The organism is uncultured Thiothrix sp. (genome assembly GCF_937876535.1).
Classification (GTDB): Bacteria; Pseudomonadota; Gammaproteobacteria; order Thiotrichales; family Thiotrichaceae; genus Thiolinea.
In genome coordinates this window covers 346028-403698 of record NZ_CALFHZ010000020.1, presented here as the reverse complement: position 1 = coordinate 403698, position 57671 = coordinate 346028, and the positions used below count along the sequence as shown (strand labels likewise).

The window sequence follows — 57671 nt, the reverse complement described above, 5'->3', positions numbered from 1 at the left end:
TTTTCATTATACCGATAAATTGCATAGCAACGATCAATCCCCCCATGCCCAACCGATTGCAGTACTGCTAAATCATTTAAACCATCCTGATCATAGTCACCGATTTTTAAATAGAGAGTGCGCCAACCTGTATAGAGATAAGGATTTACGGCCTCTAGCACTAGGGGTTGATTCTCCCCTATTTGCAGCATCACTAGATTTTCCTCAATGAAAGCCCAAGCAGATAAGTTCGGTTTGATTTGGAAATAAACTTCGTGTTGGTTGGTATTTGCCGCGTGAATAAATGAACTATTTAGCCCTAAAAATAAACTAATCAATAGGCGTTGTAGGGGTTTTAACATATACTAAATAGCCTCTTAACTGCAAAAATCTGCAGTTTCTCACAGAAAACTGCGCATCTGGTTCTAGTATGCACTAAAGCATACTTATCATTAGGACTCAAAAGCGGACTTTTCAGTTTCACTAACACCGCTTTTTTATTAGGACAAACACTAGGGGAAACGTGCATGGTATCTGCAATTCGGGTAGTTGCCTGCTTAATCATAGTTTGGCTTTTACATGGTTGTGGTGGTGGCTCAGATAATGCTAATAATGGTGGTGGTGGCGAAGTCACTCCACCAGCAGGTATAGGCAAACTGGTCGTCAGCAATCCACAAAACAATAGTAATCTAGCTTTAGTTAATATCCCCTACGTAACTACACCAAGCAGTGCTGCAGCACGCCAAACTGGTAATACGAGTGCTACGGGTGAATATAAATATGATACTAGTGAACAGGTTAGCTTTACTTTATTTAATACCACTTTCGCTGGTATCTCCACCAAAGCAATTATAAATGAAGATGATCTAGCGGTTAGCTTTTGTAAAGCCAATGCCACGCCTGCAAGTTGCCAATACAAAGTAGCCCGTAATTTACAGCGGCTCTTACTCAGCACCGATACAGATCAAAACTATACAAATGGCATTACGATTCTTGCGAATTTTCAGCAAAGCCCACCTCTGGCTTTGGACAGTGAAATTGATCAATTCGAACTCACTTTAGCTAAAAAACTGTCCCCCTTAGGTCGGCAAACTGTAGCCTTGTTTAGCCCTTCACTTGGAATCAATTTAGAATCACCTCAGCCGGAATCCGATGAAGTGGGCGGACAACCCGTCGCTTTTGTCGATTTATTTAGAATCTCGCGCCCTTTCCCTGAATTTTCTTGTACGGATATTAAATATGACAGCAATGGCTGGCCAACTGAGATACCAGCTTCTTGCGATACTCAAGTCAACCCTACTTTCCGTACCCCCACTTGGGCAACTACTTTAATACTACGCTATGTACCTTATGGAGCGATTCCAACCGGCAAATATACCGTTTTGTATGAAGGGGTTGGCTCACTCCAATATAGCGGAATTGCAAATAAACTCCCCGCAGAAAGTCAGCCCGGACGCGATGTCATCGAGATTACCCCAGATTTAATTAAAACGCGTAACTCAGCTGGTTTGCGCTTACAGCTTAAAGACATGGATAGCACCAATCCGGTGAAAAATATCCGGATTGTGATGCCCGGTGGGATTTGTGAGGGGAATCCTTTAGTACGAGTTGATGGCGAAGCTGATTGTCCTTCGGGTCAATATCGTAGCTTTGTAGATAGTTTGGCTGCTGATCGGAACAGTATTATTTTTAACCCAGATTATTTGCACTTCTTGAAAGATTTCAAAGTCTTGCGCACCATGAATTTGATGGAAATGAGTCCACGGAATAGAGCTTGCTACCCCTTAACTGATGATGCGTATAAGCAATGTATGCTGCAAGATTTCACTTGGGATCAGCGGGCGAAAATGGATCAGTCCTCATGGGGAGGCTCTTCACGTACACCTTTATTAAAGCTTTATGCACGTGGTGCTCCGCTTGAAGTGGTAGTCGCTTTGGCGAACACATTGAACAAAGATGTGTGGTTTAACTTACCACATAATGCGACTAATGATTATGTCACTAAGTTTGCCACTTATGTGCGTGATAACTTGAATTCAAACGCGAAGATCCACTTGGAGTATACGAATGAGCCTTGGAATGCCATTTTCTGGGGTTCCATGTATGTGCGGATGAAAGGCATAGCCTTAGGTTTGGATACTACTGAATGGCGTGCCGGTTACAAATATTATTCCAATCGTTCGGTAGAAATCTTCAAAATCTGGCACGATATTTTTGGCGGCTCTGAGCGCCTAGTTCGTACTTTAAATACTTACCATCCAGATGAATGGATGTCGCGTAATATGCTGAGCTACAACGGTAATAATCAATACGTTGATGCCTTAGCCAGCGCCCCTTACTTCCAAGGCTGTTGGGATAAAACGGCAAATGTGGCTTGTGCTGATACTACGAAAAATCCATTAGTCGTCAAGGATGCAACTTCGGTCGATGACTTATTCAATATTATTGATAATCCCAATAATCCCTATGGCATTGCTGCGACCATTAAATGGATGAGCGTGCAAGCTAAAGTTGCTAAAGATTTTAATCTTGACTTTTACACCTACGAAGGTGGCCAACACTTGGTCACTAAAAATGATGACCCTACCTTAACTGCTGAGCATCGCAAACGTCTCTTAGATTTAATTCGGGCAGCGAATCGTGATCCCCGCATGGCTGGGCGTTATAGCCAACTACTTAACGGTTGGAAAGAGAGTGGTGGTAAATTATTTATGCTATTTACCATGCCGCAAAGCTATCACACTTACGGCACATTTGGGATTAAAGAGCATCTGAATCAAGCACGTAGCGAAGCCCCCAAATACGATATGAGTATGCAATTCCAAGAAATGCAGAAAAAATGTTGGTGGACAGATTGTGAGTAGTTAGCAGCCCAATCAGTGCCTGTCTATACACTGGCAGGCACTAGCCAGTTTGAACTTAGGCTTAGATTTTAGGCGCACTAATATCTTTATATGTAATTGTGTTCATCCCGCCCTCTGCATCCAACAAAGTTTTATACGGCAGGCCATCCTCTTTCCCGATGTAGAGTTTACTGGTAGTTTTCGGTATCCCTGAACCTAGCATTTCTGAGGTGTAGCTAAAAATTTTCATCTCTACACCATCGAGCATTTCACTGCCCTCCTCTTTGCATTCAGTGATTTTAAGCGCGTCACTTTTAATCAACTCAACCGCAGCTCTCTCAGCTTGATCCATATCCATCGGTGCTTTTTGCCATTTAGCATCAACCTCCATAAAGTACTCACCCTTGAGCTTAATAGCTTGAATTTTCACATCTTTAGTTTCAGTAATCGCATGCCAAGACTCCTGTGCTAACTTCGCTTCACTCGCTTTAACTAAGGGATCACAGGCACTATCCAGTGCAAAGGTGGGTGGTAAAATGGTTAGGCAGACAGCGGCTACTAATAAACGCTTCATGATTAACTCCTCGCTAGTTAATTTTAGATACCTTTCTATAACCTATATATAGCCATAATTAAATAAGTTCACAAGTTTACCACTTACTACTCAAGGACTTATGCAAGCATCTTAGCCTCAAACGGATAGCGGGTTAGATTCTCAAAGCCGCTTTCAGTAATGAGCACCTGATCTTCTAATTTAACCCCTTGCTTACCACCGACTGCGCCTACATAAGCCTCTACACATAAGGTCATACCCGCTTGTAACACTCCATCATAGCCATGCCCAGCATAATCTTCAGGGTAGCGAATTGAGGGATATTCATCACACAAACCGACTCCATGCATAATCACTCCATAGCGCTGATCCCGATATTCAGGTGGTAAGCGATGGCTTTGCTCAGTCAACTCACGGAAGCTTAGTCCGGGTTTGAGTAGCGCCATATTAGTTTGAATATGCTCATAAGCAAGTTGATATAACTGCTTTTGCTCAACAGTAGGCTTAGCATCCCCAACTAACCAAGAGCGGGATAAATCTGCACAAATCCCATAAGGGCCAATTAAATCGGTATCTAGTGCAAGCATATCGCCGTATTCAACCATCCGCGGTCCTGACTCTTGAAACCAAGGATTAGTTCGTGGCCCACTCGACATAATCCGACACTCAATCCACTCCCCACCGCGCCGGATATTTTCTGCATGCAGAATTGACCAAATATCATTCTCTGAGACACCGGGTACACTCGCCGTTTGCATTTTACGCATGGCGATTTCAGTGGATGCGATGGAGCAACGCATCGCATTGACTTCATCTACATTCTTAATCAGTCGGGCTTGCTCCATCACCATTTGCCCATCACTAATCTCAAAACCTAATTGATCAAAGGCACGTAAACCAGCAATTTCAATTTTATCAATCGCTAAGCGCTTATTTGCCCCTACATGATGTAAGAGAAGATCCGCTACTTCATTGGCAAAACGCTGTGCATGCTGAGGAGTGAATTCGCCGGTTTCAAAATAAAAGAAAGAAGCACCCTGCCTTAACTCTTTTACCAGCGGCAAATGCTCAGATAAATGGTCGCTATTGTGAAAATCCCACAAAATCATATAACCACTCGCGGTCACCATACAGGCACGGGCGTGATTATGCGTAATCCATAGCTGCATATTAGTGGAATCGGTCGCATAGCGAATATTCAAAGGATCAAATAGCAGCACTGCAGCTAACTCACGCTGTTGCAACTGCTCAGCAATCCGCTGCAAACGATACTCACGCATACGCGTTAATTGCGGGGCGGTTAAACCTAATTCTTGCCATTCTTGGAAAGCTAAAGCCGTTGGGCCAATTTCGACGCGATTATTATCATCGGGTGAACCATCAGGGCGTAATCCAAGGCGATTTTGTTGTTTTTTATTAGCAGGCATGTGCTTTTCCTCCGAAAGCTGACTAACTGGGTGGTGCTTTGAGCATAGAACAAATTCTTAGAACTTATTTTCACTTGCGAACTTGAACAGGTAAGATAACGCCCACCTTTTAGTTTGCAGGTTTATCCCATGTTCCAAGATACGCTCAATAATACCAATATCGCTGAAGAGCACGTATTAGTTACCCCTGAAGAATTCAAAGCGCGCTTACCCTTATCGGCGCAAGGCGAAGCTTTCATTCGTAGCAGCCGTCAAATCGTTGAAAATATTCTGGATGGCAAAGATCATCGTTTATTAGTGGTATCAGGCCCTTGCTCGATTCACGATGTAGCCGCCGCTAAAGAATATGCCTTGCGCTTAAAAGCACTCAGCGAACAAGTTAGCGACTCTTTGTACTTAGTGATGCGTATTTATTTTGAAAAACCACGTACCACTGTTGGTTGGAAGGGCTTGATTAACGACCCTGATATGAATGACTCTTTCAATATTGAAAAGGGTTTAGGCTTAGCGCGTGAGTTACTGTTATGGTTAGCAGAGCAAAATATCCCCACCGCAACCGAAGCACTCGACCCAATTAGCCCCCAATATTTATCCGATCTATTTGCTTGGGCAGCGATTGGTGCACGCACTACTGAATCACAAACTCACCGCGAAATGGCGAGTGGTTTGTCCATGCCGGTTGGCTTCAAGAATGGCACCGATGGCAATTTAGATGTCGCCATCAATGCGATGCTCTCGGTTTCTCATCCACATAGTTTCCTTGGCATTAACCAAACCGGCCAAGTGACTGTGATCAAAACTCGCGGCAATCGCTATGGCCATATGATTCTGCGTGGTGGCAAACACCCCAATTACGATAGCGTCAATATTGCGCAATGCGAACAAGCTTTAGCTAAGGCTAAACTGCCACAAAATATCGTGGTCGATTGCAGCCACGGCAACTCCAGCAAGCAGCACGCTCTACAAGCTTTAGTCGCAGAAAATGTCGCGAGCCAAATTCTCGAAGGTAATCGCTCAATCATGGGGATCATGCTGGAAAGTAATCTCTTCCCCGGCAACCAAGCCATTCCAACTGATTTAGCTCAGCTCAAATACGGCGTATCAGTCACCGATGCTTGTATTGATTGGGATACGACTTCGCAACTGTTAAAGCATTTGAATGGACGCTTGAAAAATGTGTTAAGAGAGCGTCGCTTGTAATCTTTTAGTTTGGGGCTGTTGTTTAGGCAGCAGCCTTATTGTCCCGAAACCCGAATATAACTCTGCCCCCCAGACAAGCGCCGAACCTGAATTTGCACAGCAATGCGCTCAGTCATTTCTTGCACATGCGAAATCACTCCCACTTTGCGCCCTTGTGCTTGCAGCTGGTCTAAAGCATCCATCGCCACCCTTAGCGAATCAGTATCTAAACTGCCAAAACCCTCATCAATAAATAAGGACTCTACTTTTACCCGTTGTGAAGACAATGAAGCTAAGCCTAAAGCCAGTGCTAAAGACACTAAAAACGATTCACCACCTGATAAAGAATGCACCGAACGAATCTCCCCCCCCATATCCTGATCTAAGACTAATAACGCTAAGCTTTCACGCACCCGCCGCAAGGTATAACGGCGTGATAAATCCGCTAGATGGCGATTGGCATAACTCAGCAAGACATCCAGACTATAACGCTGCGCAAAATCACGAAATTTATTCCCACTCGCTGAGCCAATTAACTCATTCAACTGCCCCCAAACACGCGCTTGGCTGCTTAAGTTGTCCAATTCAGCTTGTAAATGCGTGGCTTGCTCACGACGCTCTAGATCTGCGCGTAAAACCAACACTAGCTCTTGCCAAGCTTGTTGAGCAGTTTGTAGGTTTAGCCCATTCGCTGTATGTGCGGCTTCGACTGCGGCTAAAGAGTCAATCTTAGGTCGCAACTGCTGGTGTTGTGCGAGTTGTGCTTGGCGCTCATTGAGGACTGCTTGAGCCTGACTGACTGCAGTCGCCAAAGCTTGTAATGCCTGTTGCTCTTGTTGACGCCAGGTCGGTGTGTAGGCTAATAAGGCTTTAAGTTCTGTTAAATCCAAGGCAAAACCTGCGGCTTGAAACTCAACAAGTTGTTCGGCTAAAGCTTGTTGAACAGCTAATTGCTGAGCCGCTTGCTGTTTTAAACTCGCCTGCAATTGCGTGAGGCTCTCTGTTATCCGAATCTGTTGATGAGTAGCCTGCGCCAGTTGTTGCTGGGCTGTGTGCACTTGCTTAGTTAACGCAGCTAACTCACTTTGCCAACGCTGCTCGACTGTGGTCACTGACTCCCCTGCTAATAAAGCTTGGCGTTGTGTTTGCTGGCTTTGCAATTGCTGTTGGAGCTCTTGAGCTTGCGCCTGAAGACGTTCCCAAGTTTGTTGAGCTTGTTGTAATTCAAAATTGACTTGAGTTTGAGCCGTTGTTAACTCTAGTTGCTGTTGAGTTAACGCTTGTAATTTTTGTTGCTGACTTTGCCAAGCTGTCACTTGTTGTTGGCAATTTTCTATAAAAGCCTCAGGTGCTTGCTGCCAAGTACTACGCCAACTTGGTTCATTCAATGCTTGATTTAGTTGCTGCACCAAGGAATTAAGTTGCGCTATTAGCTCAAGCTGAGTGGCTTGTAGATACTGTTGCTGTACTTGTAACTGCTGCTGTTTAGCTTCGATGTCTTTAATAGACTGTTGAGCGATTAAGCTCTGCTGCTGTGCCTGTGTTAAAGCTTGTTGCGCTTGCTCAAGCTGCTGATAACGCTGGCGAGCGAGTTGTTCTTGGGAATTAATTTGCGCCAGAGCTTGTTGTTTCTGCTGAATTTGCTGCTCTAAATCACGCTCAACGGCCTGTGCAGTAGTGAGTGCTGCATACGCTTGCCATTCCTGCTCTGTCTGAGCTAGGGTTTGCTCTGCTGTTAGTAAGCTCTCCTTTAAAACCTCTTGCTGCTGTTGAGAATGAATTAAGCGCGCTTGCTCTTTAGCCAACTGAGTTTCTAAGCTTTTTAAGCTTTGGCGCTGCTGCAAATAATCTTGTTGTAAGCTCGTTAAAACATGATCTAAAGCGGGCTGGTGTTGTGCATACGGATGCTCCGTCGCCCCACACACGGGGCAAGCATCACCCTCGGCTAATTGCGCCCGCCAATGGGTGGCTTGATCGGCACAAGCCGCCGAAGCCAACTGCCAAGCATGCTCAGCACGTTCACAATCACGCTCCATAAAAGGTAACTGAGTTTTAAGTGTATGCAGAGTCAAGTGAATCTGCTGCTGCTCAGATTCAGTCTGTTGGAACTCGGTTTGTAATTTAGCAAATTGCTGCTGAGAGCTTTGATAAATCTGCCAAGACTGCTGTGCTGTCTTTAGCTGTGTACACGCCTGCTCAAGATGATGGCGCTGGGTGGCTAGCTGTTCAAGGTCATATTCAGCAGCTTGTTGTTGGCAATCTAGGTAAGTTTGCTCCGCTTGCGTTAAAACGGTTTGCGCTTGCACAAACCGTTGTTGGCTTTGTTCTAAACTTGCTTGAGTTTGCTCAAGCTTGATTTGCACCGTATTAAGCTCATGTTGCCCAGCACTTTGCTTATGTAAGCTTTGTTGCGCTTGTTGTAATAAGCTTTGCCAATATGACCATTGCTCTGCCAACACTTGCGTGGCCTGATTAGCATTCAGCCATGCTTTAATTGCTGCTTGCTGTTTTGCTAAATGCTCTGCCTTAGTTTGCTGCTGCGCTTGGCGTGTCTGTAAAATTTTTAATTGTTGAGCAGCAGTTTGTTGCTCAGTCAAAGCAGTGGTATAGCGTGGCTGTAAGGTGTGAATAATCGTATCAAGTTCACGCGCTTGTAAGAGGCTGGCTTGTAAAGTTTGATAAGCAACTTGCTGCTGTTGAAGCTCTGTTTGAAGTCGTTGAACTTGGTTTTGAGCTTCGTGCTGCGTCTGCTCGCTGTTAGCTGCCTCGCTTTGGCGTTGTAGTAAACTGGCCTGATGGGTTTGCAAGTCTTGCTCAAGACGCTCTAAATGTTCTACCACCCCACGCGCGGCTTGCACCGCCTCAATCTTCATCACTAGCAAACGACGCTCAGCCGCTGCTCGCTCTTGTTCCTGCGTTGTTAGCACTACACTGCTAGCCGTTTGGCAAGCCTGCTCTAAGTGTGCAGCCTGTTGATACCATTGTAATTGTTGCTCTAACTGGCTGCGCTCTAGCTCTAAACTTTGTACTTGTAACTGAGCTTGGCTACTGGCTAATTCTGCTTGCTGACGTTCTTCTGTACTAAGAATTTTTAAGGCAGCTAAACGCTCGCGCAAACCATTTAAATTTTGCTCGGCAGCTTTAGCACGTTGATAAGCACGCCGTGATAAATCGGCAAATAAATCTGTCCCTGTTAAAGTTTGTAGCAGCTCGGCACGCTTATCATCAGACGCCTTTAAAAAGGCCGAAAATTCATTTTGCGCTAATAGCACCGCCCGTGTGAATTGTTCGAAGCTTAAACCAATCCGCTCCGCAATCGCAGCTAAGACTTCAGTTTTCCGCGCTCCACCGATGGGCTGCTCATTATCGAGACGCACTAAACTCATTTCGGAGTTCTGTAAGCGCCCCTCTGATTTAATTCGTGCCCGCCTTACACTCCAATGTGCCCGATAAGCAAGACCATCATTCCCCATGAAATCGACTTCTGCAAAGCCCTCCGCAGCACCACGCCGTAAAATATTGCGTGCATCTCGTGGAGCTATGGTTTCACCCGACACATCTGGCAAATTCTGCCCACGATAACCTTCACGCGGGAGGCGCGGCATATCGTCATAGAGAGCCAAGCACAAAGCATCCAGCAAAGTGCTTTTACCCGCCCCCGTCGGCCCCGTGATGGCAAAGATACCGGTACTCATGAGTGGTTCGTGGGTGAAATCCACTTCAAACGGTTTAGCGAGGGACGCTAAATTCTTACCACGAATCGCTAAAATTTTCATGAAGCAATCCCAAGCTGAGCTTCCTGCAAGATTGCATGAAAGGCTTTAGCCAATTCATCAGGTAACTCGTTTGGATAATTTTGTCGATAGAGTTCTTCGAGCAAATTTAACGGATCTAACTGTTGTAGCTCATCCAAAGACAGTGGGGCTAATTCCGTGCTTTCTGCTTCAGTACGCAGGTAGCTCGTTTCAATTTTTGCCAAGCGCACTGGTTTATCTTTCAAAGCGGTTTCAATGCGCACTCGCAAGCCCGGCTCAGGGGCAGTCAACTGCACACGCACCTCTAAATAAGGCTGCTGTTCCTCAGGTAAAGGAGCTAAATCTAAAGCTTCAAGCGCGGCCAATACCGCTGGTAAAGGCGCTGGTTTGGCTGGAACTCTTAATAAATCCACAAAACGTGGAATTCGAATGGGCTGTATAGACTTTAACTTAGCACCTGCAAAATCAACACAAAGCACTTGATGCGGATAATTAGCTTCGGCAAAGGACATCGGTAAAGGGCTACCTGCATAGCGCATCCAATCGACATCACCAACCATTTGCGCCAAATGTAAATGACCTAAGGCCAAGTAGCTGAGTTCTTTACTAAATAGACTAGCTGGTAGTGCCTCACTATTCCCGACAACAATGCGCCGCTCTGAATCCAAAGAGGCTGAACCACCTTGCAAATAGCAATGCCCCAAAGCAATGATCGCTTGATCTGGTTTGGCTTTGGCTTGAGCAATAGTGAAAGCTTGTTGATAAAGCTGTTGTACACCTGCCAGAAAGGCATCGGGTGCATTCTCCACTTTCGGCACATCCGCAGGGCGTAAGAAAGGTATGGCTAAACACCAAGCCGTAATTTCCCCTAACTTATTTTTTAAAGGCACAACCAAAGACTCTAAATCGTGACTACCACTCGGTAAGCGCCAAACTTGACCACTCACTACTGCATCTAAGAGCTGTAAAAAAGGCCTAGGCGCTTCTAAGCGTGCGGGTGAATCATGGTTGCCAGCAATCAATATCGTATTCAAATGGGGAACCCGCGCCCGTGCAGCTGTTAAAAACTGATAAAGCTGTTGCTGGGCTAAAGCGGATGGGTTCGCGGTATCAAACACATCGCCCGCAATCAGTAACGCATCGGCTTGCTGTTCGACTAAGGTTTCTAACAACCAATCTAAGAAAGATCGCTGCTCATAGCTGCGCTCAAAGCTATGTAGACTTTGCCCTAGATGCCAATCGGCGGTGTGAATTAGACGCATTGATCAATAGACTCGTATTATTTATTAGCTAGTAAGCTAGCCAAACCAGTCTCATCCAACACGAGCACCCCCAAACTTTCCGCCTTCTCCAATTTAGAACCCGCTTCCGCACCCGCAATCAAAGCGGTGGTTTTCTTAGAGACACTATTCGACACTTTCGCGCCCAAGTTTTCTAAATCGGCTTTAATATCTTCGCGCGGGCGGCTGAGTGTGCCAGTGATCACATAAGTTTTACCGGCTAAGGGCAGAGCTTCCGCTGGTTTGGCCTCGTAGTTTGTCCAGTGCACACCCAATTCGCGTAAATGATTGATCGTGTTGGCGTTATGTGTTTCTTTGAAAAATTGGGTAATGCTCGCGGCACTGATCGGGCCGACATCAGGCACTAATTTTAGCGTTTCTTCACTAGCCGCTTGCAGGGCTTCGAGTGAGCCAAAATGACGCGCTAAAGCTTTGGCGGTCGACTCCCCCACATCACGAATTCCCAGTGCATAGATAAAGCGCTCTAAGCTGGTATTTTTACTCGCATTCAAGGCGGCAAGGACATTGTCCGCTGATTTTTCACCCATACGCTCCAAGGCGACTAATTGCTCTTTGGTTAGGCGATACAAGTCATCTACATGACGAATTAAGCCTTGCTCAAAAAACTGCTCAACTAATTTATCGCCCAAGCCATCAATATTCATTGCGCGGCGTGAGGCAAAATGCTTAATCGCTTCTTTGACTTGTGCAGGGCAATATAAGCCACCCGTGCAACGTGCGACTGCCCCCGCTTCACTGCGCTTAACTTCAGAACCACACACCGGACATTGCGCAGGCATAATAATTACCTGTGCACTTGGGGGACGTTTATCTAGCAGCACCCGCGCCACTTCAGGAATCACATCACCCGCCCGGCGTACAATCACAAAATCACCGATACGCACATCTTTGCGCTCGATTTCGTCCATATTGTGCAAAGTGGCATTACTTACCGTGACACCACCAACAAACACCGGCTTTAAGCGTGCCACCGGCGTTAATGCTCCCGTGCGCCCGACTTGAAACTCCACCGCTTCCAATTCAGTAATTTCTTCTTGGGCGGGAAATTTATGCGCAATCGCCCAGCGTGGTGCACGGCTGACAAAACCTAATTCTTGCTGGGTTTTGAGCGCATTCACTTTGTAGACCACACCATCAATGTCATAAGGCAAACGCGCACGTCTTGCACCAATTTCATTGAAATAGCTCATACAACCCTGCGCGCCCTGCACAATTTTTATATCAGGACAAACCCGCAAACCCCACGCCTTAAACTGCTGCAAAATAGTGTAATGTTTCTCAGGAAGCTGACCGCCTTCGGCAATCCCCATCGCATAGCAAAACATTTCCAAAGGGCGTTGCGCGGTCAGGCGTGGATCAAGTTGGCGCAAACTGCCTGCTGCCGCATTCCGTGGATTGGCGAAGGTTTTTAAATTCTCAGCCGCTAAACGCTGATTGAGTTTATTAAAGCCTGCTTTCGGCATATAAATCTCACCGCGCACCTCTAAGCGCGTTGGATAATCATCACCCAATAAACGCAAAGGGATCGACTGAATGGTGCGCACATTCGCAGTGACATCTTCGCCCGTTTCGCCATCACCCCGCGTTGCTGCGCGTATAAATACACCATTTTCGTACAGCAAACTAATCGCCAAACCATCCAACTTTGGTTCAGCGACATATTCGAGCTCGCCCTCATCTTTCAAGCGCTCGTGAATGCGCCGATCAAAGTTAGCCAACTCCTCCTCACTAAATACATTCGCCAAAGACAACATCGGCAACTCATGGCGCACGCTACCAAACTCACTTAAAGCCTCACCACCCACACGTTGGGTCGGGGAATCGGAAGTGATGCACTCAGGATGTGCAGTCTCTAAAGCTTGCAGCTCACGAAACAAACGGTCGTATTCCGCATCAGGAATTTGCGGATCATCGAGTACATAATACAGATGATTGTGGTGGCGAATTTGGGTGCGTAAGGCTTCGATTTGTTCTGATACGCTGGGCATTGGAAGCACCTTATTAGACTATATTAGTTGGAGCTGATTATACGCAAAGCGGCTAAAACCAGTTAGCCGCACCGATTTAACGCGCAAATACCGCTATCGATTCCACATGCGCCGTATGCGGGAACATATCCATTACTCCCGCCCCGACGAGTTTATAGCCTTGATTATTCACTAACTCACCCGCATCGCGCGCTAAAGTGGCTGGATCACAAGAGACATACACAATGCGCTCGGCTTTCAATTTACCTAAATGCGGAATGATTTCCTTCGCGCCCGCCCTTGGTGGGTCTAGCAAAATTCGGTCATAAGTGCGTTTGAGCCAAGGCTCTTTGCTCAAATCTTCGGCCATTAAATTGCAGGCATAGTAGTCGGTGTTTTGAATATCGTTGGCATGTGCTGCAGTACGGGCACGTTCAACCATCGCCTGATCCCCTTCGACCCCAATCACTTGAGCCGCTTGACGCGCTAAAGGCAGCGTGAAATTCCCCAGACCGCAGAATAGGTCTAGCACGGTATCCGTTGATTTTAGCTCTAATAACTCCAAAGCACGGATCACCATTTTGCGATTTAAGGCTTGATTAACCTGAATAAAATCTAAAGGCGCGAATTGCACGCGAGTATTAAATGATGGATGGGCATAAAACAACTCACCCTCACCGAATACCTTCTGCACGGTCTGCGGACCAGCGGATTGTAGATAGAGTTCAAACTTAAATTCGCGGGCAAAGTTCAGCAGCTTTTCGGTATCCCCTGCCGACAAAGGCTCCATATGGCGCACGACTAAAGCAGCGATTTCATCATCACCAATTGCGACTTCAATTTGCGGCAGAGTTTCACGCGCATCTAGGCTAGTTACAAGCTGCTGTAATTCGGTAATCCGTTCACCCACTAAAGGGTGCAGCACTTCGCAGCGAGAAATTTCGGCAATTAAGCCACCCGTTTTTTCCCGAAAACCGACTAAAGCTTGCTGCTTTTTACGCACCCAACGCGCCCCTAAGCGGGCTTTACGCCGATACGCCCAACCATCTGCGGTCAAAGGCTCAAAGACAGCTTCAGGCTGAACTTTGCCAATATGCTGCAAATTATCGAGTAAAATCTGCTGCTTATAGAGAATCTGTGCATCTAGTGAAATATGTTGCCAACTGCAACCACCACAAATCGCAAAGTGCTGACATTTAGGCTCGACCCGATTCGGTGAAGCGGTTAAGACCGTTTCCACTCGCCCTTCATCATAGTTCGCTTTGTAAGAGGTATAGCGGAAAGCAACTTTTTCTTCGGGTAAAGCGCCGTCAATGAATACTGTTTTACCATCGACCCGCGCAACACCTTTACCTTCCAAGGTTAAGGCGGTGATTTCGGCCTCAACGAGAGGGCTATTTTGGACACCACGGGGTTTGTGTTGACGACGACTCATGCTCCGATCTCCCAAGCCGCTTCAAACGCCTGCAAATGCGCTTTCCCTGATTGAGTCAACACTTTACGCACTAAAGCGCCTTCACTGGCATAACGCTCAGCATCAATCTGCCCACGCATCAGCTGGAAGCGCAGATAAACCAGCCAAGTATTTAGCACATCGGTTTCGCAATAATTACGGATTTCAGTAATTTTACCGGCTTGAAAGGCTTCCCAAACTTTCGAGCCATCCATGCCCATTTTGCCAGGGAAACCATAAAGCGTAGCTAATTCATCTAAAGGTGCATTAGCGCGCCCACCGTACAAAGCCAGTACATCCATTAAATCAGTATGGCGCTGGTGATAACGACTAATATAGTTATTCCACTTGAAACTGCTATCGTCATCGCCCAGATCCCAATAGCGGGGTGCTGCAATCTTATGCAGCATCGCTCGATAATGGATCACGGGTAGGTCAAAACCACTGCCATTCCACGATACTAAAGTCGGGGTAAAGCGCTCAATTCCATCAAAAAAGCGTTGGATAAGATCTTTTTCACTGGCTTTTTCATCACCCAAAGACCAGACCTTAAACTCATCACCGCGCCCACGGAAGGTCACAGAAATCGCGACGATACGCTGCAAATGATGGGCTAAAAACTCCGAACCACCCGTTTTTTGTGCACGTAAATGGAACATGGCTTTAGCAACACCGCTCACATCCAAATCGCCCAATTCATAGAGCTTGCGTCCACCTTCAACGTCGGGGACAGTTTCAATATCAAAAACGAGCGTGTTCATAGCCTCAAATCCTGCCAGTGCAAAGGTGGCTCATCATACAACAAGCCACAGTTTAGAGGAAAAGCTCTTGTGATTTGGCTGCGGGTTTGCACAATAGCACCTATGCTAACTATGCAACTCTTACAAAGCGCCTGCCCGTTTTTAAGCGCCGAAACACTGGCTTTACTTAAACCACTCTTTCGCCTCAAGCACTATAAACGTGGCGAAGCCCTATTACGCCAGAATGAACACTGGCAGCAGGTTTATCTACTTGAAACCGGCTTGATTCGCCTCTATTTCCTGCGGCCGGATGGCAAAGAGTTTAATAAAAACTTTTATCGCGAAGGCCAATTGATTTGCCCACTGACAGCAAATATGCAGCAGCAAGCCTCACTATTTGGCATTAGCTGCATTGAACCTTGTCGTTTATGGCAATGTTCTGCGGAGCAATTCATCTCTATTTTGCGCACCCAACAGACTTGGACACAGCTACAAAGTCATTTCCTTAGCCAGTTGGTCGATCATAAATTACAGCGCGAACATGATCTTTTAAGCCTAGCCGCTAAAGAACGTTATCAAGCTTTTTGCGAGCGTGAGCCTGAACTCGCTGAGCGTGTACCTTTGGTGCAGTTAGCCAGTTATTTGGGGATGACCGATGTATCTTTGTCGCGTTTGCGCACAAGTTTAAATAAACTTTAAGCTCTTATCATTTGATAAGGTGAGCTTGAAGAAACTCAGAAATACTGTAGGCATCTTCATGATTAGGATGAACCCTACTATGCAAACCCGCCCCTATACTCTGCTAGAAAACACTAGCCTTGCTCTAGCCATTCTTATGTTTGGCATCATGGCAGGCTTTTTCTGGACTTATACCTTTAATGTCAACTTAGCCACTGCCCAGCTTGATGGGGCTAGTTATGCGCGCGTACAGTCTTTATTTAATGTAAATGTACGGCATGCGATGTTTTTCAGTTTCTTTTTCGGCAGTGCAGTCGTTGCTGTGCTAGCCCTGCTCTTAAATTACCGCCACTATCGCTCGCCAAGTTTTTGGCTGCTGGCAAGTGCAGCCCTACTCTATGTGCTTGGCATAATTCTCTTCACTAAATTCATCAACTTACCACTAAACTACTACACCGAATCGTGGAATCCAGAGCTGCTGCCTAGTGATTGGGAAGCTACCCGGCAAGCTTGGAATGAGGCTAATACAGGTCGAGTGTTCATTTCTGCCCTAGTTTTTGTTTTGAGCCTCACCGCTTTGTTACTGCGTAGTCTCAATCCATATTCCAAAGCTGAAGCTACTCGATAAGCCTACTGCGGATACCAATAGCGCACTTGTGGATCGTCTTTTTTAATCAGGACAAACTGATTCGCAAACACCCGATATTCTGCACTCCACTGGCCATCAGGCCATTGGATGCGGATTGTTGCCCGCTCAGCCACCCCCAAGCCCACATGCACGAACCCAGATTCTCCCGAAGCATGCCCACCCCCGACCTGAATCCGCCGAATTTGCGAAGGTACGCCGGTTTTAATCGCAATCGTTGCCCCCACCGCATTACGATTCGTACCTACTTGTGTAAGCTCAATCTCTAACCAATTGCCCATAGGCTGTGTGCCTTGAGTGGTTTTCGCGCCCAAATTACGAAAGACACTCACAGGGTCTTTACGATTGACTACGATCAGATCGAGTAAACCATCCGCATTAAAATCATGCAGCGTAGCACCACGTCCGCGCCGCGCTAGATCAATCCCAGCCTCATGTCCTGCTTCGTAAAACTTTTTATTCCACTGCCCAAGCAAGAGATTATCCGGGTCAAAGGCCGCAAAATCGGGCATCGCTTCGACATTGCCTTTAGCAATGAATAAATCGAGCTTAGTGTCATTATTCACATCATCAAACTCAGCATGCCAGCCTGTCGACGGCTTTAAATCCTCGCCAATATACGGGCGGTGCGCCGTGGCTTGGCGCTCATAAGCAATATCTTTATAGATCGGCCGATCTTCTTCTGCTTCATCATCCAAAACTTGTAAGCGTGTATCACCCATTGAAGTTAGCGCATATTCAGGAAAGCCATCGCCTTCTAAATCACCTTCAGCAATCCCCATTCCCCAAATCAAGACACGCTGCCAGCCATCATTACGCCCATACAGCTTGGGTGGATTATCCGCAGGGATGCGCCACAGCTGCTCTTCCCCTTCACGATAATATTGGCGATCATTGGTAATACGTAAAGATGGCTCACCACTTTTATTCCAGTCCGTAAAGAGCATCGACAAAGCACAAAATCCCGGGGCTAACGCGGTGCGTTCATGGTAATCAGGCTGATCTTTAGAGCTAGGGCGAAATAAATCATTTTCATGGCAAGTCCCCCACGGCGAACCGGGTGCGGAACGATCCACATAATTGCCAAAGGCTAAAGTCGGATAATTTTGGCCTTTTTCAAAAGTCGCCGCGAAAGCTGTTGTCCAAGCATTGCCACCCTCATAATTCCACAGCTTATTGGCTTTAGTAAAACTACAGTTCTCGCCACCTTTTAAGAGAATATTGCGCCCTACTCGCAGCAACACCAAATCTTGAAAGCCATCATTATCAATATCGAGTGGATAAGCGCCGGTGACTTGCTTTAGATCATTGTCTTCAAGTGTTAAAGTTTGTGGCTTAAACACTAAAGCTTCGCCAGTCTTGCTAGCATTCGTGTAAAGTTTAGCGGGTTGCTCGCCACCTGCAATAAACACATCAGGCAGCCGATCTTGATTGCAATCTAATACCGCTAAGCCCCCACCAACAAAAAACTCCCAAGGTCCTGTGTATTGTTGATCAATGCCGGCGCTTGCAGTTTCATTCTGCATCAAGGGAATATCCATCATTGGCATAGTTTTAGCTGGCTCTTCAGCCGACAATACGGGTGCTAGCAGGCAGCAACTGGCTAGGCATAAAGATTTTAAAGCTCGCATTATTCGATCACCAGCGTTTTTAGATAGGCAATGAGAGAGGAACGCTCAGCCTCAGTGAGTGCAAGATAAGCATCGCGTGCTGCCCGACCTTCACCTCCATGTACGCGAATAATCTCATTCAAAGTCAGTTGATCACCACGATGGCCATAGGGTGCGGTAGAAGCAATCCCCCATAATTCAGAAGTCATAAACTGATCACGCTCTACAAATCGCTGGGAAAGCAATTCATTGCCTAAAGCGGCTACTTGCTCATCCGCAATCACATGGCGCTTTAAGTCCCCAAACAGTGGCACTAAAAATTCACCTTTTTCATTACGCTTCAACCCTTTAGCCCAGTTTTGTAAAGCAAAATCATAACTTACTCGAGCTTGAGCATTTTCTCCTTGGCGCAAAGTACCCGCTGTATCCCATAAGCCCGGATCAGTGAAGTTCAAACTCTTTAAAGGTAAAGCGGGAATATGGCAGCTAGCACATTGAATTTTATGGAAAAGCTTTTCACCCTCAGCGGCAGCTTGTTGCCATTGCAAATCTTCAGGTTGCTTTTGCAAAGGCGGCGGAAGACTTGCTTGCCAAGCGACTAAGGCTGAAATATCCGCAGGGCTCAGTTCGTTTTTAACTCCATCCTCATCGAAGTCGTCTTCACCCGTCCAACGCGCTCCAAAGCGTTCAATCGCCTGCATGCCATGATGCTGATTCAGCGCATTAATCGTGAATTGGCGCAAAGAAGCAAACACGCCTTTTTGGCTAAAGGGGCGAATAATTAAATCAGTATCAATCCCCTGGATAGCCCTGAGGTCTACAACCCCATCAGGCTGTGCGGTAATAAATCCATAAGATACTCCTTTAGTTAGCAGTTCGGCTTTCACAGGCTGCTTAGTGCTATGCGCGTCTTTTAAAGCTTGTACCCGAATGTTATGCAAATCAGTGGTCATTTCCCGGGCTAATAGCTCAATTAAGCCCGCACCAAATAGATGATTGGTATTACGCTCATTAGAGAATTGTGGCTCGAGGCTATCAAAATCGGCATTCACAAAACCTTCAGAGACAAAAACATTCGCCGTAAAATCGCCCGCACCACCAACCTTAGGTTCATTATGACAGCCTGCACAAGCAGCAGCATCTAAGCCCGCAGTACGGCTAAAGGTAAATTCACTGACCCGTTTACGTTTAGTTGGGATAATCGCTTGCGTGGCTTTGGGTCGCCCTGCACCTTCTTCGCGAGTGAAGCGTGCAATAAATAAACGCTCCCCATAGTCGCGAATATGCTCTAAGTCTTCTGCAGAAGCTACGCCATTAGGTACTTGGAAATTAGCTTGTAAATGTTGATCTAACCAAGGCTCATTGTCAGCGTTTGCTGCTATAGGACTACTGGCAGCAAGGAGCGTAGCGATTAACCAAACAGCTTTCACTCACTCACTCCTAAAGTACGATCTAAAGTTTGCAAGGTAGTCATCGCGCAACCCAAGTGGATTAAGGCTTGCGAATCCTCATAGCAGTACAAATTAACATCACTGGCTTCCAACATATTGCCATTGTGACGTAAGGCTTTACGAATCTCTGGCTCCATTAAATCGAAGGCACGCACACCGCCCCCAATAAAGGCTATCGTGATGGGATCAATTAAAGCGAACAAACTGCGCAAGGCTTTACCTAAAGCCCGACCTGCTTCTCGATACGCTTCACGTTCGACCCCTTCGTGCTCGTGGGCACGGCGTGCTAAGTCAATCATGGCCATAGGATCAATTTCATTCACCGGTGGGCTAGTTTCGGGCAAACCGGAAACCCGACGCCAGATGGCATAATCACCGACATAAGCTTCCACGCAACCATATTGGCCACAGCGACATAACGCGCCCTCCTGCATGGCATGTACCATATGCCCAAATTCAGCGGCGGAGGATTGTCGACCAATAAAACGCTTCCCCTTCAATACTAAGCCCATCCCGATCCCTGAGCTTAAAATAATCGCTGCAAAATCATCACCAAACCGTTGTGAATCCTGCCAATGTAAAGCCTCAGCAGCCATATTGCTGTCATTAGCCACCCAAACTGGGACATTGAAAGCTTTATGCAGCATTTCACCCAAAGGCAAATTCAGTAAGGTAGTCATTGGTGACCAAAGCATAGTTTGCCCGCCAGCATCAACCACCCCCTGCACACCTAAACTAATATAACGTAGAGGAATGGGATGCCCGTTCTGCTGACTCATTAAGCGTGTCACCATCCGCAATAGATAATGTTCAAAATCATCCGTAGTAGCTGAGCGTGATTCAAAATGATCGTCTGCCTTTGCTAACACCTGTCCTGAATAATCTTGTAGCCAAGCAGTGAGTTTATTAATAGACATCACCATCACCACAATACAACCGATTTGTGGATTCAGCGCTAAAGTCACCCGTGGACGGCCGCGCCGATTCACTGTGTCTTGGCTTTGCCCCTGTTCGGAACGACTTAACAACAAGCCGTCGGTGATAAGAGTGGATGTAATCGTGGAGACCGTAGCAGGTGATAAACCGGTGTGCTCTACAATTTCAGTCCGTGAGACCGAGCCATGCCGTCTCAGCACCTGAATAATTGAACGTGTGTTTTGGCGTCTTACATCATCCGTGCGGACTAATGTAGGCATCGATCACCCTCCCTAAATAATTTGACTAGCAAACTAAATCCATCTACTAGCCTATAAATTCATTTAAAAAGTATATTGACACAGGTTTTTTTTTGCGTCACTATTTTTTTCGAGACTTAAAATAAAATAGTCAACAAGCAAACAAAGCATCAATTTACCTATCTCTTTGGAGGAGATCACATGAAAAAGTCTATTGTTTTAGTAGCGAGTGCTATGGTTTTAGCGGGTTTAGCCGCCCCAAGCTTCGCTAAAGACAAAATCATTGGTGTGTCTTGGTCAAACTTCCAAGAAGAACGTTGGAAAACTGATGAAGCCGCGATGAAAGCAGCCATTGAAGCCGCAGGTGACAAATATGTTTCTGCTGATGCGCAAGGTTCAGCTTCTAAACAATTAACTGACGTTGAAAGTTTGATTGCACAAAAAGCAAATGCACTGATTATTCTAGCGCAAGATGCCAGTGCAATTGGGCCTGCAGTTGAAAAAGCAGCCGCTGAAGGTATTCCAGTGATTGGCTATGACCGCTTAATTGAAAACAAAGATGCCTTCTATATCACTTTCGACAATAAAGAAGTCGGGCGCTTACAAGCTAAAGCTGTATTTGCCGCAAAACCCGAAGGCAACTATGCCTTTATTAAAGGTTCTTCTGCAGATCCTAATGCTGACTTCTTATTCTCCGGTCAAATGGAAGTTCTAAAAGAAGCTATTGATAGTGGCAAAGTGAAAAATGTTGGTGAGGCTTATACGGATGGTTGGAAGCCAGAAAATGCGCAAAAGAACATGGAGCAAATTCTGACCGCTAACAATAATAAAGTGGATGCCGTCGTTGCGTCTAATGATGGTACTGCGGGCGGTGCGGTTGCTGCCCTAGCTGCTCAAGGTTTAGCTGGTTCTGTACCGGTTTCTGGGCAAGATGGTGATCATGCTGCCTTAAATCGTATTGCTCTAGGTACGCAAACGGTTTCTGTGTGGAAAGACTCGCGTGAACTGGGAAAAAATGCTGCTGAAATCGCCGCCATGTTAGCCGATGGTAAGAAAATGACTGAAGTACCTAATGTCATGAAATGGGCAGATGGCCCTAATAAAGTTGAAATGAGCGCTATTTTCTTAAAACCGGTTGCAATTACCAAAGATAATCTGAATCTGGTGATTGATGCCGGTTGGGTGAAGAAAGATGTCGTTTGCCAAGGCGTGAAAGGCGATTTAGCTGCTTGTAAGTAAGGAAAGCATCAAGCTTGATTGAGTGATGACTACCCTCTTCTTCTACAGAAGAGGGTTTTAAGGATGATGCTATGAGTACCATTACCGTTACCGACAAAGCTCGTGCGAGTGAGCTAGGTCCAGTTGCCAAGTTTTTCAAAGCCACAGAACTCGATACCCGCATGCTAGGCATGGTCGGAGCCATGTTGGTTATTTGGTTTGTATTTAATATTTTATCGAATGGCTTGTTTCTAACCCCACGGAATTTATGGAACCTGTCTGTGCAGACTGCTTCAGTTGCAGTAATGGCCACAGGCATGGTGTTAATTATTGTGACCCGCCATATCGACCTGTCCGTCGGCTCAATTTTGGGCTTTGTGGGCATGATTATGGCGGTGACCCAAGTTGAACTGCTACCCAAACTAGTGGGTTTAGAAAATCCAGTGACTTGGTTGATTGCCCTCAGTGTGGGGATTCTAATTGGTGCGGCCATTGGTGCTTTTCATGGCTATATTATTGCTTACCTAGGTGTACCTGCGTTTATTGTCACTTTAGGTGGACTCCTAGTATGGCGGGGTGCTGCATGGTGGGTCACTTCGGGACGTACCGTAGCGCCGATGGATGAAACCTTCCGCTTAATGGGCGGTGGCCCTTTCGGTTCGATTGGTGCGACTGCAAGCTGGATCATCGGCCTAGTGCTTTGTATTGGCATTGTAGCTGCGATTATTAATACCCGTCGTCAACGCTTACGTTTTAACTTTCCTTTACGCCCGATGTGGGCAGAGATTTTCTTGGCAGTCTTAGGTTGTGCGATTACTTTGGGGATTATCGCTATTTTCAATGCTTATCCTTGGCCTGCCAAAATTGCCGCCGATTACGCACAAGCCAATAATCTTGCTGTACCTGAAGGTGGTTTGTTTATCGCCCACGGCATAGCTGTACCGGTGATTATTGCTTTAGTGGTTGCCTTAGTGATGACCTTTATTTCCAATCGTACTAGCTTTGGTCGTTATGTCTATGCGATTGGCGGTAACCCTGAAGCTGCAGAATTAGCTGGGATTAATACCCGCTGGATTACCATGAAAATCTTCATTCTGATGGGGATTTTATGTGCGATTGCTGCTGCGATTTCCACCGCGCGACTGAACGCAGCGACCAATGCACTAGGAACTTTAGATGAGCTCCTAGTCATTGCCGCTGCGGTCATTGGCGGTACATCTTTAGCAGGGGGTTCAGGGACTATTGTTGGCGCTATGCTGGGTGCTCTGCTCATGCAATCTTTACAATCGGGGATGATTTTGCTGGGCGTGGATACCCCCTTGCAAAATATTGTGGTCGGGATTGTACTTGTGATTGCAGTGTGGGTTGATACCCTTTATCGCAAGCGTACCGCTTAAACCGGAGTAAACAAGATGACTGAAGCAAAAACACCTCTGGTTGAAATGCGCGATGTTTCCATCTCGTTTGGAGGGATTCATGCAGTAGATCATGCCTCGGCTGATTTGTACGCAGGTGAAGTAGTGGCACTGTTAGGCCATAATGGTGCAGGTAAATCGACTTTTATTAAGATTCTTTCCGGTGCTTACAAACGTGATGGCGGGCAAATCTTAATTAATGGTACTGAAGCAACCATTAACAATCCACGCGATGCTAAAAGCTATGGAATTGAAACCATCTATCAAACCTTAGCTTTAGCTGACAATGTGGATACGGCTGCCAATCTCTACCTCGGACGGGAATTAAAAACCAGTTGGGGCACGTTAGATGATGTAGCGATGGAGGCAGAAGCACGTAAAGTAATGGGACGCTTAAATCCGCGCTTCCAGCGCTTTAAAGAACCCGTTAAGGCTTTATCGGGTGGTCAGCGGCAATCGGTCGCGATTGCCCGGGCGATTCTGTTTAATGCGCGCATCCTGATTATGGATGAACCAACCGCGGCTTTAGGCCCACAAGAAACGGCTCAAGTGGGTGAGTTGATTAAACAACTCAAAGCGGATGGAATCGGTATCTTCTTGATTAGCCATGATATTCATGATGTATTTGATTTAGCTGATCGCGTGACTGTAATGAAAAACGGTCAAGTAGTAGGGACTGCCCATGTGAGTGATGTGACAAAAGACGAAGTTCTTGGCATGATCATTCTAGGTAAATGCCCTCCCGGGGCTATCCCAGGGCCAGGCGCTACGCATTAGTTTAACAGTGCTTCTCCTGTACTCCCTAGCTGCTGGTATTAGCTAGGGAGCTTTTTTTAATATCATCCTTCACTCTAGTCTAAGCCCTCAACCCTTAATTATTCACTTGCGCTTTCTGGTGAGCATTTCCACAATATCTTATCTTTTTTATTCAACAAGGCTGTTTACTCCAATGAAAAAAATTCTCTTAATAGCTGCGTGCCTACCGCTAGCTGCTTTAGCAGCAGATCTAGATACCGTGTATTTTTACCCACCGTCTACCACATTTAGTTCAGGGTCTGAAAGCCTGCCAGCCAAAGCCCACTCTAATAAACTAGCCGCTCCCGATACCGCAGAGCTTGAACCGGAGTCTGCTGAAACTCGCTATAAAGCGGGTGCTTCTAGTGAAACTACTGCAACCCGAGCCTTTGGTAACTTTACAGTCCCCTATACTTCTAAGCGGGTTTCTGCAGCAACGACTCAAGCCGTTGATCCTAACTCCAATGCTTACCTGAGTGCTACCTTTCCTTATAGTGCTATTGGGAAACTCAATTTCAAAGTCTATGGCATGGATAGCTTTTGCTCGGCGAGCGTCATTCTAAAAGGTGTCATCGTCACCGCTGCACATTGTATGCAATTTTATGGTGCTGGGACTGACCACTTCGATTCCTATGTGTTTCGCCCAGCCAGCTATCGTGGTAGTAGCCCCTATGGTGAATGGACACCGATTGCTGCTGTATGGTCGACCACTTGGTCAAGGGGTAATGACGTAGGTGATGGCTCTGCTGTCGATAATGACTTAGCTGTCATGATTGTAGGTAAAAATAAATCTGAGCAGTTTATTAGTGAAGTAGTCGGCGGGCATTTGAATTATGGCTGGAATAACTACTCTTTTTCCAAAAGCAAAAAGACCGGCAATTTGTGGACAGCAGCAGTCACTACTTTAGGCTACCCTGGCTTATTAGATAATGGTGAGATTTTACAACGTAGCGACGGCCCCACTTATCTAACGACTATTAGTGAGGCTCATCAACTGTATCAGGGTAGTAATTTTACTGGCGGCTCAAGTGGTGGGCCTTGGTTAGTCAATTTTGGCTATCAAAATCCTAAATTTAGTGAAGGTGCGAATAAAGGACATAAAGCGATTGCTAATGTAGTAGTTGGCGTTACCTCTTGGGGCACTGTTGATCCGAATCAACCTAAAGATAACTACTCATCACAGTTCACGCAAAATAAGCGCTACCCTTTAGCCGATTATGGCGGCTTTGGGGCGGGAAATATTGCGGCTTTGTTAAATAGAATTTGTGCAGCCAAGCCTGAAGGTAGTCCTCAGACTTTTAAGCAACTAGGTTATTGTGATCAATAAACGGTGAATGAAAATGGCAGCTTATAGAAATATAGCTGCCAAAGCCTTAAATAATCTCAAGCAGGCGTAAACCCCAGAAGAAGATAAAGCTACTCACTAAACCGGCCAGAGTGCCTTTAATGAAGACGCTTTGGGTAGAGCCTACATATTTCACTACACTTTTATCCAACTTATCTAATTGACGGTCACGCTGGCCAATAATTAAATCGCGCTGATGGACTTGATCATCACGATGTGCAATTTGGGCACGCAAGGCCGCCAACTCACCATCTAAATGTTGAATATGCAACGTGAGTTCTTGAATCTTTTCATCGCGCCGCCGGATATGAGCTTCTTTAGCAACAATCGATTGATCACGATCATGAATGGTCGCATCGCGTAAACGTAAGGAATTATCGCGCTCTTTTAGCTCTAGTTCGCGAGCTGCTAATTGACTATCACGCTTTTCTACTTGACGGTCACGTTCGGCAATTGCTGCATCACGTTCAGCAATCGCGGCATCACGTTCACGCACAATATCTTCTTGGCGCTGTAAATCTTTAGTACGTTGTTCGAGCTGGGCATCACGTTCAGCAATCGCCGCATCACGTTCGGCAATGGTTTCTTCACGCATAGCCAGCATTTCATCACGATCTTGAATAGTTTGATCGCGGATTTGCAGTTGTACATCACGTTCAGCCAAACTTTGGTCGCGCATATGCACATCAAGCTGCAAATTACGAATTTGCTCATCGCGCCGCCGCACTTCCTCATCGCGCTCACCAATGGTGGTTTCGCGGTTTTTTAGATGCTCACCTAAAGTAGTCACTTGCCTATCACGCTCAGTGAGACTTTGGTCACGCTCTTTAATTGAGCTATCCCGGTTGAGAATTTGCTGATCACGCTTTTGAATACTTTCATCCCGTTGCAATAAAGAAGCATCGCGTTCGGATAAAGTCTTATCACGTCCAGCTACCGTTTCATCGCGCTCTTGCAACTGTGCATTTAAAGCAATAATACTGTGATCGCGCTCAAGAATATGCGTATCACGCTCTTTGACCGTATCATCGCGGCTTTTAACTTGTGAATCGCGCAGTTGAATTTGCTTATCACGCTCACGCAATTGCAAATCTTGCGCCGTAATGCGCTGGTCACGTTCACGAATCGATAAATCTCGATCATGAATTGTTTGCTCGCGCTCCGCTAAACTCTGATCACGTTCTTTTAATTGATTGTCGCGTTCTTTGAGTTGATTATCGCGTTCGATTACATCCTGGTCCGTTTTCTGAATACGTTCATCACGTAGCGCTAACTGTCGGTCACGGGTCGTAATTTGTAGATCACGGTCTTGAAGGTGATCCTCAAGATTTTCAATCGAACCTAAATAATCATAATTTTTCTGATCACGGGTCAAAATCGCTTGATCGCGCTCTGCAATACTCCGATCTCGATCAGCTAAAGCTTGATCACGTTCTGTGAGTTGCTTATCGCGCTCGTAAACCGTTAAATCCCGTGCTTCTAATTGTTTTTGCTGAATGACTAAGCGTTGATCACGCTCGCTAATTAATTCTTCTTTAGTGACTAACCACTGTTCACGCTCTTTAATGGAGACTTCGCGCTCTTGCAAGGAGGTATTGGTTGCTTCCATGTGGCGTTGAACTTCTTCAACTCGCAAATCCCGTTCAGCCACTTGGCGATCACGTTCCATCAAATGCTGATCACGTTTAGCAATTTGATGATCACGTTCTTTAATTAATTTTTCTTGCTCTAAAGTTTGGCGGGTACGTTCTTGAATGAGCTGATCGCGTTCTTGAATTTGCTGTTCTTTTTTAGAAATGGTTTCGTCACGCCCTTGCAGCAAACGATCTTTATTTTGCACCGCTTGGTCAAACCGCAAGAGAGAACGATCTTTATCCTCCATATTACGGTCGCGCTGTTCAATTAAAGTTTCTTTTTCTTGAATCAGTTTTTCGTAAGTAATCAGCTTATTTTCTAAGCCTTTAATCCGCTCTTCCTTACCTTGTAATAAGCCTTCACGCTGATGTAACTGTTCATCTTTAGCTTGTAAATGAGCATCACGTTTTTGCATGAGCTCTTCTTTAGCCGCTAATTCACGCGCATGCCGAGCAATTAATTCGTCTTTTTCAATTAATAGGGAACTGAGTTTGGCTAATTGGGTATCGCGCTCATCAATCCGTGCATCACGCACACGCACATGACCATCTTTTTCTAAGAGAATACCAGTCATGTTCTGCACGAAAGCATCGCGCTCACTTAAACGCTGTTGGAGACCGAGAAGAATATTCTTCAGCGACTGCTTATCGGAGGCCGTAAGATATACATTAGTATCCAGTTTTTTGTATATCTCTTTGTCCAATTCTTCCATGTTCATCATTGTTCCTATTGGCAAAAGACAGCGCTGCACCACTGTTAGACGTATCTAGGGAATTTTGGCACAGATATTGATCTTTCGCCATGCAGAAACCTAGTTAATGGCAGTTCTCTGATTCAAAACTGGGCAAAGGCCCCGAACCCACACTACGCATATTCCGACTCCGCAGCACGGGTTGGTTGATAGAAACCCGACTTTCGCGCCAAACCATCAGAATACCGGCAGTAATGGTGATTCCTGCACCTACAATCGTCAAAGTATCCACTGACTCCTTGAAAAATAAGCTGCCAAAAATAATCGCCCAGATAATTTGACTGTATTGCATAGGGGCTACGACCGCTGCAGGTGCACTGCGATAGCCAGTCAGGATGAACAGCTGACCTAATAAAGCAAAAACACCTAATAAAAACATCAGAGATAAATCCAATAATTCCATTGGCTTATAAACAAAATACAATAAACCACCTGAAAGTATAATATTTAAAATTAACGGACTAAGGATGAGTGTTGCAGAGATTTCTTCACGGCCAATTTTTCGAGAAATCACCGCCGCCCCTGCACCACAGCACGCTGATAAGGCACCAAAAAGATGACCTAGCTCTAAACGTTGTGGTGTTGGCCTTAGCACTACCAGTACACCAATTAAACCGAAAATAATCAAAGTCCCACGTACTGCTTGTAAGCGCTCCCCTAAAAAGGGCACCGCTAATAAAGAAATTAATACAGGTGTGGTGAACAATAAGACATAAACCTGCACCATCGGTAACATCGAAAAAGCGAGGAAGGCAAAGCATAAAGCCCCGACCATTAAAGCTGCACGAGTAAAGACTAACCAAGGATGTACTGGTCGCAAGGATAAGGGCCGAGCATCAGTAATACGCGCCAATGAAAACGGCAAATAACTAAACAGCATCGCAAAGAAAATTATTTGAAACACTGAATATTCGTTCAGTACTTTGACTAGAGCATCATGTGCCGAAAAGATCGCATAGCCCAATAAAGAAATGAGTAAGCCGCGTAAAACTTGAGAATTGTTTTTAGAAGTCATGATATTAGCTAATAAGTCATCTAGCAGTGCTTATCCGCCAAACTTAAGCCCTGCGCCAAAGAAGAAAGCCCCAACAACTAAGAGCTGTTAGGGCTTATGAATTAAGTATCCGCTTATTATAAAGCAGCTTACAGGCTAAAAACTAGCATTATTTCAAAGCGCTTTAGATTAAAAGCTCCCAAATAAATCACTGAATTTTCAATGGTTTCAAAAAAGTATTTAAAAGGGGCAAAACTGTATTAATCGTACCTGCTTGACACCTTTGAGCAACAAGGTATCTAATCAGTGCGTGCAGCTTGGAGGAGACCAGTCGCTCTTGAACAGCACTCTTGCTGTCTAACTCAAGAGGCTTATGACTAAGTTGGCATATAACTACATACGAGGAGAATGCACCTATGAAAAGATTACCCCGCTTAATTGCTACTTGTTTACTTGCTTTAGCGCCTTTGAGCCTCACCCATGCTGAAATCGACCAATTCAAAATCATGGCACCCGCTAACCCAGGTGGTGGCTGGGATACCATTGCCCGTACTTTAGGGGATGCGTTAAAAGCCAATGGGCAAGCCAAAAACGTGGTCGTTGAGAATAAAGCGGGTGCTGGCGGCACCATTGGGATGGCGCAATTCATTAATAATGAAAAAGGCAATCCAAATGCCTTACTAGTCGCAGGTGCAATCACTGTCGGTGCGATTGAAACGAATAAATCACCCGTGAATTTCACGATGGTGGCACCGATTGCGCGTTTGATGGGTGAATATGATGTCGTGGTTGTGCCAGAGAATTCACCTTATAAAACATTGACTGAGTTAATGGATGCAGTGAAAAAAGATCCGGGTTCGGTAAGCTTTGGTGGTGGTTCTGCTGGCGGCGTCGATCACATTATCGCTGGTTTGATGGCTGAAAAAGTCGGTGTAGAAGGCGCAAAGGTCAACTACATTCCCTTCGCTGGCGGCGGTGAAGGTAAAGCAGCGATTTTAGGCGGGCAAGTCACCGCTTATCTAAGCGGCTATGGGGAATTGACTGATTTGATTAGTGCGAAAAAAGTGCGCGCTTTGGGGATTAGTAGCGATAAAAAGCTGGATGGTGTTGATATTCCCACCCTAAAAGAGCAAGGCGTGGATGTGGTCTTAGCGAACTGGCGCGCAGTATTTGGTGCTCCTGATATTAAGGATGAGGAAAAAGCAGCTTTAATTAAACTGGTTGAAGAAGCGGTTAAATCACCCACCTGGCAAGATAAAGCCAAAGCTTCTCAATGGACTGACATGATGCTGACCGGTGATGATTTCAAGAAGTTCTTGGAAGAAGAGCAAAAAGTCACAGCTGAAACCCTGAAAAAACTGAAAATAGGCGGTTGATATGCTCAAGCGCGTGACCGGTGAGCAATGGATTGCCCTTGGGGTAATCCTGATTGGCCTGATTATGGCTTGGCAAATTACTGGAATGTCCCAAAGTACCGGTTACGCAGGCATTGGACCGCGGTTTTTCCCTTCGGTGATAGCAGCTGGTTTGTTGCTAACAGGGGTGATTTTGTTCATACAGAGTCGCCCTTCTAAACATCCTGAAACTGAAGACAAAACCCAAGACCCCGATCACCCTCTCGATTATGAAACGCCCCATCCGAATTGGCGTATGTTCAGTATTGCTAGTGCTGCGCTGATCTTGCATATGAGCCTGATTAGTACGCTTGGTTTTACTTTAGCAGGTACGATTTTATGCTTTGGTATTTGTTTAGCCCTTGAAACGGAAAACAAAATTCGCGACTTAATCTTGTCCTTTTTATTGGTCTTAGGTTTATTTCATCTCTTTAAGTGGCTCGGTTTAAATCTCCCTGCCCTAATCACAGGGGGGGTTATCTAAATGGATGGTTTATATAATCTATTTACAGTGGGTTTTGCTACCGCTCTCACGCCAATGAACTTACTCTGGGCATTGGTCGGTTGTACTTTAGGTACAGCAATTGGCGTTTTGCCTGGGGTTGGTCCTGCAGTCACTGTCGCTTTATTACTTCCTGTCACCCAAAGTATTGATCCCACTGGTGCATTAATTATGCTCGCGGGTGTGTATTACGGTGCAATGTTTGGTGGCTCGACTACTTCGATTTTGCTAAACACCCCAGGAGAAGCTGGCAGTATTGTCTCCGCACTCGAAGGCAATAAAATGGCCAAAGCTGGCCGGGGTGGCCCTGCTTTATCGACCGCAGCGATTGGCTCTTTCGTTGCAGGTTCGATTGCTACCGTCTTGCTTACTGTACTTGCCCCCCTCATTGCCACGTTGACTTTAAAATTAGGGCCGGTGGAAATGTTTGCGCTAATGGTTTTAACCTTTGCTGCCGTATCCGCTGTATTGGGTAACTCACCTTTAAAAGGGGTGATTTCGCTCTTGATTGGCTTAGCGATTGGTTTAATTGGTATTGAACAGCAATCGGGTCAAGCACGCTTCACTTTTGGCTCAGCCGCACTCTTAGACGGGATTGATATTGTTGTCATTGCAATGGGCTTGTTCGCGATTGGCGAAACCCTGTATACCGCTACTTATGAAAATCATCTCAAAGCCCGCGTTGAATCCTTAGCAGGTCGTTTTTGGATGAGCAAAGAAGATTGGCGACGCTCGTGGAAACCGTGGCTGCGAGGCACTGCAATTGGCTTTCCTTTTGGTACGATTCCAGCCGGTGGTACGGAAATGCCTACTTTCCTGTCCTACTCCGCCGAGCGCAAATTAGCCCCACCTGAAGTTCAAAAAGAATTTGGTAAAGGTGCGATTGAAGGCGTCGCTGGGCCTGAAGCGGCGAATAATGCCGCTGTCACTGGCACTTTGATTCCACTTTTGACCTTAGGCATTCCCACCTCAGCTACAGCTGCAATCATGTTAGCCGCTTTCCAGCAATATAATATTGCACCTGGCCCACTCTTGTTTGATACCAATCCCGAGTTAGTTTGGGGTTTAATTGCCTCACTTTATATCGGCAATGTAATGCTGTTAATTTTGAATCTGCCGTTAGTGGGCTTATGGGTACAATTACTCAAAGTACCACGTCCACTGCTTTATGGCGGCATTGTGGTACTTGCTACCATGGGCGCTTATGCTTTAAGGCAAAATTGGTTTGACCTACTGCTGCTTTATATCGTTGGTTTAATGGGTTTCGTGATGCGCCGCTATGATTTTCCAGTCGTACCTTTAATTGTGGGTTTGATTGTGGGGCCGATGGCAGAAAAGTTCTTCCGGCGTGCGATGTCAATTAATCAAGGTGACTTAACAGTTTTCTTAACTCACCCTGTATCTTTAAGCTTACTTATCATTACCTTAGCCATTCTGATTGTGCCCACTTACCTAAAGCGGCGGCAGAATTATTTAAACAAACCTTAAGTATTTTAAGATTTAAAGCCGTTAGCCCTCGTAGGTTTCAAACGTCGAGGGCTTGGTTTTTTACGATCTTCGCGCTAAACCACTAGCCTCTTGGTCACAAAATCAATAACCTATTAGAGACAGAAAAAGCCTGATATATATCAAATGTTCTATCTATCTCAGGCTAGAGCGCCAAATACCAGCACTACGTAGTATGTAATTTTTTTCCTAAATGTTTGGGAGCCACAGTTTATGTCTTTGAAAATTGCAGCCCCGCGAGAACGCGCCACTGGTGAACGCCGTGTCGCGATTGATCCGGGAATTATGGTCAAGCTCAAGCAGTTAGGGCTAGACGTATTGATTGAGCAAGGTGCAGGTTCAGCTGCCCAGATTGAAGATAGCGCGTTCAAAGACGCAACTATCGTCAGCTCAGCGCAGAGCTTATATGAGCAAGCAGATATTGTGCTGAAAGTGCAAGCGCCAACTGCTGAGGAAGTTGCCCAACTCAAAAGTGGTAGCGTGTTGATTGGTGCACTGAATCCTTACCTTAATCTCGATATTATCCAGCAACTGCGTGATAAGCAGATCACTAGCTATGCGATGGAATTAATTCCGCGTATCTCACGCGCCCAGTCGATGGATATTCTTTCCTCACAAGCCGCAGTCGCTGGTTATAAAGCCGCGATTATGGGTGCTGATTTATCTACGCGTTTTTTCCCGATGCTCACCACCGCCGCCGGTACGATTCGCCCCGCTAAAGTGATCGTGATTGGTGCGGGTGTAGCCGGTTTACAAGCGATTGCGACTGCACGGCGGTTAGGCGCGATGGTAGAAGCCTATGACGTGCGCTCTGCCACCAAAGAACAAGTGCAATCCTTAGGCGCGAAATTCATTGAATTAGGCATTAGTGCGGAAGGTGCTGGTGGTTATGCGCGTGAATTAACCGAAGACGAAAAGCGCAAGCAGCAGGACGAATTAGCTAAGCATATCGCGACCGCTGATGTATTGATTACGACCGCCGCCGTGCCTGGTCGCCCTTCTCCCAAAATTATTCCTGACTCCACGGTAGCTGGGATGAAAAAAGGTGCTGTCATTATTGATCTTGCAGCTGAAGGTGGCGGCAATTGTACCTTAAGCAAACCTGGTGAAACCATTGAACATAATGGGGTAGTAATTCACGCGCCCTTGAATGTGCCAAGCCAAGTGCCAGTCCATGCCAGTGAAATGTATGCCAAGAATCTGCTGAACTTTTTAAGTTTACTGATTAAAAACGGCGCATATCAGCCCGATTTCAAGGATGAAATTATTGCGGGCGCTTGTGTGACCCGCGAGGGCGTTATTGTGAATGAAGCCATCGCGAAACTGGTAGGAGGTGCTTAAGATGGATGGATTTACCGCACTGTATATTTTCATGCTCACCGCCTTTACTGGCTACGAAGTCATCTCCAAAGTTCCGGTGATTTTACACACACCTTTAATGTCTGGTTCGAATTTCGTTCACGGTATTGTTTTAGTCGGTGCGATGGTCGCTTTAGGCCAAGCCGAAACTGGCACCGAAACCTTGATTGGCTTCATTGCCGTATTATTGGGCGCAGGTAATGCGGTGGGCGGCTATGTGGTCACCGAACGGATGCTCGAAATGTTCAAGTCCAGCAATAAAGGAGTGAGCAAAGCATGACTGATTTCATCGTTAACCTTGCTTACTTTATAGCAGCGGTTTTATTTATCTATGGCTTGAAGCAAATGGCTTCGCCGAATAATGCGCGCAGTGGCATTCAATGGGCGGGCGCTGGGATGGTGCTGGCTACGGTTATTACCTTCATTCACCCGCAGATTCATAGCAATTACATTCTGATGATTCTGGCGATTGGTATTGGTGGCGGGCTGGCTTGGTATACCGGCAAGCGGGTCGCCATGACTGATATGCCACAAATGATTGCCTTATATAACGGCATGGGAGGTGGTGCAGCGGCCGCGATTGCGGGTGTAGAGTTACTCAAGCGCCACGACTTGCCTTTAGCGGTGCAATTAATGGCGGTACTCGGTGCTTTAATTGGCAGTATCGCCTTCTCTGGCTCTTCGATTGCCTTTGCTAAACTGCAAGGCATTAAAGCCCTCAGCGGTGTGATTCGTTTCAAAAACCAGCAAATCATTAATGCGGCTTTATTCGGCCTCACTGTATTAATTGGCTTAGTGATTGCATTCAGCGGCACCGGTTACAGCCTATTTACCTTATTCATTTTCTTCGTGCTGGCTTTAGTCTTCGGCGTGCTGATGACTTTGCCGATTGGTGGCGCGGACATGCCCGTAGTGATCTCACTCTACAATGCATTGACTGGCTTAGCAGTCGGTTTTGAAGGCTATGTATTAGGCAATCCGGCCATGATGATTGCAGGGATTGTAGTCGGCTCTGCGGGTACTTTACTCACGCAATTAATGGCCAAAGCCATGAATCGCCCGCTCACTAATGTCCTGTTTAGCCAATTTGGTGGGGGCACGGGCGAAGCCCAAGCCGTCTCTGGCAGTATGAAAGCGGTCGAAACACCGGATGCCGCGATTATGATGGCATTCGCTGAAAAAGTCGTGATTATTCCGGGCTATGGTATGGCCGTGGCACAAGCCCAGCATAAAATCCAAGAACTCACCAAACTCCTACTTGAACGTGGGGTAAAAGTGAAATTCGCGATTCATCCCGTGGCAGGGCGGATGCCGGGGCATATGAATGTGCTCTTGGCAGAGGCAGGCGTACCTTATGATTTGATTTATGATTTAGATGAAATTAATGAGGAATTCGCTACTGCCGATGTCGCGCTGGTGATTGGTGCCAATGATGTGGTGAATCCGGTGGCACGCACTGATCCAAATAGCCCAATCTACGGTATGCCGATCCTGAATGCGGATCATGCGAAAAACGTGATTGTCATTAAACGCGGTCAAGGTGCTGGCTTCTCTGGGGTAGAAAACCACCTGTTCTTTGCCGATAACTGCCGCATGTTATATGGCGATGGGCAAAAAGTTGCGAGTGAGTTGGTGAATGCAGTAAAAGAGCTGTAAACACGTTCCAAAACTTTAGAAAAATCAAAGCCCTGGAAGCAATTCGAGGGCTTTTTTTATGCCTATCGCCCAAACCTTGCAGCCCTCATAACAACAGTTCAAACTCTGATCGAGCCAATTTAGCCTCATTAAGGGCGCAAAGTATTCAACCACCAGTGCACTACCGCTAGCACCACCAATAAGGCAATCATCCCACCAATATCTCCAAACAACCACGTCAACGGCTGATAAATCAGAAAGGAGATAAAAGTCAGAATAATAAATTTGCCAAGCATCATCGCTGCCTAAACTTGATCGGGAGGCCTGCACTATTGTTGTCGTCAGGTAGATTATTTAGCAATTTAATAAACAGTAATCTGTTAGTAATTGCTGCAACTCTTCTTTGCTTGCATTTCACAAGGAAGTGACAGCCACCAACTAATTCACCTTGAATGTAAACCTGTAGAAAGGTGTACCAACTACTGAACTGTTTAATGGCTTGGCCTAACTCAGGGTTGACCAGTACATCAATCGACATCCAGCCAACCTGACCATGTCGCACTCTTTGCACACATTTGCGATTTGTAAACTCTATAAAAATTGGACAACAATCGGGGCTTTAGAAAAATATCACAACAAGTCATGATCTAAACTATTAGTTCATCCTTCGTTCATCTTTTTTGTGTAATTTTTAAGCAAATAACTACATAGGTCGATATAGAGATGAGTAATGCTACTGCTGTTCCCTATGGTTTGACACCTCAAACCATGCAAGCCTGTGCCAAAGACTTAGCCGTCATCGCACAAAAATACAATGCCACCTTAGGCAAGAATTTAAAACTGGAAATGAGCAACTCTTCCAAACCCGGCTACTCTGAAGTCAACGTCACCGCCATCACCGACGATGGCAAAAAGCATTCACTGGTACGCATCGTCCTCAAACGTGATGAACCCACCAAACACGACTTAGGCCTAACAATGGGCTTATATAAGTCTTAACCGCCTTACCTTGGATCCTATAATGGATTCAAGGTAGCTCCTCTCAATCGCAGCCACCCCTCTGCCAATTACCTACGCCTCCCTCTCACGCTTGCAGGCAAACCAAACACCATTTTACTGCTAAATTCTATCTTCTAATGCCTAGCTCCCCATTTTCAGCGCTAGCGGCACCAGCAGGTCGTCACTACTTATTCAATACCACCACCAAAACTACAATATATTCTGTCGCCTAAAAGCACATCAAACAGCAATTGACATCCTAAGCTTGATGAAATTTATCAGTTTTATGCAAATACCACTGCACAGGGCGAGCAGGTTTGACGAATTATTTGAGGGTAAACTGGCTGATTTATTAGCAATACACGTAAAAAACAAAAAAGCAGCAAATCACTTTTACGTAACTTGCTGCTTTTATTGGGTTTTTTTGGTGGGCCCAGCAGGACTTGAACCTGCGACCAATCGATTATGAGTCGACTGCTCTAACCAACTGAGCTATGGGCCCGAAACTATCACTTACTTAACCTTAAGATAAAGGTAAAGTATCAGTGCCATCAAGGAAGCTGCGTAGCATATCTGAACGGCTTGGATGACGCAATTTTCTCAACGCTTTGGCTTCAATCTGACGAATCCGCTCACGAGTAACATCAAACTGTTTACCTACTTCTTCCAAAGTATGGTCAGTGTTCATGTCAATCCCAAAGCGCATCCGTAGAACTTTTGCCTCACGGGCTGTTAGGCTACTGAGTACATCACGAGTCACTTCACATAAACTACGTGTCGTGGCTGAATCCAACGGCGACATAATATTGCCATCTTCGATAAAGTCACCCAAATGTGAATCTTCATCATCACCGATCGGCGTTTCCATTGAAATGGGCTCTTTCGCAATCTTCAATACCTTACGGATTTTGTCCTCAGGCATATCCATAGCAACTGCCAATTCCTCTGGCGTTGCCTCACGCCCCATTTCTTGCAGCAATTTGCGCGAAATGCGATTGAGCTTATTAATCGTCTCAATCATATGTACTGGAATACGAATCGTGCGCGCTTGGTCAGCAATTGAGCGAGTAATCGCTTGGCGAATCCACCAGGTTGCATAAGTTGAAAACTTATAACCACGGCGATATTCAAACTTGTCGACCGCTTTCATCAAACCAATATTGCCTTCTTGGATCAAATCCAAGAACTGCAAACCACGATTGGTATATTTTTTCGCAATCGAAATGACTAAACGCAAGTTAGCTTCAACCATTTCTTTCTTCGCACGCCGCGCTTTGGCCTCACCAACCGACATACTACGATTGATGTCTTTGATTTGCGAAATAGTCAAATTGCATTCATGCTCGATTTCTTGCAATTGCTGCTGAGTGGCCAGCACACTTTTCTTCACTAACTCAAGTTGTGCAGAGCTATTGCTCTTGTCAGTGATATAGCGATCTAACCAGCTCAAGTCCGTTTCATTTTGCGGGAAGCTTTCCACAAATAACTGACGTGACATTCCGCCCTGCTGCACACAGAGCTTCATAATAGTACGCTCATGGGCACGGATACGATTTACAATCTCATTGAGTTGATGAGTTAAGGTATCAATAACCGGCTGAGCTAACCGAAACTCCATGAATTTAGCGGCTAAGGCATCACGTGCTGCGGTATAAGCTGGTCCACCTTTTGCACGTAAAGCGGCTGCCTCGTCATATAAGTGACTAAGCTCAGCAAACTTTTGAGCCGCCTCTTCAGGATCAGGGCCTAAATCAACTGGGTTCTCTTCAACGACTTCTTCGTCTTCCTCACCCACAACCACTTCAGCAGCTTCATCTTCACCAGCCGCTAAAGCTTCCTCTTCATCCGTACGGACTTGGAACTGTTGCAGTGGACTTTCATCAATGGCATTCGGATCAACAAAGCCATTAACAATATCGGTTAAGCGCGTTTCTTCCGATTCAATTTGTTTAGATAAATCTAATAAAACCTCAGTAGAGGCTGGATATTGCGCTAAAGCGCGTAAAATTTCATTTAAGCCTTCTTCAATGCGAATCGCGATTTGGATTTCGCCTTCACGGGTCAAGAGTTCCACTGTACCCATCTCACGCATATACATACGAACCGGATCAGTGGTACGCCCGAAATCACTATCTACACTCGCTAAAGCGGCAGCGGCTTCTTCTGCAGCTTCATCATCGGCCTGCACGGCCTCATCGTTTAATAATAAAGCATCGGCATCCGGTGCATTTTCATACACAGTGATACCCATGTCATTAATCATGGCAACGATGTCTTCAATCTGTTCCGGTTCTACGATAGTATCCGGTAAATGGTCATTCACTTCGGCGTAGGTCAGATAGCCCTGTTCCTTACCACGCGCGATTAACTCTCTAAGACTGGATTGTTGCTGCTCTTCTTGACTCATGTCCGAATAGACCTCGACAAAATGGACGCGGGATTATATCACAAATCTTGAAAATACCAGCCCCGTTTGTGAAAAACCTACCCACAAGTTATTAGCTCAAGGCTAAACTTGCATTGAAAGTGGTTTTTAACTCCGGTTCTTAAGTATTTCAGTTGAGAGTGCCCAAGGCACTACCCTGTATGCTCTATATGGGGTAGCTACTCTCTAATTTCAACGCTAAGTAGTCAAGTAATTGACCCAGCTGACATCAACAGGTTCAGATCTTCGCGATAAACGCGAACAGAATACAGATAATATTTACTTACAGAGTGTAGACAGGTTTTCTGAGCTTAGCCTGAATAAATCAAGAAACTTCTTAGTTAAAACTTAAGTTACCCAAAATAACTATTAACAACCCTCAAGCTCAAGAAAAAATTCTGTATGTCTTTATTTAGTGCGGCGCTCGTTTAATAGCGAAAATAAGTCATGCTTTTCTTGCTCGCTTAAACCTTGAGTTTGATCTTTAGCCACTAAGCGCTCGACTGCTTTATCGGTCGCTTGAATTTTCATTCTCTGCAAGCAATCTTGAAACTCACGGCGAAGCAAAGCCTCATCATTGGATTGTGGTTGCCAAAGCATTAGTTTTAGCAAAGTTTTTTCGTGCGGTGTATCCCGAAAGCGCTCTAATAGCGCTGCCGCGTGCATCTCTGGAAGCTCTTCAATGGTGGCTACTAACTTCACCAACAAATCTAAACCGGGTAAGCCCCAATCTAACAGCTTCTCCGGATGCTCTATTTCAGTGACTAATTCAGGCGAATGCACCAAAAGAGTGATTGCATAGCGTACTGGTGTTTTGCGCACTTCAAAATCTTTAGCTGTTTTAGCACGCACACCTTGTGGCTCGCGCTCTGCATATTTGCCTTTAAATTTAGAATGGTACTGTCGAGGGTTTTGAGTTTCTTCAGTCAAATGAGCCTCTTGACCTAAAACTAAACCACTTAAACGCTGAATTTCCTGCATGAGAGGTTGTTTAATTAAAATATCCGGCATTAAATCGAGTAAACGCTTCGCTTCATTGGCAAATAAAGCACTATCTTCGCTCACATGCAAAGTCGATTCAGCTTTAAAGCCTAACTCCTCTTTTAAACCTAAGATGAAGAACTTTGATAAGGGCACAGCTTTAGCTAAAGACTCCTCAAAGGTAGCACACCCCACTTTACGCACTTGTGTATCTGGGTCTTCTCCGGAAGGAAGAAACAGAAAACGTACCTCACGACCATCACGCAACTCAGGTAAAGTGGTTTCTAAAGCACGCCACGCGGCCTCTTTACCTGCTCGATCACCATCAAAACAAAAGATAACTTCCGGCACTTGGCGGAAAAGTAAATTAATATGCTGTTGCGTGGTCGCAGTGCCTAAGGTAGCCACTGCATAAGAAATGCCGAATTGCGCGAGGGCAATCACATCCATATAACCTTCAACGACCAACAAACGCTCTAAATGGCGAGTCTGTTGGCGCGCTTCAAAGAGTCCATATAATTCGGAGCCTTTATGGAAAACTTCGGTTTCTGGAGAATTGAGGTATTTGGGCGCCCCAGAACCTAAGATGCGCCCGCCAAAGCCAATCACTTGCCCTTTACGATTACGAATCGGGAACATTAAGCGTCCACGAAAACGATCATAAATTTTGCCCGCTTCATTTTTTAGCTGTAACCCGCTAGCAAGCAATTGCTCTTGCTCATAATGTGCTGCAAATTGCCTACTCGTGGTATGCCAATCATCAGGGGAAAAACCTAAGCCGTATTGCTTTATTACTTCTGCACTTAAGCCACGCTTCTGCAAATAGGCTTGTGCTTCTGGCGCTTGGGTGAGGCAATGAACATAGAGCTTGGCGGCTTCCCCTAATAAACTATATAGATCAGTCAGCTTGGCCTTTCTAGCTGAAGGCATAGATTTTGCATCGTTCTCACGAGGGACTTCGATGCCAAGTATGCGTGCCAAAGCCTCAATCGCTTCGGTGTACTCAAGATGTTCGTACTCCATCAGGAAACTAATGGCTGAACCATGCACACCGCATCCAAAGCAATGATAGAACTGCTTAGTGGGGCTAACTGTAAACGAAGGCGTTTTCTCCCCATGAAACGGACAGCAAGCCATGTATTCACGCCCAGCTTTTTTCAGCGGAATGCGTGCTTGAATCACATCAACGATGTTGATACGAGTGAGTAGTTGATCAATAAAGTCTTTGGGAATGCGCCCGGTCATGGATCAGCCGTAAAAGGTTTTGCGTGAGTGGAGTAATACGATTAAAATGCGGTAACTGCCTGTATTATCAAGCGGCGCCCGCCCTTATCTTGATCCTGATTATATCAGGATACTGGCATATACCCTGTGAATTATCCATAATAGTACCCCTTTTGTTGCCCGAAGGTTCCGATGAAATACACTGAACTCCCCCCGGCGCAGGGCTTGTATGACCCTGCCAACGAACATGATGCCTGTGGCATGGGCTTTGTTGCTCACTTAAAAGGCGTTAAATCTGCCAAGATCGTTCAGCAAGCGCTAAAAGTTTTAACGCATATGGAACATCGTGGGGCGTGTGGTTGCGAAGAAAATACCGGCGACGGCGCGGGTATTATGCTGCAAATTCCACACAAGTTCATGGTGAAGGAATGCGCTAAATTAGGGATTACCCTACCTGCTGTTGGTGATTACGCAGTGGGCTTTGTTTATCTGCCACAAGATGAAGCCGCCCGCGCTGATGCAATTGCCACCACGGATCGCATGATTAAAGCAGAAGGCCAAACTTTATTAGGTTGGCGTGATATTCCCGTGAATCCTGCACCGATTGGGAAATCAGCGATTCGTAGTATGCCTGCGATGAAGATGGTCTTCATTGGTCGCTCTGCTGATGTCGAGCCAGGTATTGACTTCGAGCGCAAACTGTATGTGATTCGTAAACGCACTAGCGGTGATTTACTTTATCGCAAAGAACCAGGCTATATTTATTTTGCGAGCCTGTCTGCGCGCACGATTATTTACAAAGGCATGCTCACCACTGAGCAGGTTGCGCAATATTATCCTGACTTAAATGACCCAGATATGGAGTCAGCGATTGCGCTAGTGCATTCGCGCTTCTCTACTAACACCTTCCCAAGTTGGGAACGTGCACATCCCAACCGCTATATGATTCACAATGGTGAAATCAATACTATGCGCGGTAACCAAAACTGGATGAATGCGCGTGAAGCGATGATTAAAACGGAAGTCTTCAAGACTGATGTAAAAAATCTCACGCCGATTGTGCGTCCAGATGGTAGCGACTCGGCGCGCATGGATAATACCTTAGAGTTCCTATATCTCTCAGGTTATTCCCTGCCGCATGCGATGATGATGATGGTGCCTGAACCTTGGGCGAATCATGAAAGCATGAGTCCTGAAAAGCGGGCGTTCTATGAATATCATAGTTGTCTGATGGAACCGTGGGATGGCCCTGCTGCTCTCGGCTTTACGGATGGTACTTTAGTCGGTGCGACCTTAGATCGGAATGGTCTACGTCCTTCCCGTTATTATCTGACCGATGACGACTTGATTATTCTCGCTTCAGAAGTCGGTGTATTAGACGATCTACCGATTGAGAAAGTCATCTCTAAGCAACGCCTGCAACCGGGTCGCATGCTCTTAGTCGATACCGCTGCGGGGCGCATTGTTGCTGACGAAGAAATCAAAGCAGAAATGGCGGCTGCTAAGCCTTATCAAGCTTGGTTGGATAAGCATCTAACTAAACTAGAAGATTTGCCAGCCGCTCCTGAAGCCCCCTTGCCGGATCACGATACTTTGATTCAGCGCCAAAAGGCCTTCGGTTATACCTATGAAGATGTACGCAAAGTCATTGTGCCCATGGCTGTCGATGGGATTGATCCTTTAGGTGCGATGGGTTGTGACTCCCCCTTAGCCGTGTTATCGGATAAACCGCAGCCGCTGTTTAACTATTTCAAACAGCTATTTGCGCAAGTCACGAATCCACCTTTGGATGCGATTCGTGAAGAAATCGTGACTTCTGCCTTAACCACCTTAGGTTCAGAAGGCGATATTACTAATCCTACTGCAGAAAGCTGCCATCATATTTTGCTGCAATCGCCGGTTTTACATAACGATGAATTAGCTAAGCTAAAATATGTACAGAAATCTGGCTTTAAGTCAGTGACTTTGCCGATTCTGTTTAAAGCAGATAATGCGCCCGGTACTTTAGAAAAAGCCTTAGATGAATTATTTGCCGCTGCAGATAATGCCATCGACAACGGGGCTAATTTATTAATCCTCTCCGACCGTGGTGTGGATAAAGAATTCGCGCCGATTCCGTCTTTATTAGCCGTTGCAGGTTTGCATCATCATTTGATTCGTGATGGTAAACGCACTCGTGTTAGTTTGATTCTGGAATCAGGCGAACCACGTGAGGTTCATCATTTTGCCGCTCTGCTAGGTTATGGCGCGCAAGCAATCAACCCTTACACCGCCTTTGAGTCGATTGATGATCTGTTGCGCGAAGGGATTATGAAAGATACCACGCACGATAAAGCCGTTGCGAAATATATCAAAGCCGCCACTAAAGGCGTGATTAAAGTCATGTCTAAGATCGGTATTTCCACTGTGCAGTCGTATCGTGGTGCGCAGATTTTCGAGGCTTTAGGGATACATAAAAGCGTAGTTGATCGCTATTTCACAGCGACTGCCTCGCGTATCGGTGGGATTGATCTCGATACGATTGCTAAAGAAACTTTAATGCGTCACAAGCATGCCTATGGCCAACATGACAGCGGTCTGCGCACCCTAAATTCGGGCGGCGTATTCCAGTGGCGTAGTGGCGAAGATGAGCATCAGTACAATCCGCAAACCATTTATATGGCACAAAAAGCGGTACGGACTAATGACTATAAACTGTTTAAGCAATACACTGAGCTACTGAATAATGATCCCGAAGTACGCTTTAATCTGCGTAATTTGTTGGATTTCCATTATGCGGATCAAGCGATCCCTTTGAGTGAAGTTGAGCCAGCGGCTGAGATTGTGAAGCGCTTTAAAACCGGCGCGATGTCTTTAGGTTCGATTAGCCCTGAAGCGCATGAAGCTTTAGCGATTGCGATGAATCGGATTGGTGGCAAGTCGAACTCGGGTGAAGGTGGCGAAGACCCAGCGCGTTATATTCCAGAACCGAATGGTGACTCACGTTGCAGTGCGATTAAGCAAGCCGCTTCCGGGCGCTTTGGGGTGAATAGCCATTATTTAACCAATGCACAAGAGCTACAAATCAAATTGGCGCAAGGTGCAAAACCTGGTGAAGGTGGCCAGTTACCTGGCAAGAAGGTTTATCCATATATTGCAAAAAACCGGGGTACAACCCCTGGTGTTGGTTTAATTTCACCACCACCACATCATGATATTTATTCAATCGAAGACTTGGCACAGCTCATTCACGATTTGAAAAATGCCAACCGTGCGGCACGCATCAATGTCAAACTGGTGTCTGGTTCAGGGGTGGGTACGATTGCTGCAGGTGTGGTCAAAGGTAAAGCCGATGTTGTTTTAGTCTCTGGCTATGATGGTGGTACTGGGGCTTCACCCAAAACTAGTTTGCAACATGCCGGTTTACCTTGGGAATTAGGCTTGGCTGAAACTCACCAAACTCTGCTATTGAACAATTTACGTAGCCGCGTGCGCGTCGAAACAGATGGCAAATTGATGACTGGACGCGATGTCATTGTGGCTGCTTTATTAGGTGCAGAAGAATATGGCTTCGCCACTCTACCTTTAGTTTCTTTGGGTTGCGTAATGATGCGCGTCTGCCACTTAGATACTTGTCCAGTTGGGATTGCGACTCAAAATCCAGAGCTGCGTAAAAAATACAGTGGTGATCCGCAATATGTAATTAATTTGCTGCATTTCATTGCTGAAGATATGCGCGAATATATGGCGAAACTGGGCTTCCGCACCATTGATGAAATGGTTGGGCGCGTAGATCGCTTATATGCTAAGCAAATCGATCACTGGAAAGCGGGCAAAGTCGATTTAGATGCCCTGCTCTATCAGCCTGACTTAGATGAATGTGATGGCATTCGTTGGAATCGTACTCAAGATCATGGCATTGCTCAATCAATGGATATACGCACCATTCTTGAGACTTGCCAACCTGCGATTGATAAAGGCACGCCGGTTAAAGCGGAGTTCCAGATCAAAAACATTGATCGTGTAGTCGGTACTATTACGGGCAATGAAATTACCAAGCGCTATGGCGCAGCAGGCTTGCCGGATGACACCATTCAATTGAAATTCTATGGTTCAGCAGGGCAAAGCTTTGGTGCTTTCATTCCTCGCGGGATGACTTTAGAACTGGAAGGTGATTCGAACGACTATATTGGCAAAGGCTTATCAGGTGGGAAGATCATTGTTTACCCGCCGAAACAAGCCCGCTATGTCGCCGAAGAAAATATCCTAATCGGTAACGTTGCCTTCTTTGGTGCCACGAGCGGCGAAGCTTATATTCGTGGGATTGCGGGTGAGCGTTTCTGTGTGCGTAACTCTGGCGTGAATGTCATTGTTGAAGGTACAGGCGATCACGGCTGCGAATATATGACCGGTGGTCGGGTCATTGTGCTCGGTGACGTTGGCCGGAACTTTGCAGCAGGTATGTCGGGCGGTGTGGCTTATGTTTACGATCCAAAAGGCATTTTAGCCGTTAGCGGTAATCGTGAAATGGTCAACTACGAGCCGTTAACTGAAGCCGAAGACCTAACCCATGTTAAAGGCATGATTGAAAAGCATATTCTGCACACTGATAGCCCGCGTGCTAAAACGCTGTTGGCGAATTGGGAGCAAAGCGTTCAGCACTTTGTGCGGGTAATGCCCCATGACTATAAGCGTGTCTTAGAGACGGTAAAGAAATTTGAAGCGCAAGGTATGACTGGCGAGGAAGCTTTAATGGCGGCCTTTAAAGCGAACAATGAAGATGTTACTCGTGCCAGCGGCAACTAAGCAGGGAGATTGCAAAAAGAATGGGTAAACCAACTGGATTTATCGAATATGAGCGCGAACTGCCAGCCGATCGTTCGCCTTTAGAGCGCATTAAGGATTGGGGGGAATTTCACCTCCATTTTCATAGCGAAGCAGAAAGTCAACGTCAGGGTGCACGTTGCATGGAGTGCGGCATCCCGTTCTGTCAAACGGGCAAGGTTTTACCAGGTGGCGCTAGCGGCTGCCCTGTAAACAACCTGATTCCAGAATGGAATGACATGATTTATCGGGGCTTGTGGCGCGAAGCTTATGAACGCCTGCGCATGACCAATAATTTCCCTGAATTTACTGGTCGTGTCTGCCCGGCTCCCTGTGAAGGTGCTTGTACCTTAGGCTTAAACGAAAACCCAGTGACGATTAAACTGAATGAAGTCAGTATTATCGACAAAGCGTTCGCTGAAGGTTGGGTGCGTCCTGAACCTCCAGAAGTCCGGACTGGGAAAAAAGTGGCTGTAATTGGCTCAGGCCCTGCAGGTTTAGCTTGTGCAGATCAGCTGAATAAAGTCGGCCATGAAGTGACTGTGTATGAACGTGCTGACCGTATTGGTGGCTTGCTGATGTATGGCATTCCTAATATGAAGTTAGACAAAACAGAAGTTGTGCAGCGTCGGGTTGATTTGATGGCTGCTGAAGGTATTAAATTTGTCACTAGTGTGCATGTTGGCAAAGATACCTCAGTGGCTGACTTACGCAAAGATTTTGATGCCGTAGTTTTATGTGCCGGTGCGACGCAAGCACGGGATTTACCAGCGCCTGGTCGTGAACTGAAGGGTGTACATTATGCGATGGAGTTTTTAACAGCGAATACCAAAAGCTTGTTAGATTCAAAACACGCCGATGGCAACTACATCTCCGCTAAAGATAAGCATGTTATCGTCATCGGTGGTGGTGATACCGGCACTGATTGTGTAGGCACTTCAATTCGTCACGGCTGCAAATCGGTCACTCAGTTAGAAATTATGCCACGCGCGCCGGAACAACGTGCTCCGAGCAATCCTTGGCCAGAATGGCCGTTGATTTTCAGAGTGGACTACGGCCAAGAAGAAGCGGCGGCTTTATTTGGTGCTGATCCACGTCACTACTTAGTCTCAACTAAAAAATTCGTTGGCGATGCTGAAGGTCAAGTAAAAGAAATCCATACCATCGGTGTGCAGTGGGAAAAAGCCGCTGATGGCCGCATGAATTTGGTCGAAATTGCCGGCACTGAACGTGTACTCCCTGCTGATTTGATTCTATTGGCGATGGGTTTCACTGGCCCTGAAAAAGCGTTGATTGAAAGCAGCCAAGTAGAAACCGACTCACGTGGTAATGTGAAAGCTGAATACGGCAAGTATGCAACTAATGTTACAGGCATTTTTGCTGCAGGCGATATGCGTCGTGGACAAAGCTTAGTGGTCTGGGCGATCAATGAAGGTCGCCAAGCTGCCAGAGAATGCGACCGTTTCTTAATGGGTGAAACTACTCTGCCTTAGTGTTTATCAACACCCCTAGATCATCGATTTAGGGGTGCTTTATCTCACGAAAGGCTTAAGCTGCCTTGTCTCGAGTTAAATTCAAACCACCTGTTGCTGAATTATCGTAATCACTAGCTTTCATGGTTGAACCACGATTATAACGATCATAATAACGTGCATCGGTAATGCCATGCCGAGCATTTACCACTAAGAAACCGCCGATGGCAGGTTTCACCCGTTGCAGCTGCTGAATCGCATTCAATACCAGCTTGCGATCCATGTTTTTCTCATCCGTTACTAGCAAAGTATTATCAGCTTGGGCTGCTAGCATCAGTGCATCGGCAAAGCCCATCACAGGAGGTGCATCAATAATCGTTACATCAAAATGCCGTCTGGCCATCTCTAATAACTGATGCATCTTGGTACTAGCCAAAATACTACTTGGATCAACTCGGAAGGGTCCTGCCGTAATTACATACGCATTTTTCATATGCGGTACTTGTTGAGTCACTTGCGCCAACTCCGCACGCCCTTCTACATAATCACTTAAACCCCGAGTGTTACTCACCCCCATTTTTAAGTGTAAGGTAGGACGCCGTAAATCTGCATCAATCAATAAAACCTTCGCGCCCATTTGCGCATGGCTTAAAGCGAGATTCACTGAAGAGGTTGACTTACCCTCTGAAGGATTGACACTGGTCAGCACAATCACACTCGGCTTACCCGCCTGCAGAGCGAAGCGAATATTCGTCGCCGCAATCCGATAAGCCTCTGCTGCTGGAGAATTAGGGTCGCGCATCGTTACCATCGCTAGATCCTGTTCACTCATGCGACGCACATGCGGAATCGTCCCTAGCACCGGCAAACCGCTCACTGACTGTAATTCATCACCTGAGGTTAAAGAACGCCGCAAAGTTTCACGCAGCAAAGCTAAGGCTGCAGCTAAAATTAACCCGGTGATCAAACCTACCAACAAGTTAATCGATTTATTTGGGCGGAATGGCTCTGCAGGTGGCTTAGCGGCATCCACAATCCGAATATTCGTTACCTTATTCGCACCTGAAGCTACATTGACCTCATTCACCCGCTTTAATAAATCATCATAGAGTTTACGGCTAGTTTCTACTTCGCGTTTGAGTGCGTTGTATTCCACACTACGATCACGTAAGTTGACTAACTCACCTTTATAGCTTGAAAGCTCACCCCGAATTTGCCCTTCTAAGCGTTTAGAGGCAGTAAACTCAGCTTCTAGAGATTGCTTTAAATTGCCAATTTCAGTCGCTAACTTAGCTTTCACTGTCTGAATTTGTTGTGCAAGTTGCTGCATTTCTGGATAAGCCGGTTTAAAAACTTTAGATTGATTTTGATATTGACCTTCCAAATCAACCAACTGACGCTTTAAAGACTCTACAACTGGATTGGTCAGAACCCCCACCACATTGCCATGTTTGCGCGCTTGGCCTAATTGGCTTTCCGCTTCAATACGCCGCCGCTCAGCAGTAGCCAATGCTGTATTCAATTCATTCAGCTTTTGTTCTTGGGTAGCTTGACTATTGTTTACTTCCAAGATTTGATTATCTCGTGCATATCTGACCATTTCATTTTCACTATTGGTTAAACGTTCACGAGCCTTTTCTAATTCACGCTCTAAGAAAGCCTGCGCGTAAATATCCGTTTGGCTACTATTACTGATAGAACTTTTAATATATAACTCAATAAGTTTATTAATAATCTCTGCAGAGATCACTGGATCAGTACTTTCATAATAAACTTTAACTAAGTGAGCTTTTTCAATGGGCTCTACATAGAGATTTTTAAGAAAGAGATCAATATTATCTCCCTTAATAGCAGGCTTAGATGACTTTTCGCCCAGCGTGTTTTCAGGTAAGAGTCCTATAATCTGATCTTTGACTCCTGCTAAAGTTTGTTTCGCATCTTGCCAAATTTGACCAAGTGGAGTTGGTTTTTCTTTCAGCTCAAACAAGCGTTTGTCTAGATTTAAGTCACTAATCACTTGTTCAGCTAATTGACGGCCTTTCAATTGCTCATATTGAGTGCGAAAAAACATATCGCTTTCACCCATATCGGGTGTCACTTGACGCACATTCCCAAAGTCAACAACTTGTGCACCTTGCTTTTCAATTTGAATAGTGGAAATAGCACGATACTCTGGCTTTTTCATCAAAGTAATCAGTGCAGTAACTAATAAGACTAAGAATAAAGTAGTTAAAAATAACCACTTCTGCCGCCACAGTCGCTGCCAGACCTGAGGTAAGGTCAATAGACTAGAGGCATTAGGATTTTTGGCTCCCACCGCAGACATTAGCTCTGGCGAGGGTAGGATCACTGGGATAGTCGGGCTCGCTACAGCTGGAACTTGCTCAGATACGGTTAACATAATGTTATCAGCCATTGGGGTAAAATATCTGATACCATCCTCTTATAACATTTTTCTATATGCAAAAACTCAACTGCATACCGCAGCATTTTTTTAGATAAGCGGCTAGTCGATAGTCAAGTCGCGCTTATTCCTTTCACCTAGAAACTTTGCCCTCTTATCCATTCAATACAGGCAAAAGCCCTCTTATCCGTTAATACTCTAGGCAACTAATTAGCAAATCGAGTACCCCGCCGATGGCTATACGAATTAAAGAATTAAATAAGCCAGCAGAGAAAACCCCAAGTTTAGGCTTAAATGAAAAAGTATTTACTAGCTCAGCTTTTAGATTAGCTTTAGCAACAGAATATAAGCTCCAAGCTTTAGACATAGAATTTGACTTTCAAAGTCAATCTTTACTTATTCCTGCCTTTTTGAAAAGCAGTAAGTTTGGCTTAGGTGCAAATACACTCATTATTGGAGCTGGTTTTGATAAAACAGGTGATCTTAATTTTCCTGATGAGGCTTATAGCGACTTCATCAGCCAATTATTAAAAGAACTAAGCGGTTTAGATTTAAAATCTGAACACTTAGAACTGCGCACTACTCACTATTTACCTTGTGTGCTTGACCATTCTGATAAGGTTGAATTAATTGTCGATCTAAGTAAAACCTGTGAACAGCGCTTAAAAGACTTCTCTAAATCAACACGGCGTAATATTCGCCAAACTCTTGAGCAAGGCTATAACTTTAAATTTGGTAATGACTTAACGCTTTTACAAGACTTTTATCAGCTTTATTTAAAGCAAATGCACGAAGTAGGGAGCTTACCGCATAGCTGGAATTTTTTTGAAAAAATTCATACCGATCATCAAAACTCCATTTCTCTCTGTGTAGGCTATTTTGCTGATACGCCAGTGGTAGCAGCTTTTGGCTTCCTCACTCAACAAGAATTGTATGGGGCATGGATGGGATTAGACTCCGCTTATAAAAAGGATAATGTGTTCCTCACCATGCTTTGGTCAATCATCGAATATTGTGAACAAAGCGGCAAGGCTACTTACAATTTAGGACGCTCTTCAGTGGATAGTAGTGCCTATGCATTTAAACGCCGTTTTGCTGATTACACGCGCCCTATTCACTATTATCAATTAGCTATTCCTCCAGCAAAAACCTCGCGCTCAGCCGTTTATAACAGCGCCTCTTGGCTCATTCGTAACAGCCCTCCGTTTGTTATGAATACTTTATCCCGTCACCTCCTTCATAAGTTTTACTAAAATGATAAAAATACTCGAAGTCTGTACCGCAAGCAGTCCAGCTTATGCTCTAGTGTTTAAACGTGCCCAAGTTTTAAACACACGTTATCCTCAACAACTCAAAATCGATATTTTGTGTAGCGATGGGCAAGAAGTCGAGCTGATGCGTCAGCAAGGTATGCAAGTGATCCTTACAGATTTACATCGCAGCCTTAATCCTTGGCATTTATTGCAATCCCTATTTAACTTGCAAAAAGTCTTACGCCACGGCAATTATGATGTGGTGCATCTACATTTTGGTGTGCCTAGTTTAATAGGACGTTGCCTTGCTTTTGTACTGCGCAAACCTATTTGGATTTACCAAAGTCATGGCTACAGCCTCTCGCATAACACGAGTGCTTTAGGCAAATTTACTTATTTAGCGATTGAACGCTTATTAAAATGGCCGGTAAATCTGGCGCTCTTTCAATCGCATGAAGATATTGAAATCGCGCGGCGCTACCAACTCTTAGATGAGCCACAAATAGAATATCTAGGGAATGGAATTGATACTGATTACTTCTCCCCTAGCCTAAATCAGCTACCTACTGATAAGACTATTTTTGGAATGGTGGCTCGCTTTGAAGCCATCAAAAACCATGAACTACTACTAGACGCGGTTAAACATCTGCGTTTAGTGAATCCTAATTTTAAAGTCCTACTGATTGGTCAGGGTGAACTCCAAACTGAAATTGCTGCCAAAATTGCAGCTCATCAATTAGAAGACTGGATGGAAATTCGCGCCTATAGCACGAACATGGCAGCGTTCTATCAAGAGATTGATGTGGGTCTACTGACCTCTTTCGGTGAAGGCTTACCGCGCGCTCTGCTCGAACCCATGGCATGTGCTAAACCAGTGATTGGTACCAACGTCAAAGGCAGCCGTGAAGCCATTCAAGATCAAACAACAGGCTTCTTGGTTCCAGTTAACGACCCTCAAACGCTAGCCAACACAATGCAATGGTTAATGGAGCACCCCATTGAACGGCAGCGCATGGGTTTAGCAGCACGAGCTCATGTAGTTGAGCATTTCTCAGCGCAACACGTGCTGGAGCGTTTAGGGAGTATTTATCTAGCCTGCTATGAGCATCATCGCCGTTTAGCGAAACTGGAAACCAGCTGGGATACCTCACAATGATCTTTAGTGCAGACGTTGAAGACTGGCAACAATCGGTGTTTGATTTTGAGCGCCCGATCTCGCAGCGGGTGCTCAATAATACTTTGCGCTTATTAGATATTTTGGCCGAACACCAAGTCCAAGCGACTTTTTTTGTGCAAGGCATGGTCGCCGAGCGCTACCCTGAACTCGTCACAGCCATTGTAGCTCAAGGACATGAGCTAGCCAGTCATGGCTATAGCCATCGCCCGTTATATACCTTAAGCCCTGCCCAATTCAAAGCTGAAATCGAACGCTCAGTCGCACATTTAGAAGATATAAGCGGGCAAAAAGTATTGGGCTTTCGTGCCCCAACCTTTTCAGTCCGTACAGAAATGCTGCCTTGGTATTGTGATACCCTGCAAAATTTTGGCTTGCGTTATGAGTCATCCATCATGCTTGCACAAGTACGCAAAGTATATGGTTTTGCTGATGACTCTATCTTGCAACAAATTCGTGAGCGTGGCTTAGACACTTATCCATTATCTACCTGTACAGTGCTAGGTAAGTCTTTACCGGTTATGGGTGGCGGCTATTTCCGTATTTATCCTTATACTTTAACCCGTTGGCTGGCGCGTAAACTCAATAAAAATGAAGCGGTGTTTTATATGCACCCACATGAGTTAGATACCAAGGAATATCAAGAGGTTGCCAAGCCTGCTGGTATGTCTCCTGCTTGGGCAGTGCATCAATTTGCAGGCCGTGCGGGGATGGTCAAAAAATTGCATCAATTACTCAAAGATTACTCCTTCACTTCTTTCCAAGCTCAGTACTACAACTAAAACAATTTATAGGTGACAACATGTGTGGCATTGCAGGATTTTTTGGCTTTAATCATCTAACCGACCCTGCAAACACCCTAGAACGGATGACAGCTAGCCTTGTACATCGTGGCCCTGATGCCCAAGGGACTTGGCTAGACGCTGATGCACAAATTGCTTTAGGGCATCGCCGTTTAGCTATCGTAGACTTATCGGCTGCTGGTCAACAGCCAATGAACTCTGCTTGTGGGCGCTATATCTGTGTTTTCAACGGTGAAATCTACAATCACCAAGCTTTACGCACCGAATTAGAACAGCAACTGGGTGCACCTGCGTGGCGCGGACATTCTGATACAGAAACTTTACTAGCTTGTTTTGCACATTGGGGCATTGAACGCAGTTTACAAAAAACCGTAGGTATGTTTGCCATTGCAGTTTGGGATAAGCAAGAACGTAGTTTGTACCTAATGCGCGATCGGATGGGTGAAAAACCTCTCTATTATGGCTGGATTGGAACACAATTTGCGTTTGCCTCTGAACTCAAAGCTTTACGTCAATTACCGAGTTTTAAGGCTGAAATAGATCGAGATGTCTTAGCTAGTTATATGCAATGCGCTTATATCACTAGCCCACATAGTATTTATAAAGATATATATAAATTAGAGGCAGGTTGCTATTTAGAACTTAAACTATCAGCACTCACTAACAAAGACCTTAAACCGCAAGTTTGGTGGTCAAGTTTAAATGCTGCTTTAAATAGCCAAAAGTATCTCATCACTGATCCAGCAGAGGCTTTGCATTGCCTAGAGCAGCAATTAAAGCTTGCTGTTAATTTGCAAGCCCAAGCAGATGTACCTTTAGGTGCTTTTCTCTCTGGTGGCATTGACTCCTCTTTAGTAGTGAGTCTGATGCAGGCTCAGCATAGTCACGCCATTCGTACCTTCACCGTGGCCTTTGAGCAAGCAGGCTTTAATGAGGCACAGCACGCCCGTGCTGTGGCGCAATATCTAGGTACTGACCACACTGAATTTAAAGTGACCGCTCAAGAAGCTTTAGCAGTCATACCTTTACTTCCAAAAATTTATGACGAACCCTTTGCGGATACTTCAGCAATTCCAAGCTTTATGATTAGCCATTGTGCTCGCCAACAAGTAACCGTTGCTTTATCAGGGGATGCGGGTGATGAGTTATTTGGTGGCTATCGCAGCTATTTATTTGCGCAGAAAATTTGGTCTAAACTGGCATGGATGCCCGCTGTCTTACGTCAACAGCTCATGCAAGTTTTGCTTAAACTTCCTACCCCTACTTTAAATAAGCTCTTATTCCAATCTAATCAAGAGTTGGGCGAGCAACTCCACAAAATAGCTAGTGCCTTACAAGCTAGCGATTCTGTCTATACTTTATTTCCGCGACTCTCCCAACATTGGCAACAGCCTGAAGCCTTAGTTCTCAATGCGCAAACTAGCAAGCTTTCTTGGCCTATCGCTAGACTTGCCCCAAAATTCACCCAAGCAGAAGATGCCATGATGCTTTTTGATACTTTGAATATTTTGCCCGACGATATGCTCTGCAAAGTAGACCGAGCTGCAATGGCTGCAAGTTTAGAGACCCGTGTCCCCTTTTTAGATCATCGTGTGTTTGAATTGGCTTGGCGTATCCCCTTAGGCTTTAAGATTCGCCAAGGCCAAGGTAAATGGCTAGTGCGTCAATTGCTGTACAAATATGTACCCGCTGAGATGGTTAACCGACCTAAGCAAGGTTTTAATGTGCCTTTAGCCTCTTGGTTGCGGGGCGATCTACGGGCTTGGGCAGAGGCTTTATTAGATAAAACAGTCATTCAACAACAAGCTTACTTAAACCCTGGCTTAGTGGAAAAAGAATGGCAGAACTTTCTAAAGGGTGCTGCTAATCAGCAACGCTTATGGTGTATTCTCATGTTCCAAGCTTGGTTGGCTTCACAAGACTGAAGCACCTCAGCAAACACCGCTAAATGTTGCTGTTGCATACGCTCTACACTGAAATTAGCTTGGATATGCTGCCAAGCTGTCTGAATGTTCATCTGTTTTTCTGCTACTGAGTAGTTTAATACTCTTTTCCAAGCAACAGCTAAGGCTTGGCTATCACCTGCCGCTACCAACTCACCCTGTCCACCTAAAACTAAGCCAACATCCCCCACATCGGTAGCAACACAAGGAATTCCTAAAGCCATAGCCTCTACTAAAAATAAAGGCAAAGCTTCAGAACGAGAAGATAAGGTTGCAATATCAAACGCGCGGATTAAGCGGGGTGCATCCTGACGAATACCTAAGGTATAGACTCTATCTTGTAAGCATAATGAAGTAATTTGAGCCTGTAATGCAGTATTTTGCAGATCCACGCCCTCACCTACTAAGACTAAATAAGCATCTTGCTGGGCGACTAGTTGAGCAAATGCATCCAACATTAGCGGTAAGTCTTTCTCAGGTACAGCACGTGTGAGACTACCAAGCACTACTGCAGCCGAACTTAAACCTAATTCTGCACGTAAGGCTTGTCGATCAGCTTCAGTCTGATCAGGATCTAATGGCTTAACCAGCACTCCATTAGGAATTAACTGCATAGTATCGGCTGGATAGCCTACTTCTACATAACGCTTTCGACTACGTTCAGAAACTAAAATAATCTTGCGTGGGATAGGCGCTAACCGCACTGTTAACCAAAACAATAAACGATGTTGCCAGCGCGTATAGAGATTTTTTAGAGGCGTATCATGCAGCCCCCAAATCACGAGTGGACGTGGCTTTTGGCTCAAACTAGCGATGAAGAGAGCAAATAGATTAGCATGATGTAAAAAACTATAAATAACCCTGATCTGTCGCTCAGCAATTAAACGCCGTAATTGGATGATTTTTTTTAAAAAAAGTTGTGGCTTTTCTAATTCCACATAGAATACTTCAGTACCTGCACTGGCAAAAGCAGCTTGTAAGCCTTCTGTTTTTAGCAAACTAATCACTAGAGGTGGTTTAGCTTTAAGTTGCTGGCTATCTAATAAGCCTAGCAGCACCTTTTGTGCTCCACCCATGGCTAAAGAAGTAATAATATAAGCCACACCTTCAATATTGGCTCTAGGACTCACTGTTTTACTCATAGTTTTTTCATTAAATAATGCATAGCAATCCAACCCTTTAAGTTATTAGGAGTAAAATTAATATACTCTTTATAGTCTACCCCACCAAAGCCACGCTTAAAGTGATTAATCTTTTCCAATTCAGGATCACTCTCATCACCCAACCCACCTAAGTCATAGGTTTTATAACCAAGCTTTTTAAAATGATTCATTTCAAACCAATAAAGCGCACGATGAATTTTGCTTAGATTATTGCGTTTAGTTGAATCATCTGCATAGCTACGAAAGTTCGAGACTGCATGTAGCAAACGTGCTCGCTCACCATTACAGATTAATGCATGTAAGCACAATAACTCACCTGTAATTGCACAACTGACATTAGTAAAAATTAAAGCATCTTGACCTACAAAAAATCTAAGTTTAGTTTCATTGCAAGGAGGTAAATTCTTCTCTCTAGCAAGCACATCATAAGCTTTGCAGAAAACTTGAATATCTTTAGAACTAGGATGAGTAATAAATTTATAGTTTAGATCCTTAGAATCTAAATAAACTTGGATACCACGGCGATGAGTTAGTCGAAAATTAGAAATAATCTTTTGAGTTTCTTGAGTGAGGTCAATAATAGAAGTTAACGCACTAGTCGTATTTTTACCTTTACTATCTACACAAAAATTAATATTTAAGTCGCATTTATTTTTTTTGATAGTTTCAAGAGAAAAATAAATTTCCTGAATATTGACGCCATATTTTTTACGCTGAATAGTGAGTGCTTTCATGTGGTTTATTCATACTTTTTAAAAAACTAAGTACATAATACTTACTATTACCTACATTTAATAAGTAAATAGCAGACGAATATACCAATACGCCGACTAAAACGCGAACTAAGCCTTCTACAAGGCCATCCCCAATAGCCAGCTGATTTAAAATAATGAGCATTAAGCTAGCAGCAGCAATAAGCTTAGTAACTTCTAACCATAAAACTGGCAATTTAAAAAATTTAGCGCCCAGGAAATTTCCATAAACGATACAAATCAAATAAGCGACTAGTGAGGCTATAATTGCGCCCTCAATTCGATAGTGAGGAATTAAGATTAAATTTAATACTACATTTAAGATAGCTGCTAAACCAACGACTAAAATAGGCTTGTAGGTTTGCTTAGCTAATTGAAAAGCTAAGGAAGTGTGAAAGAGGTATACTGCATTCAAAACTAATAATAGGCCAATAATCGGCAATAAACGTAAAGATTCAGCCAAGTAAGCCTCACCAATTAACAAAGGCATGAAATCACGACTCACTGCCATCAGACCAAAATAGCTAGGCAGCAATAAGCCTAGTAAAATCAATAAATAATCCGAAAGTTTTTTCTTAGCTGCAGTCTCACCTTGCTGCTCTAAAGTTTGCAAAATCAAAGGATAGAATGCTGCATTGATGGCACTACCGATTAGAATTAATAACTGAAAAGGTAAGCTAAAGGCCACTGCATACTGCCCAGCTGCCTCAAAACCGATTAGCCAACTTAATAGCACACGGTCAGTAGCATGAATAATTTCTAAGAGTATGAAACTTAAGCTGAGAGGTAAACCATAATGCAATAGTGTTATAGCTTTAGTAGGATTTAGCTGTATTGGATAAACACAAAAACCCTGCCAAAAATGACGGAAGCATAGTGGTACTAAAAAACCAACTGTAGTTGCTAATAAAATGCCATACCATGAATAGCCTAGCCAAACTAAACAGACAGCTAATAGTGCCGTAACAA

At 45.2% G+C, this 57671-nt stretch carries 41 protein-coding genes and 1 tRNA gene (2 of these 42 running past the window's edge); 21 read left to right on the top strand and 21 right to left on the bottom strand.

The genetic code is table 11. From position 1 onward, the window contains the following. Positions 1-341, bottom strand: the 5' portion of a protein-coding gene (locus tag Q0230_RS13785) for a hypothetical protein (RefSeq protein ID WP_298610741.1). 49 nt of this gene lie to the left of the window's left edge; only the first 341 of its 390 coding nucleotides appear in the window; it begins with the start codon at positions 339-341; its stop codon lies beyond the left edge, outside the window. 165 nt (positions 342-506) lie between these two features. Between Q0230_RS13785 and Q0230_RS13780 the strand changes: the two genes are divergently transcribed. Continuing rightward, positions 507-2843 carry a hypothetical protein gene (locus Q0230_RS13780; protein WP_298610740.1) on the top strand — a complete coding sequence of 779 codons (2337 nt, stop codon included), beginning with the start codon at positions 507-509 and terminating at the stop codon, positions 2841-2843. Positions 2844-2904: 61 nt separating this feature from the next. Here the strand turns inward: Q0230_RS13780 and Q0230_RS13775 are convergent, their stop codons facing one another. Together Q0230_RS13775 and dddP are read right to left on the bottom strand one after the other, a co-directional pair. Beyond that, positions 2905-3396 (bottom strand): hypothetical protein, encoded by a 492-nt coding sequence (locus Q0230_RS13775; RefSeq protein WP_298610739.1) that lies wholly within the window; start codon positions 3394-3396, stop codon positions 2905-2907. Between the two features lie 98 nt (positions 3397-3494). Next, positions 3495-4802, bottom strand: a complete 1308-nt coding sequence (gene dddP, locus Q0230_RS13770; RefSeq protein ID WP_298610738.1) for a dimethylsulfonioproprionate lyase DddP — start codon at positions 4800-4802, stop codon at positions 3495-3497. 129 nt (positions 4803-4931) lie between these two features. On the opposite strand from dddP, the gene Q0230_RS13765 reads away from it, so the two are divergent. Next, the gene (locus tag Q0230_RS13765) at positions 4932-6002 is read left to right on the top strand and encodes a 3-deoxy-7-phosphoheptulonate synthase (protein ID WP_298610737.1); all 1071 of its coding nucleotides are present in this window, start codon (positions 4932-4934) and stop codon (positions 6000-6002) included. A 35-nt stretch (positions 6003-6037) separates the two neighbouring features. On the opposite strand, the gene Q0230_RS13760 is transcribed toward Q0230_RS13765, so the two are convergent. The 5 genes from Q0230_RS13760 to Q0230_RS13740 all read right to left on the bottom strand — a co-directional run bounded on the left by Q0230_RS13760 (position 6038) and on the right by Q0230_RS13740 (position 15218). Continuing rightward, positions 6038-9757 carry an SbcC/MukB-like Walker B domain-containing protein gene (locus Q0230_RS13760; RefSeq protein WP_298610735.1) on the bottom strand — a complete coding sequence of 1240 codons (3720 nt, stop codon included), beginning with the start codon at positions 9755-9757 and terminating at the stop codon, positions 6038-6040. Continuing rightward, positions 9754-10998, bottom strand: coding sequence for an exonuclease SbcCD subunit D (locus Q0230_RS13755; protein WP_298610734.1), 1245 nt, complete (start codon positions 10996-10998; stop codon positions 9754-9756). Before Q0230_RS13755 ends, Q0230_RS13760 begins: the two co-directional genes overlap by 4 nt. A 17-nt stretch (positions 10999-11015) precedes the next feature. Continuing rightward, positions 11016-13025 (bottom strand): NAD-dependent DNA ligase LigA, encoded by a 2010-nt coding sequence (gene ligA, locus Q0230_RS13750; RefSeq protein WP_298610733.1) that lies wholly within the window; start codon positions 13023-13025, stop codon positions 11016-11018. Positions 13026-13101: 76 nt separating this feature from the next. Further along, entirely contained in the window at positions 13102-14439 is a 1338-nt protein-coding gene (gene rlmD / locus Q0230_RS13745; protein ID WP_298610732.1) for a 23S rRNA (uracil(1939)-C(5))-methyltransferase RlmD, read from the bottom strand. Then, positions 14436-15218 carry a 3'-5' exonuclease gene (locus Q0230_RS13740; protein WP_298610731.1) on the bottom strand — a complete coding sequence of 261 codons (783 nt, stop codon included), beginning with the start codon at positions 15216-15218 and terminating at the stop codon, positions 14436-14438. The genes rlmD and Q0230_RS13740 overlap by 4 nt, the downstream gene beginning before the upstream one ends. A gap of 111 nt (positions 15219-15329) precedes the next feature. Here Q0230_RS13740 and Q0230_RS13735 point away from each other — a divergent pair, with 111 nt between their 5' ends. After that, on the top strand, positions 15330-15896 hold the full coding sequence (locus Q0230_RS13735) for a Crp/Fnr family transcriptional regulator (protein ID WP_298610729.1): 567 nt from the start codon (positions 15330-15332) through the stop codon (positions 15894-15896). 79 nt (positions 15897-15975) lie between these two features. Next, a complete protein-coding gene (locus Q0230_RS13730; protein ID WP_298610728.1) occupies positions 15976-16503 on the top strand; it encodes a DUF1772 domain-containing protein in 528 nt (175 codons plus the stop codon). A 2-nt stretch (positions 16504-16505) separates the two neighbouring features. Here the strand turns inward: Q0230_RS13730 and Q0230_RS13725 are convergent, their stop codons facing one another. The 3 genes from Q0230_RS13725 to Q0230_RS13715 are packed head-to-tail and all read right to left on the bottom strand — an operon-like array spanning position 16506 to position 20778. Then, entirely contained in the window at positions 16506-18152 is a 1647-nt protein-coding gene (locus Q0230_RS13725) for a CRTAC1 family protein (protein ID WP_298610727.1), read from the bottom strand. After that, positions 18152-19561: a di-heme oxidoredictase family protein gene (locus Q0230_RS13720; RefSeq protein WP_298610726.1), complete on the bottom strand. Its 1410-nt coding sequence runs from the start codon at positions 19559-19561 to the stop codon at positions 18152-18154. The genes Q0230_RS13725 and Q0230_RS13720 overlap by 1 nt, the downstream gene beginning before the upstream one ends. Continuing rightward, positions 19558-20778 carry an ROK family transcriptional regulator gene (locus Q0230_RS13715; protein ID WP_298610725.1) on the bottom strand — a complete coding sequence of 407 codons (1221 nt, stop codon included), beginning with the start codon at positions 20776-20778 and terminating at the stop codon, positions 19558-19560. Before Q0230_RS13715 ends, Q0230_RS13720 begins: the two co-directional genes overlap by 4 nt. Before the next feature lie 180 nt (positions 20779-20958). Between Q0230_RS13715 and xylF the strand changes: the two genes are divergently transcribed. The 4 genes from xylF to Q0230_RS13695 all read left to right on the top strand — a co-directional run bounded on the left by xylF (position 20959) and on the right by Q0230_RS13695 (position 25512). Beyond that, entirely contained in the window at positions 20959-21996 is a 1038-nt protein-coding gene (gene xylF, locus Q0230_RS13710) for a D-xylose ABC transporter substrate-binding protein (protein WP_298610724.1), read from the top strand. Between the two features lie 71 nt (positions 21997-22067). Next, the gene (locus Q0230_RS13705; protein WP_298610723.1) at positions 22068-23372 is read left to right on the top strand and encodes a sugar ABC transporter permease; all 1305 of its coding nucleotides are present in this window, start codon (positions 22068-22070) and stop codon (positions 23370-23372) included. A 15-nt stretch (positions 23373-23387) separates the two neighbouring features. After that, the gene (locus Q0230_RS13700) at positions 23388-24167 is read left to right on the top strand and encodes an ATP-binding cassette domain-containing protein (RefSeq protein ID WP_298610722.1); all 780 of its coding nucleotides are present in this window, start codon (positions 23388-23390) and stop codon (positions 24165-24167) included. Positions 24168-24339: 172 nt separating this feature from the next. Beyond that, positions 24340-25512: a serine protease gene (locus Q0230_RS13695; protein ID WP_298610721.1), complete on the top strand. Its 1173-nt coding sequence runs from the start codon at positions 24340-24342 to the stop codon at positions 25510-25512. Between the two features lie 46 nt (positions 25513-25558). On the opposite strand, the gene Q0230_RS13690 is transcribed toward Q0230_RS13695, so the two are convergent. Beyond that, positions 25559-27877, bottom strand: coding sequence for a hypothetical protein (locus Q0230_RS13690; protein WP_298610720.1), 2319 nt, complete (start codon positions 27875-27877; stop codon positions 25559-25561). 103 nt (positions 27878-27980) lie between these two features. Next, a complete protein-coding gene (locus Q0230_RS13685) occupies positions 27981-28931 on the bottom strand; it encodes a DMT family transporter (RefSeq protein ID WP_298610719.1) in 951 nt (316 codons plus the stop codon). Positions 28932-29326: 395 nt separating this feature from the next. Between Q0230_RS13685 and Q0230_RS13680 the strand changes: the two genes are divergently transcribed. The 6 genes from Q0230_RS13680 (at position 29327) to Q0230_RS13655 (ending at position 35327) form a co-directional block, all read left to right on the top strand. Continuing rightward, complete coding sequence (locus Q0230_RS13680) at positions 29327-30286, top strand: tripartite tricarboxylate transporter substrate binding protein (protein ID WP_298610718.1); 960 nt, start codon at positions 29327-29329, stop codon at positions 30284-30286. A 1-nt stretch (position 30287) separates the two neighbouring features. After that, positions 30288-30788, top strand: a complete 501-nt coding sequence (locus Q0230_RS13675) for a tripartite tricarboxylate transporter TctB family protein (RefSeq protein WP_298610717.1) — start codon at positions 30288-30290, stop codon at positions 30786-30788. Continuing rightward, positions 30789-32294 (top strand): tripartite tricarboxylate transporter permease, encoded by a 1506-nt coding sequence (locus tag Q0230_RS13670; RefSeq protein ID WP_298610716.1) that lies wholly within the window; start codon positions 30789-30791, stop codon positions 32292-32294. Between the two features lie 231 nt (positions 32295-32525). After that, positions 32526-33653, top strand: coding sequence for a Re/Si-specific NAD(P)(+) transhydrogenase subunit alpha (locus tag Q0230_RS13665; RefSeq protein ID WP_298610715.1), 1128 nt, complete (start codon positions 32526-32528; stop codon positions 33651-33653). A 1-nt stretch (position 33654) separates the two neighbouring features. Continuing rightward, positions 33655-33951, top strand: coding sequence for an NAD(P) transhydrogenase subunit alpha (locus tag Q0230_RS13660; protein ID WP_298610714.1), 297 nt, complete (start codon positions 33655-33657; stop codon positions 33949-33951). Then, complete coding sequence (locus Q0230_RS13655) at positions 33948-35327, top strand: NAD(P)(+) transhydrogenase (Re/Si-specific) subunit beta (RefSeq protein WP_298610713.1); 1380 nt, start codon at positions 33948-33950, stop codon at positions 35325-35327. The genes Q0230_RS13660 and Q0230_RS13655 overlap by 4 nt, the downstream gene beginning before the upstream one ends. Positions 35328-35455: 128 nt before the next feature. Here Q0230_RS13655 and Q0230_RS13650 read toward each other — a convergent pair whose 3' ends face one another. Further along, positions 35456-35605 (bottom strand): hypothetical protein, encoded by a 150-nt coding sequence (locus Q0230_RS13650; protein WP_298610712.1) that lies wholly within the window; start codon positions 35603-35605, stop codon positions 35456-35458. Positions 35606-36029: 424 nt separating this feature from the next. Here Q0230_RS13650 and Q0230_RS13645 point away from each other — a divergent pair, with 424 nt between their 5' ends. Then, a complete protein-coding gene (locus Q0230_RS13645) occupies positions 36030-36305 on the top strand; it encodes a hypothetical protein (protein WP_298610711.1) in 276 nt (91 codons plus the stop codon). 425 nt (positions 36306-36730) lie between these two features. On the opposite strand, the gene Q0230_RS13640 is transcribed toward Q0230_RS13645, so the two are convergent. From Q0230_RS13640 to dnaG, 3 genes are all read right to left on the bottom strand, one after another. After that, positions 36731-36807: transfer RNA gene (locus Q0230_RS13640), tRNA-Ile, on the bottom strand. 21 nt (positions 36808-36828) lie between these two features. Next, positions 36829-38712 carry an RNA polymerase sigma factor RpoD gene (rpoD, locus tag Q0230_RS13635; protein WP_298610710.1) on the bottom strand — a complete coding sequence of 628 codons (1884 nt, stop codon included), beginning with the start codon at positions 38710-38712 and terminating at the stop codon, positions 36829-36831. A 426-nt stretch (positions 38713-39138) separates the two neighbouring features. Further along, positions 39139-40956: a DNA primase gene (gene dnaG / locus Q0230_RS13630; protein ID WP_298610709.1), complete on the bottom strand. Its 1818-nt coding sequence runs from the start codon at positions 40954-40956 to the stop codon at positions 39139-39141. A 171-nt stretch (positions 40957-41127) separates the two neighbouring features. Between dnaG and gltB the strand changes: the two genes are divergently transcribed. Together gltB and Q0230_RS13620 are read left to right on the top strand one after the other, a co-directional pair. Continuing rightward, the gene (gltB, locus tag Q0230_RS13625; protein WP_298610707.1) at positions 41128-45720 is read left to right on the top strand and encodes a glutamate synthase large subunit; all 4593 of its coding nucleotides are present in this window, start codon (positions 41128-41130) and stop codon (positions 45718-45720) included. Between the two features lie 20 nt (positions 45721-45740). Further along, the gene (locus tag Q0230_RS13620) at positions 45741-47231 is read left to right on the top strand and encodes a glutamate synthase subunit beta (protein WP_298610706.1); all 1491 of its coding nucleotides are present in this window, start codon (positions 45741-45743) and stop codon (positions 47229-47231) included. A gap of 55 nt (positions 47232-47286) precedes the next feature. Here Q0230_RS13620 and Q0230_RS13615 read toward each other — a convergent pair whose 3' ends face one another. Beyond that, a complete protein-coding gene (locus Q0230_RS13615; protein WP_298610705.1) occupies positions 47287-49611 on the bottom strand; it encodes a polysaccharide biosynthesis tyrosine autokinase in 2325 nt (774 codons plus the stop codon). 236 nt (positions 49612-49847) lie between these two features. Here Q0230_RS13615 and Q0230_RS13610 point away from each other — a divergent pair, with 236 nt between their 5' ends. From Q0230_RS13610 to asnB, 4 genes are read left to right on the top strand one after another with little or no spacing between them, the layout of a single operon-like run. Beyond that, positions 49848-50867, top strand: coding sequence for a GNAT family N-acetyltransferase (locus Q0230_RS13610; RefSeq protein WP_298610704.1), 1020 nt, complete (start codon positions 49848-49850; stop codon positions 50865-50867). A gap of 1 nt (position 50868) precedes the next feature. Continuing rightward, positions 50869-52023 (top strand): glycosyltransferase family 4 protein, encoded by a 1155-nt coding sequence (locus tag Q0230_RS13605; RefSeq protein ID WP_298610703.1) that lies wholly within the window; start codon positions 50869-50871, stop codon positions 52021-52023. Next, positions 52020-52823 carry a polysaccharide deacetylase family protein gene (locus Q0230_RS13600; protein WP_298610702.1) on the top strand — a complete coding sequence of 268 codons (804 nt, stop codon included), beginning with the start codon at positions 52020-52022 and terminating at the stop codon, positions 52821-52823. The genes Q0230_RS13605 and Q0230_RS13600 overlap by 4 nt, the downstream gene beginning before the upstream one ends. Before the next feature lie 20 nt (positions 52824-52843). Then, the gene (gene asnB, locus Q0230_RS13595; protein ID WP_298610701.1) at positions 52844-54769 is read left to right on the top strand and encodes an asparagine synthase (glutamine-hydrolyzing); all 1926 of its coding nucleotides are present in this window, start codon (positions 52844-52846) and stop codon (positions 54767-54769) included. On the opposite strand, the gene Q0230_RS13590 is transcribed toward asnB, so the two are convergent. The 3 genes in view from Q0230_RS13590 to Q0230_RS13580 are tightly spaced (each overlapping or abutting the next) and all read right to left on the bottom strand, a layout consistent with a single transcriptional unit that may run on beyond the window. Next, on the bottom strand, positions 54712-55929 hold the full coding sequence (locus Q0230_RS13590; protein WP_298610700.1) for a glycosyltransferase: 1218 nt from the start codon (positions 55927-55929) through the stop codon (positions 54712-54714). The genes asnB and Q0230_RS13590 overlap by 58 nt on opposite strands. Next, positions 55926-56684, bottom strand: a complete 759-nt coding sequence (locus Q0230_RS13585) for a hypothetical protein (protein WP_298610699.1) — start codon at positions 56682-56684, stop codon at positions 55926-55928. Before Q0230_RS13585 ends, Q0230_RS13590 begins: the two co-directional genes overlap by 4 nt. Further along, positions 56659-57671, bottom strand: the 3' portion of a protein-coding gene (locus tag Q0230_RS13580; RefSeq protein ID WP_298610697.1) for a lipopolysaccharide biosynthesis protein. It continues 433 nt past the right edge of the window; the window shows 1013 of its 1446 coding nt (coding positions 434-1446); the start codon falls outside the window, past its right edge — the gene reads right to left on this strand; it ends in the stop codon at positions 56659-56661. The genes Q0230_RS13585 and Q0230_RS13580 overlap by 26 nt, the downstream gene beginning before the upstream one ends.

Bases quoted from the DNA above. Each gene is read 5' to 3' on its own strand.
- Q0230_RS13775 (WP_298610739.1), bottom strand. From the start codon at position 3,396: ATGAAGCGTTTATTAGTAGCCGCTGTCTGCCTAACCATTTTACCACCC.
- gltB (WP_298610707.1), top strand. From the start codon at position 41,128: ATGAAATACACTGAACTCCCCCCGGCGCAGGGCTTGTATGACCCTGCC.
- Q0230_RS13660 (WP_298610714.1), top strand. From the start codon at position 33,655: ATGGATGGATTTACCGCACTGTATATTTTCATGCTCACCGCCTTTACT.
- Q0230_RS13730 (WP_298610728.1), top strand. From the start codon at position 15,976: ATGCAAACCCGCCCCTATACTCTGCTAGAAAACACTAGCCTTGCTCTA.
- Q0230_RS13610 (WP_298610704.1), top strand. From the start codon at position 49,848: ATGGCTATACGAATTAAAGAATTAAATAAGCCAGCAGAGAAAACCCCA.
- Q0230_RS13600 (WP_298610702.1), top strand. From the start codon at position 52,020: ATGATCTTTAGTGCAGACGTTGAAGACTGGCAACAATCGGTGTTTGAT.
- Q0230_RS13675 (WP_298610717.1), top strand. From the start codon at position 30,288: ATGCTCAAGCGCGTGACCGGTGAGCAATGGATTGCCCTTGGGGTAATC.
- Q0230_RS13590 (WP_298610700.1), bottom strand. From the start codon at position 55,929: ATGAGTAAAACAGTGAGTCCTAGAGCCAATATTGAAGGTGTGGCTTAT.
- Q0230_RS13670 (WP_298610716.1), top strand. From the start codon at position 30,789: ATGGATGGTTTATATAATCTATTTACAGTGGGTTTTGCTACCGCTCTC.
- Q0230_RS13690 (WP_298610720.1), bottom strand. From the start codon at position 27,877: ATGGAAGAATTGGACAAAGAGATATACAAAAAACTGGATACTAATGTA.
- rlmD (WP_298610732.1), bottom strand. From the start codon at position 14,439: ATGAGTCGTCGTCAACACAAACCCCGTGGTGTCCAAAATAGCCCTCTC.
- dnaG (WP_298610709.1), bottom strand. From the start codon at position 40,956: ATGACCGGGCGCATTCCCAAAGACTTTATTGATCAACTACTCACTCGT.
- Q0230_RS13655 (WP_298610713.1), top strand. From the start codon at position 33,948: ATGACTGATTTCATCGTTAACCTTGCTTACTTTATAGCAGCGGTTTTA.
- Q0230_RS13760 (WP_298610735.1), bottom strand. From the start codon at position 9,757: ATGAAAATTTTAGCGATTCGTGGTAAGAATTTAGCGTCCCTCGCTAAA.
- Q0230_RS13705 (WP_298610723.1), top strand. From the start codon at position 22,068: ATGAGTACCATTACCGTTACCGACAAAGCTCGTGCGAGTGAGCTAGGT.
- Q0230_RS13700 (WP_298610722.1), top strand. From the start codon at position 23,388: ATGACTGAAGCAAAAACACCTCTGGTTGAAATGCGCGATGTTTCCATC.
- Q0230_RS13695 (WP_298610721.1), top strand. From the start codon at position 24,340: ATGAAAAAAATTCTCTTAATAGCTGCGTGCCTACCGCTAGCTGCTTTA.
- Q0230_RS13680 (WP_298610718.1), top strand. From the start codon at position 29,327: ATGAAAAGATTACCCCGCTTAATTGCTACTTGTTTACTTGCTTTAGCG.
- asnB (WP_298610701.1), top strand. From the start codon at position 52,844: ATGTGTGGCATTGCAGGATTTTTTGGCTTTAATCATCTAACCGACCCT.
- dddP (WP_298610738.1), bottom strand. From the start codon at position 4,802: ATGCCTGCTAATAAAAAACAACAAAATCGCCTTGGATTACGCCCTGAT.
- Q0230_RS13585 (WP_298610699.1), bottom strand. From the start codon at position 56,684: ATGAAAGCACTCACTATTCAGCGTAAAAAATATGGCGTCAATATTCAG.
- Q0230_RS13620 (WP_298610706.1), top strand. From the start codon at position 45,741: ATGGGTAAACCAACTGGATTTATCGAATATGAGCGCGAACTGCCAGCC.
- Q0230_RS13765 (WP_298610737.1), top strand. From the start codon at position 4,932: ATGTTCCAAGATACGCTCAATAATACCAATATCGCTGAAGAGCACGTA.
- Q0230_RS13650 (WP_298610712.1), bottom strand. From the start codon at position 35,605: ATGATGCTTGGCAAATTTATTATTCTGACTTTTATCTCCTTTCTGATT.
- Q0230_RS13685 (WP_298610719.1), bottom strand. From the start codon at position 28,931: ATGACTTCTAAAAACAATTCTCAAGTTTTACGCGGCTTACTCATTTCT.
- Q0230_RS13615 (WP_298610705.1), bottom strand. From the start codon at position 49,611: ATGTTAACCGTATCTGAGCAAGTTCCAGCTGTAGCGAGCCCGACTATC.
- Q0230_RS13715 (WP_298610725.1), bottom strand. From the start codon at position 20,778: ATGCCTACATTAGTCCGCACGGATGATGTAAGACGCCAAAACACACGT.
- Q0230_RS13780 (WP_298610740.1), top strand. From the start codon at position 507: ATGGTATCTGCAATTCGGGTAGTTGCCTGCTTAATCATAGTTTGGCTT.
- xylF (WP_298610724.1), top strand. From the start codon at position 20,959: ATGAAAAAGTCTATTGTTTTAGTAGCGAGTGCTATGGTTTTAGCGGGT.
- ligA (WP_298610733.1), bottom strand. From the start codon at position 13,025: ATGCCCAGCGTATCAGAACAAATCGAAGCCTTACGCACCCAAATTCGC.
- Q0230_RS13735 (WP_298610729.1), top strand. From the start codon at position 15,330: ATGCAACTCTTACAAAGCGCCTGCCCGTTTTTAAGCGCCGAAACACTG.
- Q0230_RS13605 (WP_298610703.1), top strand. From the start codon at position 50,869: ATGATAAAAATACTCGAAGTCTGTACCGCAAGCAGTCCAGCTTATGCT.
- Q0230_RS13665 (WP_298610715.1), top strand. From the start codon at position 32,526: ATGTCTTTGAAAATTGCAGCCCCGCGAGAACGCGCCACTGGTGAACGC.
- Q0230_RS13755 (WP_298610734.1), bottom strand. From the start codon at position 10,998: ATGCGTCTAATTCACACCGCCGATTGGCATCTAGGGCAAAGTCTACAT.
- Q0230_RS13725 (WP_298610727.1), bottom strand. From the start codon at position 18,152: ATGCGAGCTTTAAAATCTTTATGCCTAGCCAGTTGCTGCCTGCTAGCA.
- Q0230_RS13740 (WP_298610731.1), bottom strand. From the start codon at position 15,218: ATGAACACGCTCGTTTTTGATATTGAAACTGTCCCCGACGTTGAAGGT.
- Q0230_RS13645 (WP_298610711.1), top strand. From the start codon at position 36,030: ATGAGTAATGCTACTGCTGTTCCCTATGGTTTGACACCTCAAACCATG.
- rpoD (WP_298610710.1), bottom strand. From the start codon at position 38,712: ATGAGTCAAGAAGAGCAGCAACAATCCAGTCTTAGAGAGTTAATCGCG.